Raw genomic sequence first — 56,467 nt, 5'->3', positions numbered from 1 at the left:
TGAGCGCCGACGACTGCGCCAGCGCCGGCGGCCACGCCGAACGCAGCCCGTCCGACCTGCATCATCATTGATCCTGTCCCACTCCCCGCATCAGCAGTAGCTTTCAAGCCGGCAGGCCAGCAGCGCCGCCGGATTGATCTCCAAGTGTTCCACGAAGTTTCCAACTATAATTGACTGTTGCGCCACCCTCTGCGGAAGGGGCGCCCTGCACCGGCCAGCCGGCCTGCATTGCACCGGCAACTGGCGCATCACACCAGACGCATTACACTTGAAACAAGCACATGACCGCAATTCAAATAACGAATGTAGAAAAGAGCTATAAATCGCTCAAGGCGCTGGGCGGCGTGTCGCTGGCCATCGAGGAAGGCGAATTTTTCGGCCTGCTCGGACCCAACGGCGCTGGCAAGACCACGCTCATTTCCATCATCGCCGGCCTGATACGCCCCGACGCGGGCACCGTCAAGATCCACGGCCACGACGTGGTCAGCGACTTCCGCAATGCGCGCCGCAACCTGGGCGTGGTGCCGCAGGAACTGGTGTTCGACCCGTTTTTCACCGTGCGCGAAACCCTGCGCCTGCAGTCCGGCTATTTCGGCCTGCCGAACAACGACAAGTGGATCGACGAGGTCATGGAAAACCTGGACCTCACGGGCAAGGCGGACACGAATATGCGCGCCCTGTCCGGCGGCATGAAGCGCCGCGTGCTCGTCGCCCAGGCGCTGGTGCACAAGCCGCCCGTCATCGTGCTCGATGAGCCGACGGCCGGCGTCGACGTGGAGCTGCGCCAGACCCTGTGGAAGTTCATCTCGCGCCTGAACCGCGAAGGCGGCCACACGGTCGTGCTGACCACGCACTACCTGGAAGAGGCGCAAGCCATGTGCCAGCGCGTGGCCATGCTGAAAACCGGCAAGGTGGTGGCGCTCGACACCATGTCGGCCCTGATCCGCCGCATCGCCGGCTCGCAGCTGCAGGTGCACCTCAAGCACGGCAGCCTGCCTGCCGACCTGCAGCACCTGGTGCTGCACCCGGAAGAACAGCAGGCGCCGAACAAGTTCAGCCTGCGCGTCAACGAATACAGCGAAGTCGAGAAAATCCTCGCCCGCCTGCGCGAAGCGGGCGTCGAGATCGATGAAATGCAATTGCAACAAGCCGACCTGGAAGATATCTTCTTGCAGATCATGGATAAAGGTACCGTATGATTTCGACAGGATTCCGCACCCTCGTCTACAAGGAGACGCTGCGCTTCTGGAAGGTGGCGACGCAAACCGTGGCCGCGCCCGTGCTCACGTCCATGCTCTACCTGCTGGTGTTCGGCCATGTGCTCGACGGCCGCGTGGAGCCGAGCCCCGGCGTCAGCTACACGGCCTTCCTGATTCCCGGCCTGGTGATGATGAGCGTGCTGCAAAACGCGTTCGCCAACTCTTCGTCCTCGCTGATCCAGTCCAAGATCACGGGCAACCTGGTGTTCGTGCTGCTCACGCCCCTGTCGCACTGGGAAATCTTCTCGGCGTATGTACTCGCTTCCGTCGCGCGCGGCCTGGCCGTGGGCTTTGGCGTGTTTGCCATCACCTGCTGGTTCGCCGACCTGTCGTTCGTCGCGCCGCTGTGGATCGTCATCTTCGCCTTCCTCGGCGCCGCCATGCTGGGCACCATGGGCCTGATCGCCGGCATCTGGGCCGAGAAATTCGACCAACTGGCCGCCTTCCAGAACTTCCTGATCATGCCGGCCACCTTCCTCTCGGGCGTGTTCTACTCGATCCACTCGCTGCCCGCGTTCTGGCAGTCGGTGTCGCACCTGAACCCTTTCTTCTACATGATCGATGGCTTCCGCTACGGCTTCTTCGGCACCTCCGACGTCAGCCCCTGGCTCAGTCTTTCCATCGTCGCCGGCTTCCTCGTGATCCTGGCGCTGGTGTCGATCCGCCTGCTGAAAAGCGGCTACCGGCTACGCCATTAATCACGCCATTGATTGCGGCACCTCACATCACTACATTATTCAATATCAAGGACTTATCGTGACCACCACTCCAGAACTGATCCACGGCTATCTGTCGGCCGGCCTCGAATGCACGCACCTCGAAGTGGAGGGCGATGGCCAGCACTTCCAGGCCGTTATCGTCTCGCCGCAATTTGCCGGCAAGCGCCTGATCCAGCGTCACCAGATCGTCTACGCGGCGCTGGGCGACCGCATGCGCGAGGAAATCCACGCGCTGTCGATGAAAACCCTGACACCTGAAGAATTCCAAGGATAAGCACATGGACAAGCTCCTGATCAACGGCGGCAACCGCCTGAACGGCGACATCGCCATCTCCGGCGCGAAAAACGCCGCCCTGCCCATCCTGTGCGCGGGTCTCTTGACCGCGGGCGACCTGGACCTGACGAACGTGCCGCACCTGCACGACGTCGCCACCATGCTGAAACTGCTGGGCCAGACGGGCCTGAAGGTGCAGCAGGACGGCGACCGCGTGGTCCTCAACGGCAGCGCCATCACCAGCTTGGAAGCGCCGTATGAACTGGTGAAGACCATGCGCGCCTCTATCCTCGTGCTGGGACCCATGCTGGCGCGCTTCGGCGAAGCTAAGGTCTCGCTGCCGGGCGGCTGCGCCATCGGTTCGCGCCCCGTCGACCAGCACATCAAGGGCCTGGAAGCGCTGGGCGCCGAGATCCGCATCGAGGCAGGCTATATCTACGCCAAGTGCGCCAAGCTGAAAGGCGCGCGCATCGTCACCGACATGATCACTGTCACCGGCACGGAAAACCTGCTGATGGCCGCGACCCTGGCCGAAGGCGAGACCATCCTGGAAAACGCCGCCTGCGAACCGGAAGTGACCGACTTGGCGCACCTGCTGGTGGCCATGGGCGCGAAGATCGACGGCATCGGCACCAGCCGCCTGGTGATCCAGGGCGTCGAGTCCTTGCACGGCGCCTCGCACGCGGTCATCGCCGACCGTATCGAAACGGGCACCTTCCTGTGCGCCGTGGCGGCCACCGGAGGCGACATCACCCTGCGCAACGTGCGCACCGATATCCTCGACGCGGCGCTGGACAAGCTGCGCGCCATGGGCCTGACGATGACCTTCGGCGCCGACTGGATCCGCGCCGAGATGTCGGCCCGCCCGAACCCCGTCAGCTTCCGCACCACCGAATACCCGGGCTTCCCGACCGACATGCAGGCGCAGTTCATGGCGGTGAACACCATCGCCAACGGCGCCAGCCGCGTCACCGAGACGATCTTCGAGAACCGCTTCATGCACGTGCAGGAAATGAACCGCCTGGGCGCCGACATCACCATCGAGGGCAACACGGCCATCATCGCCGGCGTCAAGCAGCTGCGCGGCGCGCCCGTGATGGCGACCGACCTGCGCGCCTCGGCGTCGCTGGTGATCGCGGCCCTGGCCGCCGACGGCGAAACCCTGATCGACCGCATCTATCACCTCGACCGCGGCTACGACCGCATGGAAGTGAAGCTGTCGGCCGTTGGCGCCAACATCGTACGCATCAAGTAACGCCTGTCAGAACCTACTGCGCGTCGTGCTTTGCGGCCTGCGATGCTCACTGTACCTTCGTACAGTTGCGCTTCTCGACCACAAATCACTTTCGCTCGCTACGGTTTTGTCAGGTGTTGTAAATCATAAATGAGTAAGGAACGAGCATGAACGGATCGAACAACGGCGACAGCTCCCAGCTGATCCTGGCGCTCTCGAAAGGGCGCATTTTCGAGGACACCATGCCGCTGCTGGAAGCGGCGGGCATCAAGGTGCTGGAAAACCCGGAGACGTCGCGCAAGCTGATTTTGGCCACCAATGATCCGAACGTGCGCGTCATCATCGTGCGCGCCAGCGACGTGCCGACCTATGTGCAGTACGGCGCGGCCGATTTCGGCGTGGCGGGCAAGGACGTGCTGCTGGAGCACGGCGGCGAAGGCCTGTACCAGCCGATCGACCTGAATATCGCCTCCTGCCGCATGTCGGTGGCGGTGCAGGCCGGCTTCGACTATGAAAAGGCCGTGCACCAGGGCGCGCGCTTGCGCGTGGCCACCAAGTTCGTGCACACGGCGCGCGAGCACTTCGCCGCCAAGGGCGTGCACGTCGATTTGATCAAGCTGTATGGCTCGATGGAGCTGGCGCCCCTGGTCGGCCTGTCCGATGCCATCGTCGACCTGGTCAGCACGGGCAGCACCCTGCGCGCGAACAACCTCGTCGAAGTCGAGCACATCATGGAAATCTCGTCGCGCCTGGTGGTCAACCAGGCCGCCCTGAAGCTCAAGCGCGAGCGCTTGCAGCCGATTATCGAGGCGTTTGAACGCGCCTCGCAAGCCTAGACATTCAGTAGCAGAAAGCCGATTATGCCGATACAGATACGCAAGCTCGATTCAAGCCAGGAAGGTTTCCAACAATCGCTCGACACGCTGCTGGCGTTCGAGGCGGGCACCGATGAAGCGATTGAAACGTCGGTCGCAAAAATCCTGGCCGATGTGAAAACGCGCGGCGACGCCGCCGTGCTGGAATACACCAACCGCTTCGACCGCATCCCCCATGGCGGCGCGGCGGAAATGGCGGCGTTTGACATTTCGCAAGCCGAACTGCAGGCGGCCCTGAACGGCCTGCCGTCGGCCCAGCGCGAGGCGCTGCAGATCGCCGCCCAACGCATCCGCGCCTTCCACGAACGCCAGCGCGAGGAATTGCGCGGCTTCACCTACACCGAGCCCGATGGCACGGTGCTGGGCCAGAAGATCACGCCGCTGGACCGGGTCGGCATCTACGTCCCGGGCGGCAAGGCAGCCTATCCGTCGTCCGTGCTGATGAACGCCATTCCCGCACATGTGGCGGGCGTGGGCGAAATCATCATGGTCGTGCCGACGCCTGACGGCGTGAAAAACCAGATGGTGCTGGCCGCCGCCGCGATCGCCGGCGTGACGCGCGTGATCACCATCGGCGGCGCGCAAGCCGTCGGCGCGCTGGCCTACGGCACGCAGACGATAGGCGCCGTCGACAAGATCGTCGGCCCCGGCAACGCCTTTGTCGCCGCCGCCAAGCGCCGCGTGTTCGGCATCGTCGGCATCGACATGATCGCCGGACCGTCGGAAATCCTCGTGCTGTGCGACGGCACGACGGACCCGGACTGGGTCGCGATGGACCTGTTTTCGCAGGCCGAGCACGACGAGCTGGCGCAGGCCATCCTGCTGTGCCCCGACGCGGACTACATCGCCAAAGTGGAAGAGAGCATCGCCAAGCTGCTGCCGACGATGCCGCGCCAGGCCACCATCAGCACCTCGCTGCAGGACAGGGGCGCGCTGATCAAGGTGCGCAGCATGGAAGAGGCGTGCGAGATCGCCAATGCCATCGCGGCCGAGCACCTGGAAATCTCGGCGGACAAGCCGCAGCAGTGGGCCGAGCAGATCCGCCACGCGGGGGCCATGTTCCTGGGCCGCTTCTCGTCCGAATCGCTGGGCGACTACTGCTGCGGTCCCAATCACGTGCTGCCGACGTCGCGCACGGCGCGCTTCTCGTCGCCGCTGGGCGTGTACGACTTCCAGAAGCGCTCGTCCATCATCCACGTGAGCGAAGCGGGTGCGCAGACCCTGGGCCGTGTCGCCGCCACCCTGGCGTACGGCGAAGGCTTGCAGGCGCACGCGCGCAGCGCCGAACTGCGTCTGAAGCCGCAGCCATGATGGCAACGGCGGAGCAGCCGGACTGGGTCAACCGGGTGTATTGCGAAGACGCGCTGGCGGGGCTGGCGCGCATTCCCGATGGCTCGGTGGACCTGATCCTGACGGACCCGCCGTACAACCTGGGCAAGGATTACGGCAATGCGTCGGACCAGCAGTCCGTGGCCGACTACCTGCGCTGGACGGAACAGTGGATCGATGCGGCGCTGCCCAAGCTGAAAGCCAACGGCAGCCTGTATATCTTCCTCACCTGGCGCTATTCGCCGGAGATCTTCGTCATGCTCAAGCAGCGCATGGCGATGATGAATGAAATCATCTGGGACCGCCGCGTGCCGTCCATGGGCGGCAGCGTGCGCAGCTTTTCATCGGTGCACGACACCATCGGTTTCTTCGTCAAGCGCAAGGATTACTACTTCGACCTTGACGCCGTGCGCATCGCCTACGACGCGGCCACCAAGAAAGCCCGTTCGCGTTCGATCTTCATCGGCGCCAAATGGCTGGAAGTGGGCTACAACCCGAAAGACCTGTGGAGCGTGTCGCGCCTGCACAAGGAACACCCGGAACGGGCCGACCACCCGACGCAAAAGCCGCTGGAAATCATCGAGCGCATGGTCAAGGCGTCGTGCCCGCCCGGCGGCGTGGTGCTCGACCTGTTCATGGGCAGCGGCACGACGGCGCTGGCGGCGAAGCGCTGCGGGCGCGATTTCGTCGGCTTTGAACTCAATCCCGATTACTGCGCCATCATCGAACAGCGATTGACGGCGCTCGCCCAGGAGCTGGCCGAACCGGCCGCGCCGAAGGCGGAAAAGAAGAAGGCGCCGGCCAAGCGCCGCGCCGCGGCGACCAGCACCGCGCCGAAGGCCGCCAAGGCGGCCAGCAAGAAACCGGCCGCGGCGAAAAAGCCGCCCGCCGTGAAAAAAGCACCGGCCCGCAAGGCGCCCGGCGCCAGCGTGCCGGAAGACGTCGTCGTTTAGTCTCCATTTAATTCCATCAGGAGTGTTTGCAGCATGTCTTTCCTCGATCAGTTAATCAGCAACACCGTGCGGCCCGACGTGCAGGCCGTCAAAAGCTACCAGGTGGCCGACGCCAGCGGCTACGTCAAGCTCGACGCGATGGAAAACCCGTATCCGCTGCCGCAGCACCTGCGCGAGGAGCTGGGCGCGCGCCTGGCCGGCGTGGCGCTGAACCGCTACCCGCCGTCCTACGCCAGCCTGCAACAGGCCATCTGCGCCAGGCTGGGCGTGCCCGCCGGCTATGACGTCATGCTGGGCAACGGCTCCGACGAACTGATCTCCATCCTGGCCATGGCTTGCGCCACCCAGGAGCCGGGCCAGCGCGCCGTGCTGCTGGCGCCCGTGCCGGCCTTCGTCATGTATGCGCGCTCGGCGCAGTTTGCCGGCATGGATTTCGTCGGCGTGCCCCTGCAGGCCGACTTCAGCCTGGACATGCCGGCCATGCTGGCGGCCATCGCAGAGCACCGCCCGGCGCTGGTCTTCCTTGCGTATCCGAACAACCCGACGGGCAACCTGTTTGCCGGCGCCGACATCGAGCGCATCCTCGCCGCCCTGGGCGACACGGGCATCGCCGTCGTCGACGAAGCCTACGAGCCGTTCGCGCAGCACAGTTTCATGGGCCGCCTGCCCGAGTTCGGGAACCTGGTGGTGATGCGCACCGTGTCGAAACTGGGCCTGGCCGGCATCCGCCTGGGCTACATGTCGGCCGCGCCGGCCCTGCTGGCGCAGTTCGAGAAGGTGCGCCCGCCCTACAATGTGAATGTGCTGACGCAGGCGGCGGCCGAATTCGCCCTCGAGCACCTCGACGTGCTCAATGCCCAGGCGGACTTGCTCAACAGCGCGCGCGACGACCTGGCATTGCGCCTGGCGGAACTGCCCGGCGTGACCGTGTTTCCCTCGAAGGCAAATTTTCTTCTGATTCGTGTGGCCGATTCCGACGATGTTTGCGCCAAACTGCTTGCCCGCAGGGTGTTAATTAAAAATATGAGTAAAATGCATGCTGCGCTGGTCAATTGCCTGCGCATCAGCGTCAGCACCCCGGAAGAGAATTCCCTTTTTTACGATGCCTTCAAGGCATCCCTCGTTTAGCCTATCGCCAGAGCCTCCCATGAACCGCACCGCAGAAATCACGCGCAACACCAACGAGACGCAAGTTCGCGTCGCCCTCAACCTGGACGGCACCGGCCAGCAAAAGCTGAACACGGGCGTGCCCTTCCTCGACCATATGCTGGACCAGATCGCCCGCCACGGCTTGATCGACCTCGATATCGAGGCGACGGGCGACGTGCATATCGACAACCACCATACGGTGGAAGACGTGGGCATCACCCTGGGCATGGCCGTGGCCAAGGCCATCGGCGACAAGAAGGGCATCCGCCGCTATGGCCACGCCTACGTGCCGCTGGACGAGGCGCTGTCGCGCGTGGTGCTCGATTTCTCGGGCCGCCCTGGCATCGAATACCACATCCCGTTTACGCGCGCCATGATCGCCGGCTTCGACGTCGACCTGACCCTGGAATTTTTCCGCGGCTTCGTCAACCATGCGGGCGTGACCTTGCATATCGACAACTTGCGCGGCACGAATGCCCACCACCAGTGCGAAACCGTGTTCAAGGCCTTTGGCCGCGCGCTGCGCATGGCTGCCGAGCTCGACGAGCGCGCGGCCGGCATCATTCCATCGACCAAGGGCAGCCTGTAAGCGCCGCGCTCGCTATATTGTAGATTCCGGGATTAAACAGATGAATAAAATTGTGGTGGTGGATTACGGCATGGGCAACCTGCGCTCGGTAGCGCAGGCCCTGCGTGCCGTGGCGCCGGAAGCGGACGTGCGCATTTCCGGCGAGCCGGCCGACATCGACAGCGCCGACCGCATCGTCCTGCCGGGCCAGGGCGCCATGCCCGACTGCATGCGCAGCCTGCGCGAATCGGGCGTGCTGGAAGCCTTGCTGCGCGCCGCCGACAGCAAGCCCGTGCTGGGCGTGTGCATCGGCGAGCAGATGCTGTTTGACAGCAGCGAAGAAGGCGACGCGGCCGGCTTGGGCTTGCTGCCAGGCAAAGTCGTGCGCTTCCAGCTCGACGGCCAGGTGCAGGACGACGGCTCCCGCTTCAAGGTGCCGCAAATGGGCTGGAACCAAGTGCGGCAAACGGCGTCCCATGTGATGTGGGACGGCATTGCCGACCAGGCGTATTTTTACTTTGTGCACAGCTATTTTGCTCAACCTCAAGTGGCCGCGCACACGGTCGGCGAGACTATCTATGGCGCACCGTTCGCCTGCGCCGTCGCCCGTGATAATATTTTCGCGACGCAGTTTCACCCTGAAAAAAGTGCTGCCGCTGGCTTGCAGCTGTACAAGAACTTCGTTCACTGGCAACCTTAACGTTCGCTCTCCGGCTTTTTTTCCGCCTCTCACTCACTCTAAACCACACTGACCATGCTGCTCATTCCCGCCATCGACCTGAAAGACGGTCACTGCGTACGCCTGAAACAAGGCGATATGGAACTTGCCACCGTATTTTCCGAAGACCCGGCCGAGATGGCCCGCCATTGGCTGATGCAAGGCGCGCGCCGGCTGCACCTGGTCGACCTGAACGGTGCCTTTGCCGGCAAGCCGAAGAACGAAGGCGCCGTGAAAGCCATCCTGCAAGCCGTGCAGGACTTTGCCGTGGAAAACGACATCGAGGAAATCCCCGTGCAGCTGGGCGGCGGCATCCGCGACCTCGACACCATCGAGCGCTACCTGGACGCGGGCATCAGCTACGTCATCATCGGCACGGCGGCCGTGAAAAGCCCCGGCTTCCTGCATGACGCCTGCAGCGCCTTCCCCGGCCACATCATCGTCGGCCTCGACGCCAAGGATGGCAAGGTGGCAACGGATGGCTGGAGCAAGATGTCCGGCCACGAAGTGATCGACCTGGCGAAGAAATTCGAGGCCTATGGCGTCGAATCGATCATCTACACGGACATCGGCCGCGACGGCATGATGGGCGGCATCAACATCGAGGCCACCGTCAAGCTGGCGCAAGCCGTCAAGATTCCCGTCATCGCCTCGGGCGGCCTGCACAACATCGGCGACGTGGAAGCGCTGTGCGCCGTCCAGGCCGAAGGCATCGAAGGCGTGATCTGCGGCCGTTCCATCTATGAAGGCACGATCGACCTGGCGCAGGCGCAGGAACGCGCCGATGAACTGACCGACGCCGCCGTTTAAGCCAGCCCGGCCGGGGTGTGCGCGTGCATGCCCTGGCCTGGCGACAATCTGGATACCATCATGCTTGCAAAACGTATCATCCCCTGCCTCGACGTGACCAATGGCCGCGTCGTCAAAGGCGTCAACTTCACGGAACTGCGCGACGCGGGCGATCCCGTGGAAATCGCCCGCCGTTATGACGAGCAGGGCGCCGATGAAATCACTTTCCTCGATATTACCGCCTCGAGCGACAACCGCGGTTTGATCTTCGACATCATCGAAGCGGTGGCGTCGCAAGTGTTCATCCCGCTGACGGTGGGCGGCGGCGTGCGCGTCGTGGAAGACGTGCGCCGCCTGCTCAACGCGGGCGCCGACAAGGTCAGCATCAACACCTCGGCCGTGACGAACCCGCAGCTGGTGTTTGAGGCATCGCAAAAGCACGGTTCGCAATGCATCGTCGTGGCCATCGACGCCAAGCAGGTGTCGCCCGGCAAGTGGGAAGTATTTACCCACGGCGGGCGCAATGCCACGGGCCTGGACGCCTTCGAATGGGCGCGTAAAATGGAAAGCCTGGGCGCCGGTGAAATTTTGCTGACCAGCATGGACCGCGATGGCACCAAGGTGGGCTTCGACCTTGGCCTGACGCGCGGCGTGTCCGATGCCGTCAGCATTCCCGTCATCGCCTCGGGCGGCGTGGGCGGCTTGCAGGACCTGGTCGATGGCATCAAGGTGGGCCGCGCGGATGCCGTGCTGGCCGCCAGCATCTTCCACTATGGCCAGCACACGGTGCAGGAAGCCAAGCGGTTCATGGCGCAGCAGGGCATACCCATGCGCCTGGCGTAAACAAAGGATGGAAGCAGGTAGAACACTATGCAAAACGGAACTATCGTAGCGAGCAATGCCAAGTGGCTGAAAAAGGTCAAGTGGGACGAACACGGCCTCGTGCCCGTGATCGCGCAGGAAGCGGGCAGCAATGACGTGCTGATGTTCGCCTGGATGAACCGCGACGCGCTGGCGCGCACGGTGGAGCTGGGCGAAGCCGTGTACTGGAGCCGTTCGCGCAAGAAACTGTGGCACAAGGGCGAAGAGTCCGGCCACACGCAAAAAGTGCTGGAAATCCGCCTCGATTGCGACGAAGACGTGGTCTTGCTGAAAATCGAGCAGGCCGGCGGCATCGCCTGCCATACGGGCCGCCACTCGTGCTTCTTCCAGAAGTTCGAAGGCGACGAGAAAACGGGCGAATGGCAAGTCACCGATCCCGTGCTGAAAGACCCTGACACGATTTACGCGGAAACGAAGAAATGAGTGAAACTTTAAAGCGCCTGGCCGCCGTGATCGAATCGCGCAAGCTGGCCAATGGCGGCGACCCGGCCACTTCCTACGTGGCGCGCCTGTTTGCCAAGGGCGACGATGCGATTCTGAAAAAAATCGGCGAGGAAGCAACGGAAACCGTGATGGCGGCCAAGGATGCGCGGCGCGACAACGACCCGTCGAAGGTCTTGTACGAGTGCGCCGACCTGTGGTTTCATTCCCTCGTGATGCTGGCGCAGTTCGACCTGACGCCGCAGCAGGTGCTCGACGAGCTGGCGCGGCGCGAAGGCCTGTCCGGCCTGGAAGAAAAGGCGGCGCGCAAGGATGAGTTGCGCGACGCGGGCGAAGCGGACAAACACTGACTGACTGGAGCGTACGTGGATAACTGTATTTTTTGCAAAATTGCTGCCAAGCAAATTCCTTCGTCCATCGTCTACGAGGATGAGGACTTGCTGGCCTTCAAGGACATCAACCCGGCCGCGCCCGTGCACCTGCTGCTGATCCCGAAGCGCCACGTGGCCAGCCTGTCCGACTGCGACGACAGCCATACGGAAGTGCTGGGCAAGCTGCTGCGCCTGGCGCCGAAACTCGCCGCCGAATTCGGCTGCGCCGTCAGCTATGACGCCGACGGCGTGCCGTCGGGCGGTTTCAAGACCATGATCAACAGCGGCCCGAACGGCGGGCAAGAGGTGTATCACCTGCACCTGCACGTGTACGGCGGTCCCCGTCCCTGGCGCGGTCAGCACTGATTTCGCCGTGCGCGGGGTTCGCGTGTATACTACCCGCATTGGTTGACGCTATTCGGGCACCGGCCCGCAAGGAGAATGTGATGGGTTCATTGAGTATTTGGCACTGGCTGATCGTTCTGGTCATTGTGATGCTGGTCTTCGGCACCAAGAAACTGGGTAATATCGGCGGTGATATCGGCAAGGCCGTCAAAGGCTTCAAGGATGGCGTCAAGGGCGACGAGGATGCCCCGGCAGCCAATACCCCTCCTGCTGCGCCATCGCAAGTGGCCGATAAAAGCACCATCGACGTCGAGACGAAAGAGAAAAACAAGTTCTGATAGCGTGGCGGGGCGCTTGCCTCGTCCGGTAACAGCCCTTGTCCGCTTATGATCGATCTCGGTCTCTCTAAAATCGCCATCATCGGCGTGGTCGCACTGATAGTCATCGGTCCTGAAAAGCTGCCGAGAGTGGCGCGCATGGCCGGCACCCTGTATGGCCGCGCGCAACGCTACCTGAACCAGGTGAAATCCGAAGTCACGCGCGAAATCGAACTGGAAGAGCTGAAAAACCTGCAGAAGGAAGTGCAGGATGCGGCCCATTCCGTCAAGCAAAGCGTGGAGAAATCCATGCATGGTGTGGAAAACTCGATTTCCGGCAACCTGGCCGAGGTGGAAAACGCCTGGCGCGGCGATTCAAGTACATATGACGATGGGCAACATGACGCCCACGAAGCCATGCTGCGCGCCACCAACGATGACCTGGCACGCAAGGCACGCGAATTCCGCCGCAAGAAGCTGGTACGCAATTCCGCCATCCCCGGCTGGTACAAGCAGCGCCATGGCGGCAAGCTGCACGTGCAGTCGGCGGCGGCCCGCGTGGCGCGCTTCCGTCCGCGTGCCAGTTCCTCCTCCTTTTACTCATGAGTAGCAAATCCCCGGTGGAAGAAACCTTTATCTCGCATCTGGTCGAGCTGCGCAACCGCCTGGTCAAGGCCTCGATCGGCTTCGCCATCGTCTGCGGCGTGCTGTTTTACTGGCCGGGCGCCTCGCACATCTACGATTTCATCGCCGCGCCCATGCTCGCTTCGCTGCCCGTCGGCTCGAAGCTGATCGCCACGGGCGTGGTGTCGCCCTTCCTGATCCCCATGAAGGTGACCCTGCTGCTCGGTTTCATCGTCTCGCTGCCGTGGGTGCTGTACCAGATGTGGGCGTTTATCGCGCCAGGCCTGTACACGCATGAAAAGCGCCTGATCGCGCCGCTCGTCATCTCCTCGTCGCTGCTGTTCATGGCCGGCGTGGCCTTCTGCTATTTCTTTGTCTTTGGCCGCGTATTTCACTTCATTAGCAATTTCGCGCCCTCCTCGATCGCCGTCACGCCCGATATCGAAAACTACCTCGATTTCGTCATGTCGATGTGCCTGGCCTTTGGCGCCACCTTCGAAGTGCCGGTGGTGGTGGTGATCCTCGTGCGCATGGGCCTCGTTTCCGTTGCCAAGCTCAAGGAAGTGCGCCCCTATGTCATCGTCGGCGCCTTCGTGATCGCCGCCATCGTCACGCCGCCCGACGTGGTCAGCCAGTTTTCGCTGGCCGTCCCCATGTGGCTGCTGTTCGAACTGGGCCTGCTGGTGGCGCCCGTCTTCGTCAGGGCGACACAGGCGCCGGAAGAAGCGTCGTAGCCGGCACGCAGGCAAACGCCGCTGTCCTTCCCCGGGAGCAGCGGCTTTTTTATCGCGGGTCATGTTGGTGAGCGCTCACTGTAGCAGCAGTTTGCTGAGGATGCCCAGGTTCAGCAGGATCAGGGTGCTCATCATCCAGTAGACGTGTTTCATGTCGGCACCCTGGCGCAAGTCCAGGCGTTCCAGGCGGGAGTCGAATTTTTGCTCCAGCAGATCAATCCGTGTATCGAGTTTTAATTCCAGCGCATCTATTTTCAGATCCAGGGCATTCGTCCTGGTATCGAGCTGTTGCGCCACCAGCTTGATTTCCCCCAGCAGATTGCGCTCCAGCGCCGCCAGTTCGCCATGCACGACGACGGCTGAACCCAGTACCTCGCCCAAGGCCGTGGCATGGGCTTCCGCCTGCTGTGTGGGCACGCCCGCCGAGGCGAGGCGTTTGGTGTAATCGAGGGTGTCGAACTGGATGGGCATATGCATGGACGCTCCTGAACTCACCCTAGCAGAAAAATCGGCAATTGCCAGTGAGGAGTGCGGTGGCGCCTGCCTTCCCGTCAGCTTAATCGACAGGGATGCCAGTGATTTGCGGCGGCGCAAATGGATGCAAAAAGGGCGCCGCGGCGCCCTTTGCAAGCTGACGGCGAGCGCCGCTTAATTCATCAATTCCTTGATGACTTTCACGGGCGCGCTGCCGTAGCTGAGGAATTGCTCATGGAAATCCTTCAGCACGAACTTGTTACCCAAGGCTTGCTTGCGCTGCTCGCGCAAGTCCATGATTTCGCTGTAGCCGCTGAAATAGCTGGTCAGTTGCACCGAGCTCAGCTGCACGCGGCGCCATTTTTCCGTCGCTTCACGCTTGGTCTGGAAGGCCTGGCGCGTCAGCAGGTCCAGCGCCTGTGCTTCCGTCATGCCCAGCACGTGCACGCTGTAGTCGAGTATCGTATTGGTGACGCTGCGCAAGTTCCACTTCGAGTACATCAGCCACATTTCCGGCGCATTGTTGCCGTAGCCCGATTCGAGCATCATGCGCTCGCCATACACGGCCCAGCCTTCGATCATGGCGCCATTGCCGAAGATGGATTTGATCAGCGACGGCGACTTGTTGGCGTACACGAGCTGCGTGTAGTGGCCGGGGATGGCTTCGTGGATGTTCAGGATCTGCAAGATCCAGTGGTTGTACTCGCGCAAGCTGCTTTCCGCCTGCTCCGGCGTTTCGCCGTCGAGCGGCGTCACGTTGTAATACGTGCGGTCTTGCGGACGGTAGGGGCCGGGTGCCTCGATGCTGGCGCCGGCCACGCCGCGCTGGTAGGCGGGCGTTTCACGCACGACGAGGGGCTTTTTCGGGTCCATGGTCAGCAGGTTGTGGCTGGTTACCCATTCCTGCAATTCCGGGATCTGGCGGCGGATCTCCGGCACGAAATCGGCGGCGGCCACGTGGTTGCTCGACAGCTTGTCGATCACCATGCCGATCTTCGCCGTGCGGTCCGCCGGCTTGGCCGTGCTGCCCATGGTTTTTACCCACAGTTCGTCGGCCAGGCTGTCCATGTGCTCGAGCAGCTTTTCGCGGGCGGCCAGGGCCTTCTGGTACATCTGCTCGGCGCTCACGCTGGCCTGGATATCGTAGGCAAATTTCTGCTCGTACAGCTCCTTGCCGATGCGGAAGGAGCGCGCGTTGCCGTTCTGCGCCAGCGCCGCATCCTGCTCCGTCAGCCAGGCCGCATAGCCTTGCACGGCCGTGCGGGCGGCCGTGATGCGGGCGTTGTACAGCTGTTTTTCCGTCGGCGTCAGGATGGAGCTCTGTGCCGTCTTGTTCAGGTCATCGAGTACGCTGAGCACGCCGGCGCTCTGGGCGATGGCCAGCTGCGTGTGTTCGCGCGTGGGATTGACGATGCTGGCGCGCGCGGCGACATAGTATTGCGGCACGCTGGCGATGCGCTTGAGCAAGGTGCGCAGGCGCTGCGGCTGCGAGGCGTATTCCGTGTTCAGGATGAAATCGATGGTGCCGGCCACGTTGTACTGGGCGGGATTCCACTCGAATTCGCGGAAGGTGGTCAAGTACCAGCGGTCCGATTGCAGTTTGTTCGTCAGCAAGGCCAGGTCGGTGCGTTGCTTGTCCGACATTTTGCTCGCATTCAGCTTGTCGAACTTGCCCAGCCATTCCTCGATGAAGGCCAGCTGTTTCTGGCGGCTGGCGGCGTCCGGAATGGTCAGGTTGGCGGCGCCGTCGTACTTGCCGGCGGCAATCGCGCTTTCCGGGTCCTGGCGCCACAGGGCGGTGAGGAACTGGCTGCCCAGGTTATTCATGGCACGGTCGCTGCTGGTCTCGTTGGCCGCCACGGCGGCGGTGGCTGCCGTGGCGGCGGCGCCGGCGACGACGGCTTTCTTGGCGACGGTTTTTTTCTTGCTGCTGGTGGACGCCTTGCCGTGCTGCTTCTTGGCGGCGCTGGCCGGTGTCAGCGTGAAGGCCATCATCAATGCGGCGAGCGCAACTTTATTTTTTATCAGCATCGTTCATCTCTTGAATATTTGGCTGTTTGTCATTATCAGGAAAGAATAAACTGACAATATAGGCAACAAACAACTATTGAAAGGTTGGCTTTGCTTGCCAGGGCGGCCCAAAGATTAGCATTAATTGCCGCCGTTGCGCAGATTTTTGCGCTCGCGCTGCCCGCCGCGGAGGCCTAGACGACGATAGCGCTGCCGTGCAGCAGCTCCTGGTGCCGCGCATTCAGGGCCGCCACGGCATCCTTGCCGCGCGCCATGCCGGTGGCATGGATTTCGATGTCCTGCGTGTAGCGCTGGCTGACGCGCACCGTGTAGGACTGGAACAGCCAGCTCCAGAAATTGGTCTCGTAGACGGCTTCATCCATGTCGCGCCATTTGACGCCCGTGAGTTTCTTTTTCCAGGGCAAGATGCCGGAGGCCAGCCACACGCCCGCCTCGTCGTAGTACAACTGGTAGCTGCGCGTCGTCAGCAGGCGGTAGCCGACGATGAGGGCCGAGCCGACCAGCACGACGAAGGCGGCCCGCGTGTTGTACTTGAAGGCCAGCGGCAGGGCGGCAAAGAACAGCAGCACGGCAATGAGGAAGGTGCTGACATAGGCGGTCCAGGATTTGCCGCACAAGAAGGTGGCGCGCTGGCCGGCGCTGGTGGCGATGTAATCGGTCATGGCAAGGCATTGAAACAGGGAAAAACGATCATCGCATGGAACGCGGCTTGCCCGTGCATTTTTTCAAGCTCATCGCTTCAAGCCCTCCTGCAGCATGCCCAGCATGTCACCCGCCGACATGCGCGCGGCCGCATCGCTGCCTTCCAGCAGACTGTCGGCCAGGTCGCGCTTGTGCTGGTGTAATTCGACGATGCCTTCCTCGATCGTGTGCTTCGCCACCAGGCGGTAAATGGTGACGGGGCGCAACTGCCCCATGCGGTGGGCGCGGTCCGAGGCCTGGTCTTCCACGGCCGGGTTCCACCACGGGTCCATGTGGATCACGTAATCGGCCGCCGTCAAATTGATACCCATGCCGCCCGCCTTCAGGCTGATGAGGAAAACCTCGCCGTCTCCCGCCTGGAAGGCATCGACGCGGCGCTTGCGCTCCTGCATGGGCGTGCTGCCATCGAGATACTGGTAGCTCACGCCGTGCTGCTCCAGGTGCTGGCGGATGAGGCTCAGATGGTCGACGAACTGGCTGAAGACGAGCACCTTGTGGCGGTTTTCCAGCAGGCCCGACAGCAATTGCGCGAACGCCGCCAGCTTGCTGCTGGCCAGGCCCAGTTCCGGCGCCACCAGGTGCGGATTGCAGCAGGCGCGGCGCAGCTTCATGATCTCCGCCAGGATCTGGATGGCCTTTTTCGACGCCGGTCCTTCCACCATGGCCAGCTTTTCCAGCGCTTCGCGGCGCAGGGATTCGTACAGTGCCGTTTCCTGCGGCGACAGTTCCACTTCCAGGACGATTTCCGTGCGCGATGGCAGCTCCGACAGCACTTGCGTCTTCGTGCGGCGCAGGATGAATGGCGCGATCAAACGGCGCAGGCGCAGCCGCGCGCCGGCCGCTGCCCGCTTGTCCTGATCTTTCTCGATCGGTCCCGCGAAACGCAGATTGAACTGGTCGAGCGTGCCCAGCAAACCGGGATTAATAAAACGGAACAGATTCCACAATTCGCCCAGGTGGTTTTCCAGCGGCGTGCCGCTGGCCACCATGCGGAAGTCGCCCTGCAGCGCCATCACGGCTTGCGAGCGCTTGGTGGCGCCATTCTTGATGGCCTGCGCTTCGTCGAGCACGATCGTATGCCAGCGCACGCCGGCAAACAGCGCCGCTTCCTGCTGCAGCAAGCCATAGCTGGCCACCACCACGTCGAAGGGCTGCAGGGTGTCGAGCATGTCGGCCCGGTCGCCGCTGCCGAACAGTTTTACCTTCAAGGTGGGGGCGAAGCGCTGCGCCTCGCTGATCCAGTTCATGCAGACGGACGTGGGGGCGACGACGAGCGTGGGACCGTTCGGCGCGCGCGCCAGGATCAGCGCCAGCGCCTGCAAGGTCTTGCCGAGTCCCATGTCGTCGGCCAGGCAGGCGCCCACGCCCCAGTGCGCCAGGCGCGCCAGCCAGCTGAAACCGGCCAGCTGGTAGTCGCGCAAGTCCGCCTGCAGGGTGCTGGGCAACTGCGCTTGAAAATCGTCGAGGGCGCGCAGGCGCAGCAGGTGCTCGCGCCACAATTTATCGGCCTTGACGCCGCCCGCGTCGTTGGCCAGCTCTTCCAGCGCGAAGGCGGCCAGCGGGTGGATGTGCACGCCATCGGCATGCGCTTCGCCATACGCGGCCAGCTCGGACAGGCGGCGGTGCAATTCGTCGCTGAGGGCGAGGAACTGGTTGTCGCCCAGGGCCACGAAGCGGCTTTTATTGTTCTGCATCAAGTCGAGCAGGGCGCGCAAATCCATCACCTTGTCTTCGTCGATCTGCACGTCGCCGCTGGCGGCGAACCAGTCCTTGTCGCTCTTGATATTCAGGCGCATCTGGCCGCTGTCGATGCGTTTCGACACGCGCATGGTTTCGCCTTCCGGCCAGGCCAAGACCAGCCCGGCGGGGTCCAGCGCCTGCAGCTCCACCAGCAGTTGCAGGCCCAGCGCAGGCTGGCCCAGCAGCCACTCGCCATGCTCTTCTTCTGCCTCTTCCAGCACCAGGCAACGTCCGATCAGCTGGCGCTGCGCTTCGCGTTCCGCGTTCAGGTCGCGCCGCGCCTGCACGGCCCGGCCCGCCACATCGGCAAACACGCTTTCGGCGCCGCTGCCCGGCGCGTAATAGGCGCCGTTGTCGCGCAGCGGGCGCACCAGAATCTGCATTTTCAAGCCTTGTTGATACGGCAGCAGGTGCACGTGCAGGCGGTGGTCGGCCGTGATGGCTTCCGCGTCGCCCGCGCCGCCGCCGATGTCCGACTGTACGGTGACCATGGACGAGATGGCGCCGATGGCCTGCATCACCTGTTTTTCCGCATGCAGGGGCACGGACAGGCCCAGGCCCACGATGGCGCCGATGCGCCGGTGTTCGTCGAGGATGTGCACCACGCGCAGGCGCGTCGGCGTCTCGCGCTGCACCACGACGTTGCTGCCGTTGTCGGGCAGTGGCGGCTGCATGCCCAGCCACAGCTGCCCCTCGTGCGACTTGATGAGCAACTCGGGCGCGCCGGCGATCAGCTCCACGCGCGTCTCGGGGTGGTCGAGCCAGAAGACGAGCGGGTGGCCCACCAGCAGCACGGCGGCCTTGTCCAGCTCGATTTCATAGCGGGGCGCCGACGAATAGTACTGCTTGAACGGCGCGATGCTGCCCGCCGCGCGGGCGTCCTGCGGCGTGAGGAAATCGATGTCGCCCGCCTCTTCGGCCAGGCGCTTGAGGCCCATGGCGCGGCCCTTGCTCCAGCCGCCGCGCGCGTCGCGCTTCTGCTCGCGCACTTCCACGGCCGTCAAGCCGAAGCGCGGGTCGAACGCCACCAGCCACACGAGGCGCGAGACGCCGCCCAGCGCTTCGGCGGGCGCGTTCTGCTGCAGGTTGATGAGGGCACTCAGCTGGCGCTGCCACGCTTCCTGGCGCTCGAACCACGGCGCCATGTCCGTCAAGCCGTGCTGCGCCCGCTTCGAGGTAGCGTAGCGCTCCTGTTGCGGCTCGCCCATCAGGCCCAGCAAGCCGGCCGCCTGCGCCGCGATCAGCTCGTAGCCGGCCGCGTCCGCCTGTTGCACCAGCGCGTGCAGCTGCGGCTTGCGTTCGCTCAATTGCGGCAGGGCCAGCCAGTAGTACAGCAGGGCCTGGAACAGTTGCGCCTGCAGCGCCGTTTCCCAGTTGCGCGTGGGGATGGCGTCCGCCTGCAGCACGCCGGCGCGCACCAGGCGCAAGGTATTCAACTGCTGGTAGACGAGGCTGTCGTGGTTGGGCTGCGCGTGCAGGGCGATGTCGAGGTAAGTTTCCGCGCTTTTCAGCAGCTTGGCGTCATTGCTGCGCAGCAAGGCCAGCACGTACAAATGGCCGCCGATGCCCGTGAAGCACAGCTTGCGCTTGCCCGCCTCCTTGCGCAGCCCCTTCAGGGCCGTCTCGAAGCCCGCCACGGCGTGCGCATGTTCGCCGCGCAAGAGGGCGATACTGCTGTCGATAAACAGCACCTGCGGCCCCTGCTGGCCCGCCAGGTAGCGGGCGGCCGTGTCGAGTTCGCCGCACAGCAGGGCGTCCTCGGCCAGGGCCAGCGGTAGGGCGGCGCCGATATGGTCGCCGGCCGCCGCCTGGCGCGCGTGGTGGGCGCGCGCATAGGCGCGGATGGCGTGCACCGTGGCCGGTTCGCGGGGGGCATTGCCCAGCAGCACGGCGAGGATGTCATCCTGCAGTTGGGGCATGACGAAGGACAACATTTCCGGCTCGAATGGGCGGCCGAATATCTCGATCAGCGGATGCAGCTGCTGCGCTTCATAGCAGGCCATGCACGCAGCCAGGATGGCGGCCACGTGGCGCACCTCGTCGTTGCGCAAGAGGGCGATGCGCAGGCGCGCCACGCCTTGCCGGTAGCTGCGCAGCTCCACATAGCCATCCCAGTTGCGCCGCACGGGATTGATCAGTTCGATCGCCTGGCACAGGTCGCGGAACACCAGGTGTTCGATGGCGGCGCGCATGGCGGGCCAGCGCAGCTTCGCCTCGCAGGCAAAGCCGCGCCCGACGATCTCCGACGCCAGTGCCAGCCGCGTCAGGCGCTGCAGCATGTGTGTCACCGTCAGCAGGCTGAACGGCGTGCCGTCCGGCTCGACGACATTCGCCCGCTGCAAGTGCTCGTACACGGCATGCTTGCCCACCGGTTCGCCCGTGATCGCCAGCAAGGCCAGGATCATCTGCTCGTGCCGCTCCAGCGCGGCGAATTCGTCCAGCAGGTGCTGGTCTGCGTGCGCTGCCGTCATGCAGGCAGGTTGGCGATATGCACGGGCGGCTCGCCGGCCGCCACGGGCAGGCCGAACACGCGCTGGTAGAAGTACAGTTCCGCTTCCAGCGTGCGCGCGATGTTTTCCGCCTTGCGGAAGCCGTGGCCCTCGCCTTCGAGGGGCACGTAGGCGACGGGCACGCCGCGCGCCTGCAGGGCGTCGACCATCAACTGCGACTGCTGCGGCGGCACCACCTTGTCGTCCAGGCCCTGGAAGAAGATCATCGGGCGCGACAATTTATCCGTGTGGTGGATGGGCGAGCGCTCGCGGTACAGCGCCTCGGCCTCGGGCTGCGAAGCGATCAGGTAGTCCGTGTAGCGCGATTCGAACTTGTGCGAATCGTCGTCCAGGCCTTGCAGGTCGGACACGCCGTAGTAGCTGGCGCCCGCCTTGAAGACGTCGTGGAAGGTCAGGGCGCACAGGGTTGTCAGGCCGCCCGCGCTGCCGCCGCGCACGATGAGGCGCTCGGGATCGGCCAGGCCCTGGGCCGCCAGGTAACGGGCGCCGGCGATGCAGTCTTCCACGTCGACGATGCCCCATTGCCCGCGCAAGGCGTCGCGGTACTCGCGGCCGAAGCCGCTGCTGCCGCCGTAGTTGACGTCGAGCACGCCGATGCCGCGGCTGGTCCAGTACTGCGTCGCTAGCTTTAAGGTATTGCTGGCCATGCTGGTCGGGCCGCCATGGCTGATGACGATGACGGGCGGCAAGGTGCCGGCCGGCGCCTGCACGTCATCGTTTTTCGGCGGATAGAAGAAGGCGTGGGCCGTGCGGCCGTTGCTGCTAGGAAAGCTCAAGCTGCGCGGCACGGACAGGTAGGCGAGGGCGGGCAAGCGTTCGATCGACTGCGCCAGCACTTCCAGTTCGTGGTTCGACAGGTCGATGCGCGCCAGTTCCAGCGCGATGGTGGGGCTGCCGCCCAGCAAGGCGACGAAGCCGGGGCCCACGCGCAGTTCGCGGATTTCCTGGTACGGGTGCGGGATCGGCTCCAGCTTGGCCGCCGCCACGCTCAGTTGCGCCAGATAGCTGATGCCGGCCTGGATATACGTGCAGACGATCTCGTCGTCGGACAGGAAACCGTACATGCTGCCGCCGAAGGTCCAGTGCGGCGTGGCAAATTCCGCTTCCATCGGGCACAGCGCCTCGATGTCGGCGCCATGCAGGCGGTACAGGTTCCACCAGCCGCTGCTGTCGGAAACGAAATGCAGCAAGCCGTTCGGCGACCATTCCGGCTGGCAGATGGACTCGCGCGCGCCGCCGGCGATCAGGCGCGGCGAACCGAGGCTGCCGTCCGGGTGCACGTCGGCCAGCCACAGTTCCGTGCCTTGCCATGGCAGGCGCGGGTGGTCCCAGCTGATCCAGGCCAGCTGGCTGCCGTCCGGCGACAGGCGCGGCGCGGCATAAAAATCGTGGCCGCGCGCCAGCACCGTTTCACGCCCGTCGAAGCCGACGGCCGCCAGGCAGTTTTCCGGCTGCGCGTGGCCCTCAGCCGGATGCTGTTCGCGCACGGCGACCAGGCGGGCACGGGCCGCATCGACGACGAAGTCCGCGTGGCGCATGTTGCCGCCCGCGGTGAACGCCTCGGGTGCGCCGCCGGCCGTCACGCGGTACAGGCGGTTGTCGGCGAAATGCGAAAAGATCACGTTGTCGCCATCGACGGCATACGCGCCGCCGCCGTATTCATGCACGCGGCTGCGCACATTGAAGGGCGCCGGCGTCAGTTCATCGACGCGCGCGCCGCGCTGGCGCAGCAGGGTGTTGCGGCCCGCCTCGCTGGCGCGGCCCGCCAGCCAGTACACGTCGCCGCCATCGGCGCCGCCCAGGGCCAGCTGCGTCAGCGGCGAGGCGCCGGCGGCGACGACGGCGGCGCTGATCGGCGAGGGCCAGGTGCCGTAGGGGGCGCTCAGGGCGGATGGGCTGGATGCGGTCGATGTCATGCGGGCTCCGTGTAGTGGGGGGATCAAGGGCCGCCAGGCAGGGTCAGGGCGCGTGGCAGCGTGCATCATCATAATGGAAGGGCAGGCGCAGTGAAAGCCATGGCGTGCACGGCAAATGCTGCAAAGCCGCACCGGAATCAATGAAATGGCGGCGATTGGATGCGATAATACCGCTTCTCCAAGCTATTGATTGCCTTCCATGCCACAATTTGCTCCGCTCCAGAACGATACTTTCCTGCGCGCCCTGCTGCGCCAGCCGACCGAGCATACTCCCGTCTGGCTGATGCGCCAGGCCGGCCGCTACCTGCCCGAATACCGCGCCACGCGCGAGCGGGCCGGCTCGTTCCTGGGCCTGGCGAAGAATCCCGATTACGCCACGGAAGTGACCTTGCAGCCCCTGGAGCGCTTCCCGCTGGACGCGGCGATTTTGTTTTCCGACATCCTGACGGTACCCGACGCCATGGGCCTGGGCCTGTATTTCGCCGATGGCGAAGGCCCGAAGTTCGAGCGTCCGCTGCGCACGGAGCAGGACGTCAAGGCGCTGCAGGTACCCGACCTCGATTCGCTCGACTACGTCTTCAAGGCCGTCACGCAGATCCGCACGGAACTCAATGGCCGCGTGCCGCTGATCGGCTTTTCCGGCAGCCCGTGGACCCTGGCCTGCTACATGGTGGAAGGCGGCGGCTCGAAGGAGTTCCACACCATCAAGAAGATGCTGTACAACCGCCCGGACCTGATGCACCACATCCTGGCCATCAACGCCACGTCCGTGGCGCAGTACCTGAATGCGCAGATCGATGCCGGCGCGCAAGCCGTGATGATCTTCGATTCCTGGGGCGGTGCGCTGGCCGATGGCGCCTACCAGGAATTCTCGCTGGCCTACATGCAGCAAGTGGTGGCACAGCTCAAGCGCGACAAGGACGGCGTCAAGATTCCCGCCATCGTGTTTACCAAGGGTGGCGGCCAGTGGATCGAGCAGATCGCCGACATCGGCGCCGATGCCGTCGGCCTGGACTGGACCGTGAACCTGACGCGCGCGCGCCAACTGGTGGGCCATAAGGTGGGCTTGCAGGGCAACCTCGACCCCGCCATCCTGTTCGCCAGCCCCGAGCAGATCCGCGCCGAAGTGGCGAAAGTGCTCAACGCCTTCGGCGCGCCGTCGGCCGGCACGGGCCACGTCTTCAACCTGGGCCACGGCATTTCCCAGTTCACGCCGCCCGAATCGGTGGCGGCCATGGTGGAGGCCGTGCACAGCATGAGCCGCGCCATGCGCAGCGGCCAGTAAACGGGCGCGCCGTCACGGCGCGCGGCGCCCGGCAGCCAGCCAAGGCAGGTTTTCCACAGGAAGCCTGCCTTTTTTCACGCCTGTCGCTTGCGGGGCAATACCGACTTATGCACAATTTTTTTTACTGCGGAAATAAAAGGCAGTCAAAAAGCCATGCCCGGGGAATGCATGCAAGTATTTGATTATTAAGAACTAAAAAATGCATCCAAGGCGCGGGCTTGCCGCGATGGGCAAGGTTATTCTGTTGCCCGGCAGGCTTATAAGTTCATTGTCCACAAAGTTATCAACAGATTCTGTGGATAAAATTGAAAAGTATTTTGTTAACCGGGACTTAGCGCCGATGTTCAAGTTTCACCTGAAGTGCATGTTGCAGCGCATGATATTTAAACAATTTTTACCCCCCGATCAGCGGCCCGCCATGCCCTGGCCCCGCAAACAGGGATTTTGCCCCCGCGTGGCAAGAAAGACATGGATTTTCGCCATGCAGATTGTGTCTATTCTTGTGTAAAAAATGCATGTATGGCTCAGTTATGCACAGAAGGGCGGAAAGTCCCGTGATTTTTCACCTTTCCGATCACTATTTTTAAGTCATTGATTTTAAATGATTTAATTTTCTTGCGTGCCCCCTTGACGGCGATCAAAATTTTCTATCCACATTATTCCCGGAGTTAATTTTGCTTTGTCCACAAAGTTATCCACAGAATTTTCTTCTGGCGCGATGGCACGCCGTGCTGTCTGCCGTTAGGCGTTTGATGGACGAAACAAGTATCATGGCCCGCTGGCTTGACGCCTGACATCCCGCCGCGCCATCGACCCGGCGGCGCGCTTTTTTATTGAGATAGGCCATACCCCCATGCCGCAGTGCCTTTTGCCGCCGTGCATCCTGAAGATCGCGCTCGACACGCCCCTGAACGCCCTGTTCGACTACCGCTGGAACCCGCCCGCCGGCGCGGAGGAGCAGGCGGATGCCGCCATGCCGCTGCCGCAGGTGGGACAGCTGGCGCTGGTACCGTTCGGCCGGCGCGAAGTGATGGGGCTGATCGTCGGCGTGTCCGGCAGCACGGACGTGCCGGCCGCGAAACTGAAGGATGCGCTGGCCGTGCGCAGCCAGCTGGCGCCCCTGTCGCCGCAATGGCTGGCGCTGGCCGCCTTTGCCGCCGATTACTACCAGCGCCCGCTCGGTGAAGTGGCCTTGCCGGGTCTGCCAAAGAACCTGCGCGTGCTGACCACCGTGGCGCTGGACCGCGCCATCAAGAAGCTGGGCAAGCTGGCCGATGCGCACGACGGCACGCCGCTGAACATGCCGGCGCTCAATCCGGCCCAGCAGGAAGCGGCGGACGCCATCGGCGGCGCCCGGGGCTTTCAACCGACGCTGCTGTACGGCGTGACGGGCAGCGGCAAGACGGAGGTGTATCTGCAGGCCTGCGCCCAGGTCCTGGCGCGCGAGGACGATGCGCAAATCCTGATTTTGGTGCCGGAAATTAACCTGACGCCCCAGCTGGAAGGCAATATCCGCGCGCGCTTTCCCGGCGTCATGCTCGCCACCCTGCACAGCAGCCTGTCCGAAGGCGAGCGCATGCTGCACTGGCTGGCCGCCCACCAGGGCCAGGCACGCATCGTGCTCGGCACGCGCCTGGCCATCCTGGCCTCGCTGCCGAAGCTCAAGCTGATCGTCATCGACGAGGAGCACGATCCTTCCTACAAGCAGCAGGAAGGCCTGCGCTATTCCGCGCGCGACCTGGCCGTGTGGCGCGCCTGGCAATTGCAGATACCCATCGTGCTCGGCTCGGCCACGCCGTCGCTGGAAAGCTGGCACCACGCGCAGACGGGGCGCTACCGCAAGCTGGAGTTGCGCGAGCGTGCCGTCAAGAATGCTGTGTTGCCGCGCGTCAAGATCCTCGACATGGAGCGCGACAAGCCGAAGGATGGACTGACTTCGCATCTGGTAGCCGCCTTGAAACTGCGCATGGAGCGGGGCGAGCAGTCGCTGCTGTTCTTGAACCGGCGCGGCTATTCGCCCGTGATCTGCTGCGAATCGTGCGGCTGGATCAGCAATTGCACGCGCTGCACCTCGTTCATGGTGCTGCACAAGCCCGAGCACCGGCTGCGCTGCCACCATTGCAGCCTGGAATTGCGCATCCCCCGCCATTGCCCCACGTGTGGCAACGTCGATTTGCAACCGCTGGGACGCGGCACGCAAAGGGTGGAAGAGGGCTTGCAGCAATTGTTTCCCGAGGCGCGCATCTTGCGCATCGATGCCGATTCCACGCGCAAGAAGGGCAGCGCGCAGGAAGCGTTCGATACCGTGCACCGGGGCGAAGTGGACATTTTGATCGGCACGCAGATGGTGGCCAAGGGCCACGACTTCAAGAAGCTGACCCTGGTGGGCATCCTGAACCCGGACACGGCCCTGTTTTCGCAGGATTACCGGGCCAGCGAGCGCCTGTTCGCCCAGCTGATGCAGGTGGCGGGCCGGGCCGGGCGGGCCGCGCAGACGGAGGGTGGCAGCGTGTCGGAGGTGCTGATCCAGACGCGCTATGCGCGCCATCCGCTGTACGATGCCGTCGTCCACCACGATTACGACCACTTCGCCACCACCTTGCTGGAAGAGCGGGCCCAGGCGGCGCTGCCGCCGTATCTGTTCCAGGCCCTGCTGCGCGCGGAAGCGCCCGAGCTGGCCACGGCCATCGAGTTCCTGCAGGCGGCCAAGGAATGCATGGAACACCCGCAGGTGACCATCAATGATCCGATTCCCATGAGCATGACGCGCGTCTACAACGTGGACCGCGCCCAGCTGCTGTTGGAGTCGCCCTCGCGGCCGGCCCTGCAGGCGTTTTTGAAGGAATGGTTAAGTGAATTGCGCGCCATGAAGACGCGCGTGAAATGGTCGCTGGAAGTGGACCCGCTGGACATTTAAGCCAGGTAGTCGCGCCCGGCCTTGACGATCTGCTCGGACAGCAGCTTGGTAAACGGCGTGTCCAGCGTCCACGCGTGCCAGCTCAGGGGCACGTCCAGGGTGCGGCCCGGCAGCAAATCCACCAGCGCCTCCGTCGCCAGCGCGGGGGCGGCCAGGCGTTGCGGGATCAGGCCGTAGGCCAGGCCATCCTGCACGCAGGCGCGGCGCGCCGTTTCTACAGGTAAAGTGTGGTGCGGAAACGGCTCGCGCATCTGCAATTGTTCCGCGAGGAAACGCGCCAGCAAGCCATGCTGGCCCACGACGGCCGGCGCCAGCTGCACCGCTTCGGGGCTGAAGCCATCGCCGAACCAGTGGCCCGCAAACACGGGCGTCGCCACGCAGACATAGCGCAGGGTGCCCAGCGGCGTCACGCTGGTGGCGGCCGCCGCGTCGATGGCCGTGCCGGAGGCGCCCGCCACGCAGCCGAACACCGTGCCGTCGCGCACCATCTGCAGGGCGCTGTCGCTGTCGGCCAGGCGCACGTCGAGCTGGCAGCGGGGCGGCGCCAGCAGGGCGGGCAAGGTGGCGGGGAACCACGTGGCCAGGCTGTCGGCATCGAGGGCGATGGCCAGTTCCGGCATGCTGACGCTGTTGCCCAGGTCGATGTCGAGCGACGCTTCCATCAGCTTGACGTTGCGGTGATGCACGATCAGGCGCTGGCCCAGGCCCGTCGGCACGGCCGGCTGGCCACGGATGATCAGCAAGCGCCCGCTGGCGTCTTCCAGCGCCTTGATGCGCTGCGAGACGGCCGACTGGGTGATGCCCAGGGCCAGGGCGGCCTTGTCGAAACTGCCATGGCTGGCCACGGCGTCCAGCACGGCCAGCGCGCGATAATCGAGTGATCCCATTAGCTCAGCTTATAAATTTTGAAAATGATTAGTTATACTAATGCATATATTGCAGCAAAGTAAAACCTTATTTTCGGCAAACGGGTAGTATCGAAGGCTGTCAGCAACCTGAACGGGGAGTAAGCCCAGCATGAAGACGATACGAGTGGATGTGGCCGTGATCGGCGGCGGTACGGCCGGCATGACGGCGCGCAAGGCGGCGAGCATGCAGGGCAAGCGCGTGCTGATGATCGAAAGCGGGCCGTATGGCACGACCTGCGCCAGGGTCGGCTGCATGCCCAGCAAGCTCCTGATCGCGGCGGCCGAAGCGGCCCATGCGGTGGCTGCCGCGCCCGGCTTTGGCGTGCATCCCGGCCCCGTGCGCATCGATGGCCGGCAAGTGATGGCGCGGGTGCGCAGCGAGCGCGACCGTTTTGTCGGCTTCGTGCTCGACGGCGTCAACGCCATCCCCGACGAGGAAAAGCTGCGCGGCCATGCGCGTTTTATTTCCCCCGGAAAATTGCAGGTGGATGAACACACCATCGTCGAAGCGGCCAGCGTGGTGATCGCCACCGGCTCCACGCCCATCGTGCCGCCCGAGTGGCAGGCGGCGGGCGAGCGCGTCATCACCAGCGACGCCGTGTTCGAGTGGACGGACTTGCCCGGCTCCGTGGCCGTGGTCGGCAGCGGCGTCATCGGGCTGGAACTGGGCCAGGCGCTGGCGCGCCTCGGCGTGCGCGTGACCTTGTTTGCGCGCGGCAATAAGGTGGCGCAGCTGACGGACCCGCTGGTCTTGCAGGAGGCGAGATTGGTGCTGGCGCGCGAACTCGACATCCGCTTCCAGACGAGCGTGGCGCACCTGGAAAAAACGCCGGACGGCAGCGCCATCATGCTGACCAGCCGCGACGGCGCCGGGGAAGAAAAGACCGAGCAGTTCGAGTACGTGCTGGCCGCCATCGGCCGCCGCCCGAACGTGGACCAGATCGGCCTGGACACGGCGCAAATCGAACTGGACCGCCATGGCATTCCCCTGCACGACCCGCACACCATGCAGTGCGGCAAGAGCAGCATCTTCATCGCGGGCGACGCCGACAACGCCCTGCCGCTGCTGCCAGAGGCGGCCGACGAGGGCCGCATCGCCGGCGAGAACGCGGCGCGCTTTCCCCACGTCCAGCCGGGCCTGCGCCGCACGCCGTTGACCATCGCCTTCACGGAGCCGCAGGTCGCCACCCTGGGCGCCACCTACCAGCAACTGTGCGTGAGCCACGCGGGCCGCTTCGCCGTCGGCGCCGTGTCGTTCGGCAACCAGGGCCGCAGCCGCGTCATGCTGCAGAACCAGGGCGTGCTGCGCGTGTACGCGGAGTTCGGCAGCAAGCGTTTCCTCGGCGCCGAGCTGATCGGCCCGCGGGCGGAACACCTGGGCCACCTGCTGGCCTGGGCATGCCAGGCGCGGCTGACGGTGCCGGCCATGCTGGACATGCCGTTCTACCATCCCGTCATCGAGGAAGGCGTGCGCACGGCCTTGCGCGAGCTGGCGCTGCACCTGGAAAAAGACCCGGAACATGCGCCCGGCTGCGCCGACTGCTCCCCCGGCGTGTGATGCAACTTTAAGAATTAAACAATTTTGTAGACAAGCTCACATGATTGCGCGATCATCGCTGCCACATTGAAATATTGATTAAAAGCAAAAAACATTTCAAATGGTTCATGTCCACGATGCCTGGATGGTAAACATCAGTCGTGGCTGGCGATGACACGGAGACGATGTGAAGATTCGGCGCATATATGCGGGGGAACTGGCCGTGGGCCTGGCCCTGCCTTGGGACGTGCACGGCGAAACGGGCAGCTTGCTGGCCAGGATGGGCCATGTGATCAGCAGCGAGGCGCAGATCGAGCTGCTGCTGGCGCGCGGCGTCATCGCCGACATGCGCGAGGAGGCGCCGCGCGCGGCCACGGAAGCGCCTTCGTCCCTGCGCATGCTGAACCTGGTCACCGCGGGCCTGGCCCTGGTCTTGCCAGCCATCGCGGCCGGGCAAGTTGTGGCGCAGGAGCAACTGACGCCGCTGGCGCAGTTGCTGGAAGAGGCGGTCGTGCTGGACGCCGACGTGGCGCTGGCCTGCATTTTGCATAACCAGGGCGCGGGCGACTTTGCCGTGCGCCACAGCGTCGACACGGCCGTCGTCACTGCCCTGCTGGCGCGTGCCCTGAAGCTCGATGCGGCCGTCGTGCGCAGCATCGTGCTCGCCGCGCTGAGCATGAACGTGGGCATGCTGGAACGCCACGGGGATTTCCAGCACAAGGCGGGGCCGCTCGATGCCGATGAGCGCGCCTACATCCGCGCCCATCCGCAAGCGGGCGTGGCGCGGCTGCGCGCGGCCGGCGTGACGGACGCCGTCTGGCTGCAGGCCGTGCTGCAGCACCATGAAAACATCGATGGCAGCGGCTATCCGCTGGGCATCACGGGCGAGGAGATCGGCGTCGGCGCCCGGCTGATCATGCTGGCCGACCGCTACTGCGCCAGGGTTTCCGCGCGCAGCTACCGCAAGCCCCTGTTGCCGAACGCGGCCCTGCGCGAAATGTTGTCGGCGGACAAAGCCACGCTGGACGCGCCGCTGGCCTCGCTGCTCGTGCGCGAACTGGGCATCTACCCCGTCGGCACCTTCGTCAAGCTGTTGAATGGCGAGATCGGCGTCGTCACGCGCAAGGGCTTGAACGCCACCACGCCGCACGTGCAGTCGCTGGTCGGCCCGCGCGGCGCGCGCCTGGACGTGCCCCTGCGGCGCGACACGCGCGTGGATTTGCACGCCATCCGCGAAGTGCTCAGCGCGGAGCAGGCGGGACTGCAGTTTCGCCCCGACCAGCTGTGGGGTCGCAGCGCGCGCATGTAGGGCGAGTGTTCAGTTCAGCAAACCCGCATCGAGGCGGCCTTCCAGCGCCAGTTCGCGCATGATGCGCACGGTGTCGATGTCGGACTCCTTGTAGGCGGAGCGGCGGAAGTCGTCGTACAGGGCGTTGGCCTCGTCGGTGGCCGCGTCGTGGCCGTCGTCGTACTGGAAGCGCACCCACAGGCTGGCCTCGTCGGGCATCTCGATGGTCATGACGAGCGAGGAGGCGCTGATGTCCTTCTGCGCCGGCACTTCGTAGCGCACCTGCAGCTGCGGCACCAGCACCACACGGTCGTTGATGACCAGCTCGCCATAGCGCAGGCTGCGGGAAAAGCCGGTATCGCTGTGTTCGCTGATCTGGCACTCGTCCAGGTGCGGCACGAACAGCTTGGGCGACTCGGCGCGCAAGACGAGGCCGCGCCACACCTGTTCCAGGGTCAGGGTGTCGATCAGCGGGTTGAGCGGATCGTTAATTTCAATCAGGTGTTCAAATTTCATAGGACTGCCATTCGGTAAGTGGGCGCGCGCGGGCGATATAGGCGGAATGGTACTCCAGCGGTGGCCGCGCCGCACGCATTGCATGCCCCGAGATGGCGGCATTTGGCGATATATCAATGCCATTGCCTGTTTTTCGTGCAGCTGCCGCCGTGCAAATGGCGGGCGCGACGCTGTTACAATGGGCTGCTGTTCCCTCCGGAAATACCCTGATGTCCAAAGCACCACAATTCGGTCTGAATGCCCCCCAAAGCGAAGCGGTGACCTACCTCGACGGCCCTTGCCTCGTGCTGGCGGGCGCCGGTTCGGGCAAGACGCGCGTGATCACGCAAAAGATCGCCCACCTGATCGAAGACCGGGGCTACGACCCGCGCACCATCGCCGCCTTGACCTTCACCAACAAGGCGGCGCTGGAAATGCAGGAGCGTATCGCCAAGCTGCTCAAGCAGCCGAGGCAGGCCAAGCAGTTGACGGTGTCGACCTTCCACTCGCTGGGCGTGAAGATCCTGCGCCAGGAAGCCAATGGCGTGGGGCTGAAGGACCGCTTTTCCATCATGGACAGCGACGACTGTTTTTCCCTCGTGCAAGACCTTGCCATTACCACCGATAAACAGGTGATACGCGGCATCCAGAATGCCATGTCGCTGTGGAAAAATGGCTTGATCGATCCGGACATGGCCCTGGCGCAGGCCAAGGATGAGGACGAGGCCAACGCGGCGCGCATCTACCGCAGCTATGTGGCAACGCTGTCGGCCTATCAGGCCGTCGATTTCGATGACCTGATCCGCCTGCCGGTGGAACTGTTCCGCAATAACGGCCCCGTGCGCGACAAGTGGCAGCGTCGCTTGCGCTACCTGCTCGTCGACGAGTACCAGGACACGAACACCTGCCAGTACGAACTGGTGAAACTGATGGTGACGGGCATCGGCAAGAAGCCGATGTTTACGGCCGTGGGCGACGATGACCAGGCGATCTATGCCTGGCGCGGCGCCACCGTGGAAAATTTAAAGACGCTGGAAACGGATTTCCCCGATTTGCGCGTCATCAAACTGGAGCAGAACTACCGCTCCACCATGCGCGTGCTCAATGCGGCCAATGCCGTCATCGGCAACAACCCGAAACTGTTTGAAAAATCGCTGTGGTCGGAACACGGCCTGGGCGAGCCGATCAAGGTGCTGGGCATGCAGACGGACGAGCAGGAGGCGGAGCAGGTCGCCATCATGATCTCGGCCGACCATTTCGAGCGCAAAAATAAATTTTCCGATTACGCGATTTTGTACCGGGGCAACCACCAGGCGCGCATCATCGAGCAATGCCTGCGCAAGGAACGCATCCCCTACACGATTTCGGGCGGCCAGAGCTTCTTCGACAAGGCCGAGATCAAGGACATCATCAGCTACCTGCGCCTGCTGGCCAACGAGGACGACGACCCGGCCTTCATCCGCGCCGTGACGACGCCGCGCCGCGGCGTGGGGCAGTCGACCCTGGAAGTGCTGGGGGCGTTTTCGGGGCAGTGGCAATGCTCGCTGTTCCAGGCCGTGTTCAAGGGCGGCATCGAGGCCAAGCTGACGGACCGCCAGCTGGGTCCCCTGCGCGACTTCTGCAACTTCATCAACGACCTCGAATCGCGCGCCAGCCGTCCCGGCGCGGCCGGCAGCGGCGACAATGCGGCCGAAGTGCTGGACGACATGATGAAGGAAATCCACTACGAATCGTATCTGTACGATGCCTTCGAGGAAAGGCAGGCGCAAAGCAAGTGGCAGAACGTGCTGGAATTCGTCAACTGGCTCAAGGAACGGGGCCGGGGCGGCAAGGACCGCGATGGCGAAGAAAAGAACGTGCTGGAACTGACGCAGATGGTGGCCCTGATGACCATGCTCGAAGGCAAGGACGAGGAGCAGGATGCCGTGCGCATGTCCACCTTGCATGCATCAAAAGGGCTGGAGTTTCCCCACGTCTTCCTCGTCGGCGTGGAAGAGGGGATTCTGCCGCACAAGGGCGACGCGGACGCGCCCGCCGAAACCATCGCCGCGCGCATCCAGGAAGAGCGCCGCTTGATGTACGTGGGCATCACGCGGGCCCAGCGCACCTTGCACGTCACCTGGTGCAAGAAGCGCAAGCGGGCCGGCGAGCAAGTCCATTGCGACCCGTCGCGCTTCATCAAGGAAATGCAACTGGACGTGGGCGACGCCGTGCCGACGGAGGCGGAAGTGATTTCGCCGAAGGAGAGGTTGGCGCGCATGAAGGCGCTGCTGGCCGCGCCCAAGGCTTGAAGAACGCTCAGGCTTCCACGGTGCCGTCGGGCGAGGTTTTCGGCACGATGGCCAACTGCATGCCCAGCGCATCGAGCATCTTCAAAATGGTTTCAAAGCGCGGCTTGCTGCCTTCGCGCAAGGCTTTGTACGCGCCCTCGCGCGTGATGTCGGCCCGGGCCGCCACCTTGCCCATGCCGTAGGCGCGCACCACGTCGTTCATGGCGGACTGGAACAGTTCCGCGTTGCCGGTGGCGACGATTTCGCTCATGTAGGCGGCCACGGCGGCCTTGCTGGTCAGGTGTTGTGTTGGGTCAAATTTGCTCAATCCCAGCGCGTCGAGGTCGTCGAGGTCGAAGGTGTCATGGTCGCTATGATGGTTCATTTTTTTCGTGCTCCTGTGGATGCCGCCGCCGCTTTGCGGATGGCCGCCTGCCGGGCTTTCAGCTCCCTGAGGATCGCCTGCGCCTGCTTGATGTCGCGCTGCTGGCTCGATTTGTTGCCACCGAGTAGCAGCAAGATCAGGGTGCCCCGATTCGTTTCATGAAAATACACGCGCCAGCCCGGCCCCGTCTGTAAAAAACGCAGTTCGCACACGCCTTCGCCCACAGGGCGCCAGTCGCCCTTCTTACCGTGCTGCAAATGCTTGATGCGTGCGTCGATGGCGGCCGCCGCCACATCGTGCAGGGAGTCTTCCCAGCGCCGGTATTCGGCCGTCTTGCGCGTATCGATCAGCACTGGCTCGGTTGGTGTTGGTTCAATCATTGTAATCGTTTGTTCTCATTCGTCAAGCGGTTTGATCCAGCTATAAGGAGAGAATAGGCAGGAATCGGCGCTGCGCCGGGAAGAATGCCGTTTGTTTGTCCTGGCGCACGCCGCTGCGGCGGTAGAATGCCCCCTTTCAGTCAGCAATCACCGAGAGCACCATGGACAATGCAGAACAGATGGAAACACGTTTCGTCGATATCGAAATCAAGCTGGCGCAGCAGGAAGACCTGGTCGAGTCGCTGAACCAGATGGTGTACCAGCAGGGCAAGCGTATCGACCAATTGGAAGCGATGCTGCACAAGCTGGGCGAGCACGTGCGCGACGGAGCGCAGCAGGCAAATGGCGGGCTGGTCAACGAGCGCCCGCCGCACTATTGATACCGGGGCCTTGCCGGCTTATTCACCGTCCAGCGCGGTCCATGCCGGCAACTGGTGCTTGCGCCGGTCGCGGGCGTAGACGGTGGACATGGCGAGGCCGAACAGGAGGCCGGCCGCGCTGGCCGCCAGGAAGGCGGTCATGGGGGACGGCGGCCTGGTGGCAGCCTGCAGCGGCCACACGACGAGCCACATGGCCAGGCCCCAGAACGTGCCAAAGAAGAGTCCCATGCCGAGCGTGGTGCGCAGGAAGGACTGGAAATGCGGCGGCGCCACCTGCACGCCAGCCTTCCATAACAGCCGCAGCAGCGGTGGCGCATAGTGGCTGGGGGCCATGCCCGTGCTGCTCAACAGCTCCAGGGCGCGTGCCTTGCGATGTTCAAAGTGCATGCATTCTCCGTCTATTGTTGCCGAATGGATACTATATGCCATACAGCTCATGTGAGCATTGATATTTTTCATGGTGCGGGCAGGGGCGCCGCCGTATCGGCGTGCATGTGCGGCTATCAGGCATGACAACCTTTCCTATATGGGCACATCGCTACCATCGGTAGTTGCGGGTGACGCAAGTGTTTCTGGCTGTTATTATTTCAGGCTGGCCCGCGACACAATCGCGGCACTCTTGCGTTTCTTGAAAGAAGACATGACCCGTCCAACTCTGCTCGTCATCGCCGCCAGCCTGATGCTGGCACCAGCCGCCTTTGCCGCCACCGCCGCCCCGACCGCTACCGCGGCCGTCCAGGCCACCGCACTGCCCGCCTCGAATCCGTTTGCGCAGGCCAGCAGCCTGCCGTTCCACTATCCGCCGTTCGACAAGGTGCAGGACGCCGACTATGCGCCCGCCTTTACGGCAGGCATGGCCGCCCACCTGGCGGAAATCAACGCGATTGCGAATAACAGGAAGCCGGCCACGTTCGACAACACCATCGTCGCCATGGAACGCTCGGGCGAGCTGCTGGGCCGCGTGCGCACCGTGTTTTCGGTGATGTCCGGCTCCAACACGAATGAGACGATCCAGGGCCTGGAACGCGAGCTGGCGCCGAAGATGGCCGCCCACAGCGACGCGATCATGCTCAATGACAAGTTGTTCCAACGCATCAATACGCTGTACGCCAAGCGCGACAAGCTGGGCCTCGATGCTGAATCGAAACGCCTGCTGGAACGCTACCACACGGACTTCGTGCGCGCCGGCGCCAAGCTGTCGGCCGCCGACAAGGAAAAGCTGCGCGCCTACAATGGCCAGCTGGCTGCCCTGTCGACCAAGTTCGCGCAGAATGTGCTGAAGGAATTGAACGCGTCGGCCGTCGTCGTCGACACGCGCGAAGAACTGGACGGCCTGTCGCCGGCCGCCATCGAAGTGGCCGCCGGCCTGGCCAAGAAGCGCGGCCTGGACGGCAAGTACGTGATCGCCCTCGTCAACACGACGGGCCAGGCGCCGCTGTCGCAGCTGACCAACCGCGCCTTGCGCGAACGCATCATGGCCGCCTCGCAGGCGCGCGGCAGCCGCGGCGGCGAGTTCGACAACACCCAGGAAGTGCTGGACCTGGCGAAACTGCGCGCCGAACGGGCCGCGCTGATGGGCTACCCGAACTACGCGGCGTATTCGCTGGAAGACCAGACGGCGAAGAACACCACCGCCGTGAACGCACTGCTGGGCGAGCTGGCCAAGCCGGCCGTCGTCAATGCGCGCCGTGAAGCGGACGATATCCAGAAGGTCATCGATGCGGGCAAGGGCGGCTTCAAGGTGGGCGCCGCCGACTGGGCTTTCTACAGCGACAAGGTACGCGCCGAACGCTACAGCTTTGATGAAAATCAACTCAAGCCGTACTTTGAAATGCACAGCGTGCTGACCAAGGGCGTGTTCTTCGCCGCCGGCAAGCTGTACGGCCTGACCTTCAAGCAGCGTACCGACTTGCCGGTCTACAACGCCGACATGCTGGTGTACGACGTCTTCAACGAAGACGGCACGCAGCTGGCCATCTTCACCCTGGACCCTTACGCGCGCAGCAACAAGCGTGGCGGCGCCTGGGCGAATGCCTACGTGGGCCAGTCGGGCTTGCTGAACCGCAAGCCCGTCATCGCGAATAACCTGAACATTCCGAAACCGGAAGCGGGCCAGCCGACCCTGATGACGTTTGACGAAGTCAACACCATGTTCCACGAATTCGGCCATGCGCTGCACGGCATGTTCTCGAACGTGAAATACCCGCGCTTCGCCGGCACCAGCGTGCCGCGCGACTTCGTCGAATACCCGTCGCAAGTCAATGAAATGTGGGCCCTGTGGCCGGAAGTGCTGCAAAACTACGCCAAGCACTACCAGACGGGCGCGGCCATCCCGGCCGAGCTGCTGGCGAAAGTGACGGCGGCCGACAATTTCAACCAGGGTTATAAAACGACGGAATACCTGGCATCGGCCCTGCTGGACCAGCGCTGGCACCAGCTGACGCCGGCACAGATCCCGACCGACGTGGTCGCCTTCGAGAAAGCCGCGCTGGCGGACGCGGGCGTCGATTTCGCCCCGGCGCCGCCGCGCTACCGCACCACGTATTTCTCGCACGCGTTCGCGGGCGGCTACTCGGCCGGCTACTACGCCTACCTGTGGTCGGAAAAGCTCGATGCCGACACGGTCGAGTGGTTCAAGGAAAACGGCGGCCTGACGCGCAAGAACGGCGACTGGTTCCGCGCCAAGCTGCTGTCGCGCGGCGGCAGCGCCGATGCGCTGGACATTTACCGCAACTTCCGCGGCCGCGATGCGAAGATCGAGCCGCTGCTGGAACGCCGTGGCTTGAACGGCAAGTAATCCGCGTCATTCCCGGCCGTAAAGCCGGGTCAATGAAAATGGCTGCCAAGCAATTGGTGGCCATTTTTATTTGGAGATTTTGATTGAAAACCGTGGTAAACCGCGCATTTGGCGGGATGCACCACAGGATCGCCCATGTTGGATGACGCCTGTGTGACAGGCTGCTATCATCTGCCACTGGCCCGCGACGCGATCGCGGCTCTTCCCCGCGCTTTCTGAAAGATGTCATGATCCGTCCACAACTGCTCGTCATCGCCGCCAGCATCATGCTGGCCCACGCCGCCCCTTCCGCCCTGGCCGCCGCCGCCGCACCGGCCGCCACCGTCAGTGCGCAGAATCCCCTGCTGAAAGCCAGCCCGCTGCCATTCCAGATGCCGCAATTCGGCCTGATCAAGGATGAGCACTACGCGCCGGCGTTTGCCGAAGGCATGAAACGCCAGCTGGCCGAAGTGAACGCGATCGCCAACAACCGCCAGGCGCCCACGTTCGAGAACACCATCGTGGCCCTCGAGCGCACGGGCCAGCTGCTGCACCGAGTGCAGAGCATCTTCAGCAACATGACCTCGACCAACACAAACAGCGTGCTGGAAGCGGTGGAAGTGGACGTGTCGCCAAAACTGGCCGCGCACGGCGACGCCATCACCCTGAACCCGAAATTGTTCACGCGCATCGACACCCTGTACGCCAAGCGCGACAAGCTGGGCCTCGACGCCGAATCCCTGCGCCTGCTGGAACGCTATCACACGGACTTCGTGCGCGCCGGCGCCAAGCTGTCCGATGCGGACAAGGAAAAATTGAAAGCCTACAACGCCGAGCAGGCGGGCCTGGAAACAGCCTTTGCACAGAACGTGCTGAAGGAAACGAACGCCAAGAGCATCGTCGTCGACACGCGCGCCGAGTTGGCAGGCATGACGGACAGCGATATCGACACGGCCGCTGAAGCGGCCAAGGAACGGGGCTTGACGGGCAAGTTCGTCATCGCCCTGGTGAACACCAGCGGCCAGCCGCCGCTGGCCGTGCTGACCAACCGCGCCACGCGCCAGCGCCTGATGGATGCCTCCCTGAACCGGGGTAGCCAGGGCGGCGAGTTCGACAACCGCGCCATCGTGCTGAAGCTGGCCAAGCTGCGCGCCGAACGGGCTACCCTGCTCGGCTACGCCAACTATGCCGCGTATTCGCTGGAAGACCAGACGGCCAAGACGACGACGGCCGTCAACACCCTGCTGTCGGAACTGGCGAAACCGGCCGTCGCCAATGCGCGCCGCGAAGCGGCCGACCTGCAGCAAGTGGTCGACGCGGAAAAAGGCGGTTTCCAGGTGGCGGCTGCCGACTGGGCCATCTACACGGACAAATTGCGCAAGCAGCGTTTTAACTTTGATGAAAACGAGCTGAAACCGTATTTGGAACTGAACAGCGTGCTGAACAACGGCGTCTTCTTTGCCGCCAACAAGTTGTATGGCATCAGCTTCAAAGAGCGCAAGGACTTGCCGGTGTACAACCCGGACGTGCGCGTCTACGACGTGATCGACGCCAATGGCAAGCCGCTGGCCCTGTTCATCGCCGACTTCTATGCGCGTGGCAACAAGCATGGCGGCGCGTGGATGAATGAATACGTGTCGCAATCGGCGCTGCTGGGCACGCACCCGGTGGTGGCCAACCAGTTGAACATTCCGAAGCCGCCGGCCGGCCAGCCGACGCTCTTGACGTTCGACGAAGTGACAACCATGTTCCACGAATTCGGCCATGCGCTGCACGGCATGTTCTCGAACGTGAAGTACCCGCGCTTTGCCGGCACCAGCGTGCCGAGCGACTTCGTCGAATACCCGTCGCAAGTCAATGAAATGTGGGCCATCTGGCCGGAAGTGCTGCAAAACTACGCCAAGCACTACCAGAGCGGCGCGGCCATGCCGCAGGAGCTGCTGGACAAGGTGACGGCGGCGAAGAAATTCAACCAGGGCTTCATGACGACGGAATACCTGTCGGCGGCCCTGCTGGACCAGCGCTGGCACCAGCTGGCGCCGAGCCAGATCCCGACGGACGTGCTGGCCTTTGAAGCGGCATCGTTGAAAGACGCGGGCGTCGATTACGCGCCCGTGCCGCCGCGCTACCGCACGACGTACTTCTCGCACAGCTTCTCGGGCGGCTACTCGGCGGCTTATTACGCCTACCTGTGGTCGGAAAAGCTGGACGCGGAATCGGTCAACTGGTTCAAGGAAAACGGCGGCCTGACGCGCAAGAACGGCGACTGGTTCCGCAGCAAGTTGCTGTCGCGCGGCGGCAGCGTCGATGCACTGCAGCTGTTCCGTGACTTCCGCGGCCGCGATGCCACCGTGGAACCGCTGCTGGAACGCCGTGGCTTGAACGCCAAGTAAGGCGTCCCCATCTGAAGCTTGCGCTGCGTCGTCCTGGCGCACGCAAGCTTTATGTGCCGGCGGCGTAGAATTGAGTAAGATGGAAACAGGAAGGCAGTCGAAAGAGTATATGAGTCAGCAAGATTTGAATGGTATTACCCTGGAAGCAATCGTGACGCGCCTGCAAGCCCACTACGGCTGGGATGGCCTGGCCAAGCACATCGATATCAATTGCTTCATCAGCGATCCCAGCATCAAGTCGAGCCTGAAGTTTTTGCGCAAGACCCCGTGGGCCAGGAGCAAGGTGGAGCAATTGTTCCTGGACACGCAATTTACTGACTGACAGGAAAAAACATGGATAGCAAACTCAAGGAATCGCTGCAACAGCTGCATTCGACGCTCGAAACCAGCGGCCCCGTCGATGAAGAACTGCAAGGTTTGCTGCAAAAGCTCGATGTCGACATCAAGCTGCTGATGGAAAGGCGCGCCGCGCAGGAACAGGAAGCAGAGTCGACCACCTATGGCCTGGCCGAGCGCAGCCAGGAATTGTCGGCCAAGTTTGCCGTCAAGCATCCGAAACTGGAGCCGGCGTTGCGGGAACTGGGTGAGATTCTTGCCAACATGGGGATCTGATCGGGGTCAGTCGCTACGCGATCGCAATGCGCCCCGCTGGGCCGCATTGCCCCGGCGGGTCTGCTCCGTTTCTCCCAAGTAATTGAAAAATAAACGTTTTTTGTACTGAAATCCAACAGTAAAAAGCAGGCCGCCAGGTTGGAAATGGCCAATTCCGGTACAATCCGTACCCTATGAGCTCCCCTACCAATTTATTTGCGACCGTTCCCAAGCGGTCTGCCCGCGCTGCCGTGGCGCCTTTCCTGCCGATGTCGCGTGCCGAGATGGACGCGCTGGGCTGGGACCAGTGCGACGTCATCCTCGTCACGGGCGACGCCTACATCGACCATCCGAGCTTCGGCATGGCCCTCGTTGGCCGCCTGCTCGAAGCGCAGGGTTATCGCGTCGGCATCATCAGCCAGCCCGACTGGCTGTCGGCCGACGCCTTCCGCATCCTCGGCAAGCCGCGCCTGTACTACGGCATCACGGCCGGCAACATGGATTCCATGGTCAACCAGTACACGGCCGACCGCAAGATCCGCTCCGACGACGCCTACACGGCGAATGCGGAACCGAACAAGCGTCCGGACCGCGCCGTCACCGTGTACGCCCAGCGCGCGCGCGAAGCGTATTCCGACGTGCCCATCGTCATCGGCAGCATCGAGGCGTCCTTGCGCCGCATTGCGCATTACGATTACTGGTCGGACAAGGTCCGCCGTTCCGTCTTGCCCGATTCCAAGGCTGATTTGTTGATTTTCGGTAATGCCGAGCGGGCGCTGGTCGACCTGACCCACCGCCTGGCCGCCGGCGAACACATCAAGGATATCCGCGACTTGCGCGGCACGGCCTTCATGGTGCCGTCCGGCTGGCTGCCCGGCGACGACTGGGGCGTGCACAATTCCACCCGCGTGGACGTGCCCGGCAAGATCGACCCGCATTACAGCCCCTACGAGATGGTGCAGGAAGACAAGACCGCCTGCGCCACGGAAAACGCGTCGAAATCGGCCGAAGTCATCAAGCCCATCCGTATCATGAGCCGCGAAGAGCGCCTGGCCATGGCCAAGGAAAAGCACGACAAGACGGTCGTGCGCCTGCCGTCCTACGACGTCGTCAAGGATGACCCCGTCATGTATGCGCATGCGTCGCGCGTGTTCCACCTGGAATCGAATCCCGGCAATGCCCGCGCCATGGTGCAGGCGCACGGCGAACGCGACGTGTGGCTCAACCCGCCGCCGCTGCCGCTGGCCATGGACGAGATGGATGGCGTGTACGACATGAATTACGCGCGCGCCCCGCACCCGAGCTATGGCAAGGCACACATTCCCGCCTGGGAAATGATCCGCTTTTCCGTCAACATCATGCGCGGCTGCTTCGGCGGCTGCACCTTCTGCTCGATCACGGAACACGAAGGCCGCATCATCCAGAGCCGTTCGGAACCGTCGATCCTGCGCGAAATCGAGCATATCCGCGATAAAACCAAAGGCTTTACGGGCACCATTTCCGATATGGGTGGCCCGACGGCGAATATGTACCGCCTGGCCTGCAAGGAAAAAGAGATCGAAGTGTCGTGCCGCCGCCTGTCCTGCGTCTACCCGTCCATCTGCGTGAACCTGGGCACGGACCACAGCAAGCTCATCTCCCTGTACCGCAAGGCGCGCGCGATTCCCGGCATCAAGAAAGTCTTGATCAGCTCGGGCTTGCGCTACGACCTGGCCGTGCGTTCGCCCGAGTACGTGAAGGAACTGGTGACGCACCACGTCGGCGGCCTCTTGAAAATCGCGCCCGAGCACACGGAAGAGGGGACTTTATCGAAGATGATGAAGCCCGGCATCGGCGCCTACGATGAATTCAAGGAAATGTTCGACCGTTTCTCGCTGGAAGCGGGCAAGAAGCAATACCTGATCCCGTATTTCATCGCCGCCCATCCGGGCACGACGGACCTGGACATGCTGAACCTGGCCCTGTGGCTGAAGAAGAACAATTTCAAGCTGGACCAGGTGCAGACCTTCATGCCCACGCCGATGGCCATGGCCACGACCATGTACCACACGCGCAAGAATCCCCTGCGCAAGGTCACGGCAGACTCGGAAGTGGTGGAAACGGCCCGCAGCGGCAAGATCCGCCGCACCCATAAAGCCTTCCTGCGCTACCAGGACCCGGCCAACTGGCCGATTTTGCGCGAAGCGCTGGTCAACATGGGCCGTGGCGACTTGATCGGCAATGGCGACAAGCATCTGATTCCCGCCTGGACCTCGTCCGAGTCGGGCGGCCTGGCCGCAGGCGAGCGCAGCCGCCAGACGCATGGCGCCGGCACGCCGGACAAGTTCAAGGTGGCGCCAGGCAAGAGCCGCATCGCCCTGGGCGGCACGGCTGCCGCGCCCAAGGCGACGGCCGTCGAGTCGAAGGTGCGTCCGTCAATCCTGTCGACCATCAAGACGAAGGCCAAGCCGGCCGCCGCGCCCGTGGGCCGTGGCGCCAAGCCGGCCGCCAAGGGCGGTACGCCAGCCCGCAGCGGCCGCCGCTAAGCTTTCAGCGTTGCAACAAGAACCCGGCCAGCGCGCCGGGTTTTTTTATGTCCGGCAGCATTGCCCACGCCGGCGAATTTATCTTGACATCAAGATAGTATGCGTCCACACTCGAATTATCTTAACGTCGAGATAGTTTATGGCCACCTCTGCTGTCCGTCCCGCCTGGGGCGATATCGTGCTCACGGCGCTGGCACCCCTCATCTGGGGATCCACCTACATCGTCACGTCCGAACTACTGCCGCCGCACCGTCCCTTCACGGCCGCGCTGATCCGCGTGCTGCCGGCCGGTTTGCTGTTGCTGCTGATCATGCGGCGCCTGCCCGCGCGGCGCGACTGGGGCCGCGTGCTGATCCTGTCCGCGCTGAATATCGGCGTCTTCCAGGCGCTGCTGTTCGTGGCCGCCTACCGTTTGCCGGGCGGCCTGGCGGCCGTGGTGGGCGCCATCCAGCCGCTCTTGGTGATGGGCCTGGCCTGGGGCGTGGAAGGGCGCCGCCCGGCCCGCCTGGCCCTGGGCGCCAGCGTGCTGGGCGTGCTCGGCATGGGCGTTTTATTGTTGTCGCCGCGCACGGTGTGGGAACCCGTCGGCATCGCCGCCGCGCTGGGCGGCACGGCCTGCATGGCGGCCGGCACGTATCTGACGCGGCGCTGGAAGCCGGACTTGCCCGTGCTGGCGCTGACGGGCTGGCAATTGCTGCTGGGCGGCCTGATGCTGGCGCCCGTCGCCTGGCTGGCCGACGCGCCGCTGCCGGCGCTGTCCCTGCAGCAAGTGCTGGCCTACGCCTACCTGTGCCTGGCCGGCGCCCTGCTGGCCTACGCCTTGTGGTTCCGCGGCATCGCCAGGCTGTCGCCCGTGGCCGTGTCCTCGCTGGGACTGCTCAGTCCCCTGATGGCCGTCGTGCTGGGCTGGGCCTTGCTGGGGCAAGCCATGACGGGCTGGTCGATGCTGGGCTTGTTGCTGGTGCTGGCCAGCGTGCTGGCCGTGCAGTGGGCCAGCGCCCGTCCCGCAGCAAATCGCTGACTGCTGCGCATTTCTCCTCGGCAGGCCGCGCGTACCGGCCTGCCCGTTTCCCTCTGGGCGTCCCCTTTTTGCTGCACCGCAGCTACAGTTTTGCTTGCACTGATATGGGGCATTGAGGCACTATTCGCTTCGCGCAAACGTTTGCGCACAACGAATTTCCACAAAAGCATGCAATACACGTGCTTGCCCAACCACTCTGGAGACGCTCATGACATCCCGTATTCGCCTGAAAATGATTGCCGCCGCTGTCCTGGTGTGTGCCTTGCCCGCCGTGCCGGCGATGGCGCAGACGCCAGCCAAGCCCAAGGTCGCACTGGTGATGAAGTCGCTCGCCAATGAATTTTTCCTGACCATGGAAAATGGCGCCAAGGCGCATCAGAAGGCCAATGCCGCCAAGTACGACCTGCTGTCGAACGGCATCAAGGATGAAACGGATACGTCGAGCCAGATCAAGCTGGTCGAGCAAATGATCGTCTCGCGCGTCAACGCGCTGGTGATCGCCCCGGCCGACTCGAAGGCGCTGGTGCCCGTGCTGAAAAAAGCCATCGACGCGGGCATCATCGTCGTCAATATCGACAACAAGCTCGACGCGGGCGCGCTGAAAGAGAAGGGCATCACCGTGCCGTTCGTCGGCCCGGACAACCGCAAGGGCGCCAAGGTGGTCGGCGACTTCCTGGCCAAGCAGATCAAGAAGGGCGACCCCGTCGGCATCATCGAAGGCGTCTCCACCACCTACAACGCGCAGCAGCGCACCCTGGGCTTCCAGGACGCCATGACGGCGGCCGGTGCGAAAGTGGTCAGCGTGCAGTCGGGCCAATGGGAAATCGCCCCCGCCAACACGGTGGCGGCCGCCATGCTGAACGCCAACCCGAACATCAAGGCTTTGCTGTGCGGTAACGATAACATGGCCATCGGCGCCGTGTCCGCCATCAAGGCGGCCGGCAAGACGGGCAAAGTCCTCGTCGTCGGCTACGACAACATCAACGCCATCAAGCCGATGCTGGCCGATGGCCGCGTGCTGGCTACCGCCGACCAGTTCGGTTCGCAGCAAGCCGTGTTCGGCATCGACACCGTGCTGAAAGCCCTGGCGCAGAAGAAGAAGCAAGCCGATCTGGGTGGCGTCATCGAAACCAAGGTCGAACTGGTCACCAAGGACGCCAAGTCCTGATCGTCTGATCCCGCCGGGGCCAGCGCCCGCATAGCCACTTAAGGCTGCGGCGCCGGCCCCGCCGTCTTTTTCCGCGGAGTTTTATCATGCCTACCGACATCCCCCCGGCGCCCTCGGCCGCCATTCCTCTATTGACCCTGGATAACATCGGCAAATCCTATGTCGGCCCCGTGCTGGGCGGCGTGGGCTTGCGCTTCGCCCCCGGCCAGGTGCTGGCGCTGACGGGAGAGAACGGCGCGGGCAAGAGCACCCTGTCGAAGATCATCTGCGGCCTGGAGCAAGCGACCACGGGCACGATGCTGCTCGACGGCAAACCCTACCAGCCCACTTCGCGCGGCGCCGCCGAGGCGCTGGGCATCCGCATGGTGATGCAGGAATTGAATTTGATTCCCACCCTGTCGATCGCGGAAAACCTGTACTTGAAAAACCTGCCGCAGCGTTTCGGCTTCATCGACCGCGGCCGTCTGGAGCGCGACGCGCGCGAACAGATGGAGAAAGTGGGCCTGGGCGGCCTCGACCCGTGGACCTTGGTCGGCGAACTGGGCATCGGCCACCAGCAAATGATCGAAATCGCGCGCAACCTGATCGGCGCCTGCCGCCTGCTGGTGCTCGACGAGCCGACGGCCATGCTGACGCACCGCGAAGTGGAATTGCTGTTCCTGCAAATCGAACGCCTGAAGGCCGACGGCGTGTGCATCATCTATATTTCCCACCGCCTGGAAGAACTCAAGCGCGTGGCCGACCGCATCGCCGTGTTGCGAGACGGCCAGCTCGTGTGCGATGACGATATCGCGGGCCACTCCGCCGCCGACCTGGTCAGCCTGATGGTGGGCCGCTCGGCCGACGATGCCGTCGACCTGAGCGGGCGCACCATCGGCGCCCCGCTGCTGCGCGTGCGGGGTCTGGCGCGCGGCAAGGTGGTCAACCCGACCTCGTTCGACTTGCGCGCCGGCGAAATCCTCGGCATCGCCGGCCTGATCGGCTCGGGCCGCACGGAATTGCTGCGTTTGATCTTCGGCGCCGACCGCGCCGACGCCGGCGACGTGTTCCTCGGCGACAGCGAAGTCCCTGCCGCCTTGCACTCGCCGCAGGCGGCCGTGCAAGCCGGCATCGCCATGATCACGGAAGACCGCAAGGGCCAAGGTTTGTTGCTGCGCCAGTCCATTGCCGTCAACACGACCCTGGCATCGCTCGACACCGTCAGCGGCGCCGGCTGGCTCAACGACGCGGCCGAAGCGACGGTGGCCGACGACTACATCCAGCGCCTGGGCATCCGCTCGCGCAACAGCGCGCAAACGGTGGCGGAGCTCTCTGGCGGCAACCAGCAAAAGGTGGTGATTGCCCGCTGGCTGTACCGTGATTGCCCCGTGATGCTGTTCGACGAACCCACGCGCGGCATCGATATCGGCGCCAAGTTTGATATTTATCAGGTGCTGGCCGAGCAGGCGCGCCAGGGCAAGGGCCTCGTCATCGTCTCGAGCGACTTGCGCGAACTGATGCTGATCTGCGACCGCATCGCCGTCATGAGCGCCGGCAGCATCGTCGAGACCTTCGAGCGCGGCGCCTGGAGCCAGGACGCGCTGCTGTCGGCCGCCTTCTCCGGCTATTTGACCCCCAACTCCACTCCTGCCGCGGCCTGATCCGCCGGAAAGATTCCCATGACCACCAACTCCTCTCCTTCGTATCTGCAGCGCAGCCTGGCCGACCTGAAAAACTATGCGGGCTTGATCGGCGCTTTGCTCGCCATGTGCGTGCTGTTTTCGTTTGCCAGTGAAAACTTCTTTACCCTGGCGACCTTGAGTACCCTGTCGAACAACATCCCGACCCTGGTCGTGATGGCCGTCGGCATGACGTTCGTGCTCATCATCGGCGGCATCGACCTGTCCGTCGGTTCCGTGATGGCCCTGGCCGCGTCCGTGCTGTCGCTGGCCGTCGTGCACTGGGGCTGGCCCGTGTGGAGCGCTGCCCTGCTGGGCATGTTCGTCGCGGCCCTGTGCGGCGCGACGACGGGCCTCATTTCCGTCGGCTGGCGCATCCCCTCGTTCATCGTGTCCCTGGGCGTGCTGGAAATGGCGCGCGGCCTGGCCTACCAGGTGACGAACTCGCGCACGGAATACATCGGCAGCGCCGTCGAGGGCATCAGCTCGCCGATCGCCTTCGGCCTGTCGCCCGCCTTCATCGCCTCGATCGCCATCGTCGTCATCGGCCACCTGGTGCTCACGCGCACGGTGCTGGGACGCCACTGGATCGGCATCGGCACCAATGAAGAAGCCGTGCGTTTGTCCGGCATCAATACGAAACCGTCGAAGGTGCTGGTGTTTGCCCTGATGGGCTTGCTGGCCGGCATCGGCGCCCTGTTCCAGGTGTCCCGCCTGGAAGCGGCCGACCCGAACGGCGGCGTGGGCATGGAATTGCAGGTGATCGCGGCCGTCGTGATCGGCGGCACGAGCCTGATGGGCGGGCGCGGTTCCGTCATCAGCACCTTTATCGGCGTGTTGATCATTTCCGTGCTGGAAGCGGGCCTGGCGCAGGTGGGCGTGTCCGAACCCGTGAAACGCATCGTCACGGGCCTGGTGATCGTCGCCGCCGTGGTGCTCGACACCTACCGCCGCCGCGGCGAGCGCGCATAAGCGACGTCGCCCATGGCAACCATCAAACAGGTGGCGCAGGCGGCGGGGGTGTCGTTTACTACCGTCTCGCACGTGCTCAACAATACCCGCCCCGTCAGCGACGAGGCGCGCCGCGCCGTGCTGGCGGCCGTGGAGGCACTGCATTACGTGCCCAGTGCCCTGGCGCGTTCCTTGCGCAGCCGCAGCACGGGCACCATCGGCCTGATCATTCCCAACAATACGAACCCGTATTTCTCGGAAGTGGCGCGCGGCATCGAGGACAGCTGCTACGCGGCCGGCTACAGCGTGATCTTGTGCAATTCCGATGACGACCCCGTCAAGCAGCGCGAGTACCTGAACGTGCTGCTGACCAAGCGCTGCGACGGCCTGATTTTGTCCGCGCTGGCCGACAGCGACGGCGAACTGCTGCGCAAGATGAAGGTGCCGGCCGTGCTGCTCGACCGCGCGCCCAGCGACCTGGCCATCGATGCCGTGGCCGTCGACAACCGCGCCGGCGGGGCCTTGGCCGCGCGCCATTTGCTGGGCCTGGGACGCCGGCGCATCGCCTGCATCGCCGGCCCCCGCGAAGTGAGCATTTCCAACGAGCGCATCGACGGCGCGCGCGACGCCATGGCGGACGCGGGCGTGGCCCTGGCCGACCGCTTGTGCCGGCATGCGGATTTCACCAGCGCGGGCGGCTATGCGGCCGCGCTGGACTTGCTGGCGCTGCCGCCAGGCCAGCGTCCCGACGCCTTGTTCTGCTGCAATGACCTGATGGCCTTTGGCGCCCTGCGCGCCGCCGCCGAACGGGGCATTGCCGTGCCGGCAGAGCTGGCCGTCGTGGGCTTCGACGATATCGACCTGGCCAGCTTCGTGCATCCCGCCCTGAGCAGCGTGGCGCAGAATACGCGCGAACTGGGCCATATCACGGCCGCCTGCCTGCTGGCGCGCATCGCCGACCCCGCCTTGCCGCGCCAGCAGCGCAGCATCGCCCCCGAGCTACACGTGCGCGGCTCCAGCGCCGTCGCCGCTGCGCCTCTACCTTTTACTTTACCTGCAACTGAACTGATGGGAATGACATCATGATCGTGGTTATCGGCAGCATCAATATGGACCTGGTCTTGCGCGTGCCGCGCATGCCCCTCCCCGGCGAAACCCTGACGGGCGGCGCCTTTAGAACCATTCCTGGCGGCAAGGGCGCCAACCAGGCCGTCGCTTGCGCGCGCATGAGCGGCAAGGTGGCGGGCGCCCAGCAAGTGGCCATGGTCGGCTGCGTGGGCGACGACGCCTTCGGCGCCACCCTGCGCGCGGCGCTGGTGGGCGACGGCATCATCGACAGCCACATCACCACCTTGCCGGGCGTGGCCTCCGGCATCGCCTCCATCCTCGTCGACGACAAGGGCCAGAACAGTATCGTCATCGCCGGCGGCGCCAACGATTTATTGAGCCCGGCGCATATCGACGCGGCCAGGGCGCTGATCGAGCAGGCCGATATCGTCGTGCTGCAGCTGGAAACGCCGATGGACACCGTCGTGCACGCGATTCAACTGGCCCGTTCCCTGGGCAAGACCGTGGTGCTGAACCCGGCGCCGGCCGCCAGCCTGCCGGACGGCGTGCTGGAACTGGTCGACTACCTGATCCCGAATGAAATCGAAGCGGCCATGCTGGCCGGCGTCAGTCCGGAAGGCGCGGACGCCCAGGCGCTGGCGGCCGCCCTGCAAAAGCTGGGCAGCGACAATGTCATCATCACCTTGGGTTCCAAGGGCGTGCATGCGGCCCTGTATGGCGGCGATTTCACCTTTCCGGCCGAAGTGGTGCAAGCGGTCGACACGACGGCCGCCGGCGACACCTTCATCGGCGGCTTTGTTGCGGGCCTGGCGTCCGGCATGGACGAGGCGGAATCCATCCAGCAAGGCCAGCGCGCGGCCGCCTGGAGCGTGACCAAGCCGGGCGCGCAAACCTCGATTCCTTTCCTGCACGAATTGTTCTGAGCCACGGCCATGAAAAAGTCTCCGCTGCTTAATATTGCGCTGTCGCAACTGATCGCCTCGCTGGGCCATGGCGACATGCTCGTCATCGGCGACGCGGGCCTGCCATCGCAGCCAGGCGTGCCGCTGATCGACCTGGCCCTGACGCGCGGCATTCCCGGCTTCATCGATACGGTGAACACCGTGCTGAGCGAAATGCAGGTGGAATACCATTTGCTGGCCAGCGAATTGCCGCAGCATAACCCGGCCATGGCGGCCCAGGTAGCGGCCCTGGGCTTGCCCGATGCGCGCCAGGTGACGCATGAAGAGTTCAAGCAATTGAGCAAGGGCGCGCGCGCCATCGTGCGCACGGGGGAATGCAGCCCGTATGCCAACATCATCCTGGTCGCCGGGGTCGTGTTCTAGCGCACGGCATGGCGCGATTGCGCGCCCACAAGCTTCCCGGTCTTGCCCGCATTGACGTAATGCGGCCTTGCCAGCCCGGCCGCTCCCTGCCATGCCGGGGACGGCCGGCGTTCCCGCCGTTCCGTCCTGTCGCGCCTGCCCGGGCGTTCCGCGCTGCCCCTCTCTTTCACCCACCAATGCCGGTTTGCCGGCCATGCCGAGGCCCTTTCACCCTTGAAACAGGCATGGCTTGCCACCAGATCTGGCGCAAGCCTGCGGGACAGGGCCTCCGGCCTGAACGGGCTTATACTCGGCGGGCTGGCGCCTGCGCCCGGCTCCAGCTGTCACCGGTTCGCTGCATGGGAACTGGGCGCGCAGGCAAACTTTCTTCCATTCACTCCAACTCGAGGTGTACTCATGGGCATTTTCAGCAATATCTATAACAAAATCTTCCACCATTCGTCCGATGCCGCCCCGGCTGCCACGCCGGCCGCCGCGACGGAAGCACCTGCAGCGGGCGCTCCTGCCGCTGCGCCGGCTGCCGCACCGGCCGCCGTGCCCGTGGTGGACGTGGAAGTGGTGCTGGTCGACCTGGCCAGCAAGAACGCGGAAAAACTCAATTGGCGCACGTCCATCGTCGACCTGATGAAACTGCTTCAACTCGATAGCAGCCTGGCCGCGCGCAAGGAACTGGCGCAAGAGCTGCATTTCACGGGCGACACCAACGATTCGGCCAGCATGAATATCTGGCTGCACCGCCAGGTGATGATCAAGCTGGCGGAAAACGGCGGCAAAGTACCGGAAGAGTTGAAAAATTAAAGACCCGGCGGCAGCAAGGGGATCCCTTCTTGTCGCTGTTCAATCCCGTGGGAACTGCCTATCATGGAGTTCCCAAGGTGTCATGATAGCTAAAACCAATTGAAACTATTGTGACAATCAATTTTGCATATGGGTCAAAACCCCTTACACTAGAGTCTTACTGATTCACCACACGAGAGGAAATGAAATGTCGCTCATCAATACCCAAGTTAAACCATTCAAGGCAACCGCTTACCACAATGGCAAATTCGTCGACCTGACGGAAGCGTCGCTGAAAGGCAAGTGGTCGGTATTCGTGTTCTACCCAGCCGACTTCACCTTCGTTTGCCCAACCGAACTGGAAGACCTGGCCGACCACCACGCCGAGTTCCAGAAGCTGGGCGTCGATGTCTACGGCATCTCGACCGATACCCATTTCGCGCACAAGGCATGGCATGACACCTCGGACGCCATCAAGAAAGTGCAATATGCACTGATCGGCGACCCGACCGGCGCCCTGTCGCGCAACTTCGAAGTCATGATCGAAGAAGAAGGTCTGGCACTGCGCGGTACCTTCGTCATCAATCCTGACGGCTTCATCAAAGTGCTGGAAGTGCATGACAACGGCATCGGCCGTGACGCTGCAGAACTGCTGCGCAAAGTCAAAGCCGCCCAGTACGTGGCGAACCACCCAGGCGAAGTGTGCCCGGCAAAATGGACGGAAGGCGCAGCGACCCTGACCCCATCGCTGGACCTGGTCGGCAAGATCTAAGGTGTGAAGCAGCAAGCAGCAAACAAGTAGTTACCGCGATGCCGGCCCGGGTGTCCGGCCCGGCATTCGCCTAAATATTTGTAGAAAAGGAAAAAATCATGTTAGACGCAACCCTCAAAACCCAACTGAAATCCTACCTGGAAAAAGTGGTGTATCCGCTTGAGCTGGTCGCTTCTCTCGATGACAGCGCAAAAGCCCGCGAGATGAAGGAATTGCTCCAGGAGATAGTCCTGTTGAGCGACAAGATCACGCTGGTCGAGCGCATTGAAGTTGGCGTACGGACCCCGTCGTTCAGCATCAACCGTGCAGGCTCCGACATCGGCGTGCGTTTCGCCGGTGTGCCGCTGGGCCACGAATTTACCTCGCTGGTGCTGGCGCTGCTGCAAGTGGGCGGCCACACCATCAAGTTCGACGAGACCGTGATCGAGCAGATCCGCAACCTCGACGGCGATTACGAATTTGAAACGTTTATTTCGCTCTCCTGCCATAACTGCCCGGAAGTGGTGCAGGCATTGAATGCCATGGCCGTGATCAACCCGCGCATCAAGGTCACCACCATCGATGGCGGCGTGTTCCCGCAAGAAGTGGAAGCGCGCCAGATCATGGCCGTGCCGATGATGTTCCTCAATGGCGAACACTTTGGCCAGGGCCGCACGAATGTCGAGGAAATCCTCGCCAAGCTCGACACCAATGCCGGCGCCCGCCAGGCCGAAGCGCTGAGCAAGAAAGACGTGTTTGACGTGCTGATCGTCGGCGGCGGCCCAGCCGGCGCGGCAGCGGCCATCTACGCGGCCCGCAAGGGCATCAACACGGGCGTGCTGGCCGAGCGTTTCGGCGGCCAGGTGCTCGATACCCTGGCCATCGAAAACTTTATTTCTGTCAAGGAAACGGATGGTCCGAAGTTCGCCGTGGCGCTGGAACAGCACGTCAAGGAATACGACGTCGACATCATGAACACCCAGCGCGCCGCGAAGTTGACGCCAGGCAAGCTGATCGAGATTGAAACGGCGAATGGCGCCGTGCTGAAAGCCAAGACCGTCATCCTGGCCACCGGTGCCCGCTGGCGCGAAATCAACGTGCCGGGCGAGAAGGAATACCGCAACCACGGTGTCGCCTACTGCCCGCACTGCGATGGTCCCTTGTTCAAGGGCAAGCGCGTGGCCGTGATCGGCGGCGGCAACTCGGGTGTGGAAGCGGCGATCGACCTGGCCGGCCTCGTGAAACACGTGACCCTGATCGAGTTCGGCGCGGAACTGCGCGCCGATGCGGTGCTCCAGCGCAAGCTGCACAGCCTGCCTAACGTGACCGTGATTACGTCGGCGCAAACCACCGAAATCCACGGCGACGGCAAGATCGTCAATGGCCTCTCCTACACGGACCGCGTCAGCGGCGCGTCGAAAAAGGTCGAGCTGGAAGGCGTCTTCGTGCAGATCGGCCTGGTGCCGAACACGGAGTGGCTCAAGGGCACGGTCGCCCTGTCGCGCCACGGCGAAATCGAAGTGGACGCCCGCGGCCAGACCTCGATCCCCGGCGTGTTTGCGGCCGGCGACGTCACCACGGTGCCGTACAAGCAGATCATCATCGCCACCGGCGAAGGCGCCAAGGCTGCCCTGTCCGCCTTTGACCACCTGATCCGCTCGGACGACGAGGAAGTGGTCGACGAGTCCGCTGCCAAGGAAGCGCTGACGGCGTAATTATTGAGCCGTATCAAACAAAAACCGGAACTGCCGCAAGGTGGTTCCGGTTTTTTTATGTGTGCAGGGAAATCAGCTGCCCGCGTACAGGGGATTGCCGGCCACATACACTTGAATCCCGTCGACGGCCATGTCCTTCGGCGCGATCTCGGCCAGGGCGAAGACGGTCTTGTTGCTGAACGTTTGCACGTGCCATGTAAAGCGCTGGCTGGCGCGCGCGATGGTGACGGTTTCGCCATGCGTGACGTTGATGTGGCGCGTCTCGGGCTGCAACTCGATGCTGCGCTGGGCCGCGCCGTGGTGGGCGGGCGTGCCATAGTCGGCGGCCGTGCCCGTGGGGCCGGCGGCGATGGCCGAGGCGGCAACGGTGGTGAGGGCGGCGCCCAGGATGGCCAGGGCGCTGCGGTGGGTGTTGAACATACTCATCTCCAAAAATAGGCCGGGTGCGCCGAATCAGCGCGCCGTGTTGTCGTCGTGGCTGCACCGGGATCGCCGGTTTTTGCAACACGGCATCGTAAGCTGTCCCTGGCCGATCTGCAAAGCGGTATTTCCTGTCTAGATTTCCACCGTGGCCGCCAGCGGCAGCTGCGGCTCCAGGTGGCTGGTCAGCACGATGCACTGGCGCGCCAGCCGGGCCGGGTCGGACAGGCGCGTGCGCAGGTGCGCCATGGCCGCCGCATCGAGGCCATTGAAGGGCTCGTCGACGAGCAGCAGGCGCACGGGCAAGGCCAGGGCCAGCGCCAGCTGCAGTTTTTTATGCTGGCCCAGCGAGAGAGCGGTGATGCTTTGCTGCAAGGTCGGCGTCAGGGAAAATGCGCTCAGCTCGGCGTTCAGCAGGGCCGCGTCGCTGCCCGGATACAGGGCCAGGTGCAGCTCGAGCATTTCATGCACCTGCAGCCAGGGCAGGGCGGGCGCGTCGCCGCCGCAATAGAAGGCGAGCGCGCGGTAGGCCAGCGGCATGGCGCCGCTGTCGATGCCGTCCAGGCGGATGGTGCCGCGCGCCGGCAGCAGGGCGCCGCCCGCCAGTTTCAGCAGGGTCGTCTTGCCGGCGCCGTTCGCGCCACGCAGCCAGCTGATGCCGGGACCGAAGCGCTGCTGAAATCCTTGAAACACGCTGTGCGTGGCAAAGTGAAAATCGAGCTGCTCGACGTGCAGCACGGGAGAAGGGGCATTCAATTCCATAATTCGCTTCCGATGGCGCTCAAGGCAAGGATGGACAGGACGACGAGGGCGACACGCCCGCGCGCCGTGAGGCGGGGCAGGCCGACGATGGCCAGCAGGGCCAGGCTGGCGGTGACGGCATACACGCCCGTCACGCGCCGCTGCAGCATGGCCGGGTCCGTGCCATACAGCACGACGCCGGCGCCCAGCAGCACGGCCAGGGCGGGCAGCAGGCTGGCGCCGCAGGCCAGGCGCAGGAGGCGGCGGCTGGCCAGGGGCCAGGCATCGAGCGATGGACGCAGCAAGCCGATCTGCTCGCGCACGGCCTTGTCGCCCCGGTCCGTCACAATGACGAGGCTGGCGCTGGCCAGCAGGCCCAGCAGCGGTGCGGGCACGAGGGGGGCGCGCAGCAGCCAGGCCAGCATGCTGGCGCAGGCGCCGGCCAGCAGCACGCTCTGTTGCAGGCCAATCACGTTTTCATTGCGCCAGAATGGCAGCCAGAATAGGCGCCGCCACAGGAACAGGGTGGGCCAGCGGGGTTGCCGGGGCACATACGTGTGCATCGTGGGCGGGCGCGCCCGTTGTGCTGGCCGCGGCGCGCGCAGGCGCCGGGCCACGATGAGCGTCGTGAGCAGCCAGGCCAGCAGCCACGCGCCGGCCGTGGCGGCGATGCCGGTCCCGGCAACGGGGCGCAGCCAGGGCGGCGACTGCGCCAGCCAGATGGCGGCCGAGACGGCATAGGCCATGCCCAGCGGCAGCATCAGCAGGCCGGCCACGGCGACATCGGTTTGCCAGCGCAGGCGGCGCGGCAAGGGCAGTTGGCGCAGCCAGGCGGCGACAGGGGCGGGCAAGAGGCGCTTGCGCAGCAGCCAGGCGGGCAGGCAGGTCAGCAGGGCTTGGCCGCCCAGCACGCCCAAGGCGGCGGGCCAGGGCAGGTTCATGGCGAGAAAGCCGGGCAGGGCGATGACGCTGAGCAGTCCCAGCAGGACGGGGCCGGCCAGGAACAGGACGATTTCCATGGAACTCGTCAGGCTGGCGGCAAATTGCAGCAAAGCATGATGGGCCAGGCGCAGCCGCAAGGCCAGATAGGGATGGGTGCTTCGGGGCAGGCGCATGCAAGCAGGGGCGGAGTCAGGGTAGCTGATTCTAACAGCCGGGGTCAGACACCCGGATAAGTTGGCTTTGGGCTTGACGTTGGTGGTGTTGCGGATCTGGTCCCAGAATGGGAAAAGCCCTTCGGTTCAGAGAACCAAAGGGCTTTTCTTTTATTGGCGGAGCGGACGGGACTCGAACCCGCGACCCCCGACGTGACAGGCCGGTATTCTAACCAACTGAACTACCACTCCAAGCTCGTATGATCTGTGTTGCTGATCCATGAAGCACTGGATAATTTTCTGTATTGGTGGTGGGTGCTGAGAGGCTCGAACTCCCGACCTACGCCTTGTAAGGGCGCCGCTCTACCAACTGAGCTAAGCACCCGCATACCCAGAAAACTATCCCGACGTTTGTCACCACGTCTGGAAGAGGCACTATTATAGGGGGCGCTCTGCCGCTTGTGCAACTATTCTTGGCGATAAAAGCGGTTTTTTTGCTGAAAAGCGCAAAAATATTCATGCGGGGAAGAACGGGTGTATTTTCGGCGCTGAAATGGGAAAAGCCCTTCGGTTCAGAGAACCAAAGGGCTTTTCTTTTATTGGCGGAGCGGACGGGACTCGAACCCGCGACCCCCGACGTGACAGGCCGGTATTCTAACCAACTGAACTACCACTCCAAGCTCGTATGATCTGT

At 63.8% G+C, this 56,467-nt stretch carries 54 protein-coding genes and 3 tRNA genes (1 of these 57 cut by a window edge); 41 read left to right on the top strand and 16 right to left on the bottom strand.

Going from position 1 to position 56,467, the window contains the following annotated elements:
- From AC07VL_RS24230 to tatC, 19 genes are all read left to right on the top strand, one after another.
- On the top strand, positions 1-71 hold the final stretch of the coding sequence (locus tag AC07VL_RS24230) for an STAS domain-containing protein (protein WP_494808100.1). It extends 277 nt beyond the left edge of the window; the window shows 71 of its 348 coding nt (coding positions 278-348); the start codon falls outside the window, past its left edge; the stop codon is at positions 69-71.
- A 210-nt stretch (positions 72-281) separates the two neighbouring features.
- Positions 282-1,199, top strand: coding sequence for an ABC transporter ATP-binding protein (locus AC07VL_RS24225; protein WP_290605708.1), 918 nt, complete (start codon positions 282-284; stop codon positions 1,197-1,199).
- A complete protein-coding gene (locus tag AC07VL_RS24220; RefSeq protein WP_290605706.1) occupies positions 1,196-1,957 on the top strand; it encodes an ABC transporter permease in 762 nt (253 codons plus the stop codon). Before AC07VL_RS24225 ends, AC07VL_RS24220 begins: the two co-directional genes overlap by 4 nt.
- A gap of 58 nt (positions 1,958-2,015) precedes the next feature.
- A complete protein-coding gene (locus AC07VL_RS24215) occupies positions 2,016-2,252 on the top strand; it encodes a BolA family protein (RefSeq protein WP_494808099.1) in 237 nt (78 codons plus the stop codon).
- A 4-nt stretch (positions 2,253-2,256) separates the two neighbouring features.
- On the top strand, positions 2,257-3,507 hold the full coding sequence (gene murA, locus AC07VL_RS24210) for a UDP-N-acetylglucosamine 1-carboxyvinyltransferase (RefSeq protein WP_494808098.1): 1,251 nt from the start codon (positions 2,257-2,259) through the stop codon (positions 3,505-3,507).
- A 146-nt stretch (positions 3,508-3,653) separates the two neighbouring features.
- Complete coding sequence (gene hisG / locus AC07VL_RS24205) at positions 3,654-4,322, top strand: ATP phosphoribosyltransferase (protein WP_070219646.1); 669 nt, start codon at positions 3,654-3,656, stop codon at positions 4,320-4,322.
- Positions 4,323-4,346: 24 nt separating this feature from the next.
- On the top strand, positions 4,347-5,672 hold the full coding sequence (gene hisD / locus AC07VL_RS24200; protein ID WP_494808097.1) for a histidinol dehydrogenase: 1,326 nt from the start codon (positions 4,347-4,349) through the stop codon (positions 5,670-5,672).
- Entirely contained in the window at positions 5,669-6,643 is a 975-nt protein-coding gene (locus tag AC07VL_RS24195; RefSeq protein ID WP_494808096.1) for a DNA-methyltransferase, read from the top strand. Before hisD ends, AC07VL_RS24195 begins: the two co-directional genes overlap by 4 nt.
- A 33-nt stretch (positions 6,644-6,676) precedes the next feature.
- Positions 6,677-7,771 (top strand): histidinol-phosphate transaminase, encoded by a 1,095-nt coding sequence (gene hisC / locus AC07VL_RS24190; protein WP_494808095.1) that lies wholly within the window; start codon positions 6,677-6,679, stop codon positions 7,769-7,771.
- Between the two features lie 19 nt (positions 7,772-7,790).
- Entirely contained in the window at positions 7,791-8,381 is a 591-nt protein-coding gene (gene hisB, locus AC07VL_RS24185) for an imidazoleglycerol-phosphate dehydratase HisB (protein ID WP_010402123.1), read from the top strand.
- 40 nt (positions 8,382-8,421) lie between these two features.
- Positions 8,422-9,060 (top strand): imidazole glycerol phosphate synthase subunit HisH, encoded by a 639-nt coding sequence (hisH, locus tag AC07VL_RS24180; protein WP_494808094.1) that lies wholly within the window; start codon positions 8,422-8,424, stop codon positions 9,058-9,060.
- A 54-nt stretch (positions 9,061-9,114) separates the two neighbouring features.
- A complete protein-coding gene (gene hisA, locus AC07VL_RS24175) occupies positions 9,115-9,888 on the top strand; it encodes a 1-(5-phosphoribosyl)-5-[(5-phosphoribosylamino)methylideneamino]imidazole-4-carboxamide isomerase (RefSeq protein WP_092801515.1) in 774 nt (257 codons plus the stop codon).
- 60 nt (positions 9,889-9,948) lie between these two features.
- Entirely contained in the window at positions 9,949-10,710 is a 762-nt protein-coding gene (gene hisF / locus AC07VL_RS24170) for an imidazole glycerol phosphate synthase subunit HisF (protein WP_152255889.1), read from the top strand.
- Between the two features lie 27 nt (positions 10,711-10,737).
- Complete coding sequence (gene hisI, locus AC07VL_RS24165) at positions 10,738-11,172, top strand: phosphoribosyl-AMP cyclohydrolase (protein ID WP_290605689.1); 435 nt, start codon at positions 10,738-10,740, stop codon at positions 11,170-11,172.
- Entirely contained in the window at positions 11,169-11,540 is a 372-nt protein-coding gene (locus AC07VL_RS24160) for a phosphoribosyl-ATP diphosphatase (RefSeq protein WP_076569447.1), read from the top strand. Before hisI ends, AC07VL_RS24160 begins: the two co-directional genes overlap by 4 nt.
- Positions 11,541-11,555: 15 nt before the next feature.
- Complete coding sequence (locus AC07VL_RS24155; protein WP_494808093.1) at positions 11,556-11,927, top strand: histidine triad nucleotide-binding protein; 372 nt, start codon at positions 11,556-11,558, stop codon at positions 11,925-11,927.
- 80 nt (positions 11,928-12,007) lie between these two features.
- Entirely contained in the window at positions 12,008-12,244 is a 237-nt protein-coding gene (tatA, locus tag AC07VL_RS24150; protein WP_290605685.1) for a Sec-independent protein translocase subunit TatA, read from the top strand.
- Positions 12,245-12,292: 48 nt separating this feature from the next.
- Positions 12,293-12,829: a Sec-independent protein translocase protein TatB gene (gene tatB / locus AC07VL_RS24145; protein ID WP_494808092.1), complete on the top strand. Its 537-nt coding sequence runs from the start codon at positions 12,293-12,295 to the stop codon at positions 12,827-12,829.
- Positions 12,826-13,581 (top strand): twin-arginine translocase subunit TatC, encoded by a 756-nt coding sequence (tatC, locus tag AC07VL_RS24140; RefSeq protein WP_290605681.1) that lies wholly within the window; start codon positions 12,826-12,828, stop codon positions 13,579-13,581. The genes tatB and tatC overlap by 4 nt, the downstream gene beginning before the upstream one ends.
- A gap of 75 nt (positions 13,582-13,656) precedes the next feature.
- Here the strand turns inward: tatC and AC07VL_RS24135 are convergent, their stop codons facing one another.
- Positions 13,657-14,058 (bottom strand): hypothetical protein, encoded by a 402-nt coding sequence (locus AC07VL_RS24135; protein WP_494808091.1) that lies wholly within the window; start codon positions 14,056-14,058, stop codon positions 13,657-13,659.
- Here AC07VL_RS24135 and AC07VL_RS24130 point away from each other — a divergent pair.
- The gene (locus tag AC07VL_RS24130; RefSeq protein WP_494808090.1) at positions 14,057-14,233 is read left to right on the top strand and encodes a hypothetical protein; all 177 of its coding nucleotides are present in this window, start codon (positions 14,057-14,059) and stop codon (positions 14,231-14,233) included. The two genes, AC07VL_RS24135 and AC07VL_RS24130, sit on opposite strands and share 2 nt — an antisense overlap.
- On the opposite strand, the gene AC07VL_RS24125 is transcribed toward AC07VL_RS24130, so the two are convergent.
- The 4 genes from AC07VL_RS24125 to AC07VL_RS24110 form a co-directional block, all read right to left on the bottom strand.
- Positions 14,230-16,083 (bottom strand): DUF885 domain-containing protein, encoded by a 1,854-nt coding sequence (locus tag AC07VL_RS24125; RefSeq protein WP_494808132.1) that lies wholly within the window; start codon positions 16,081-16,083, stop codon positions 14,230-14,232. The two genes, AC07VL_RS24130 and AC07VL_RS24125, sit on opposite strands and share 4 nt — an antisense overlap.
- Positions 16,084-16,259: 176 nt before the next feature.
- Positions 16,260-16,748 carry a hypothetical protein gene (locus tag AC07VL_RS24120; protein WP_290605677.1) on the bottom strand — a complete coding sequence of 163 codons (489 nt, stop codon included), beginning with the start codon at positions 16,746-16,748 and terminating at the stop codon, positions 16,260-16,262.
- 69 nt (positions 16,749-16,817) lie between these two features.
- Entirely contained in the window at positions 16,818-20,999 is a 4,182-nt protein-coding gene (locus AC07VL_RS24115) for an SNF2-related protein (RefSeq protein WP_494808089.1), read from the bottom strand.
- The gene (locus AC07VL_RS24110; RefSeq protein WP_494808088.1) at positions 20,996-22,954 is read right to left on the bottom strand and encodes a dipeptidyl-peptidase 5; all 1,959 of its coding nucleotides are present in this window, start codon (positions 22,952-22,954) and stop codon (positions 20,996-20,998) included. The genes AC07VL_RS24115 and AC07VL_RS24110 overlap by 4 nt, the downstream gene beginning before the upstream one ends.
- A 199-nt stretch (positions 22,955-23,153) precedes the next feature.
- On the opposite strand from AC07VL_RS24110, the gene hemE reads away from it, so the two are divergent.
- Both hemE and AC07VL_RS24100 read left to right on the top strand, forming a co-directional pair.
- Complete coding sequence (hemE, locus tag AC07VL_RS24105) at positions 23,154-24,239, top strand: uroporphyrinogen decarboxylase (RefSeq protein ID WP_494808087.1); 1,086 nt, start codon at positions 23,154-23,156, stop codon at positions 24,237-24,239.
- Between the two features lie 853 nt (positions 24,240-25,092).
- Positions 25,093-27,156: a primosomal protein N' gene (locus AC07VL_RS24100; protein WP_494808086.1), complete on the top strand. Its 2,064-nt coding sequence runs from the start codon at positions 25,093-25,095 to the stop codon at positions 27,154-27,156.
- On the opposite strand, the gene AC07VL_RS24095 is transcribed toward AC07VL_RS24100, so the two are convergent.
- A complete protein-coding gene (locus tag AC07VL_RS24095) occupies positions 27,153-28,043 on the bottom strand; it encodes an ArgP/LysG family DNA-binding transcriptional regulator (protein WP_494808085.1) in 891 nt (296 codons plus the stop codon). The genes AC07VL_RS24100 and AC07VL_RS24095 overlap by 4 nt on opposite strands.
- A 130-nt stretch (positions 28,044-28,173) precedes the next feature.
- On the opposite strand from AC07VL_RS24095, the gene AC07VL_RS24090 reads away from it, so the two are divergent.
- Positions 28,174-29,622 (top strand): dihydrolipoyl dehydrogenase, encoded by a 1,449-nt coding sequence (locus tag AC07VL_RS24090; RefSeq protein WP_494808084.1) that lies wholly within the window; start codon positions 28,174-28,176, stop codon positions 29,620-29,622.
- A 166-nt stretch (positions 29,623-29,788) separates the two neighbouring features.
- A complete protein-coding gene (locus tag AC07VL_RS24085; protein ID WP_494808083.1) occupies positions 29,789-30,910 on the top strand; it encodes an HD-GYP domain-containing protein in 1,122 nt (373 codons plus the stop codon).
- Between the two features lie 9 nt (positions 30,911-30,919).
- Here AC07VL_RS24085 and AC07VL_RS24080 read toward each other — a convergent pair whose 3' ends face one another.
- The gene (locus AC07VL_RS24080; RefSeq protein ID WP_494808082.1) at positions 30,920-31,405 is read right to left on the bottom strand and encodes an SRPBCC family protein; all 486 of its coding nucleotides are present in this window, start codon (positions 31,403-31,405) and stop codon (positions 30,920-30,922) included.
- Between the two features lie 209 nt (positions 31,406-31,614).
- On the opposite strand from AC07VL_RS24080, the gene AC07VL_RS24075 reads away from it, so the two are divergent.
- The gene (locus tag AC07VL_RS24075) at positions 31,615-33,675 is read left to right on the top strand and encodes a UvrD-helicase domain-containing protein (protein ID WP_086137636.1); all 2,061 of its coding nucleotides are present in this window, start codon (positions 31,615-31,617) and stop codon (positions 33,673-33,675) included.
- 7 nt (positions 33,676-33,682) lie between these two features.
- On the opposite strand, the gene AC07VL_RS24070 is transcribed toward AC07VL_RS24075, so the two are convergent.
- Together AC07VL_RS24070 and AC07VL_RS24065 are read right to left on the bottom strand one after the other, a co-directional pair.
- On the bottom strand, positions 33,683-34,039 hold the full coding sequence (locus AC07VL_RS24070) for an addiction module antidote protein (protein ID WP_494808081.1): 357 nt from the start codon (positions 34,037-34,039) through the stop codon (positions 33,683-33,685).
- On the bottom strand, positions 34,036-34,419 hold the full coding sequence (locus AC07VL_RS24065; protein WP_494808080.1) for a type II toxin-antitoxin system RelE/ParE family toxin: 384 nt from the start codon (positions 34,417-34,419) through the stop codon (positions 34,036-34,038). The genes AC07VL_RS24070 and AC07VL_RS24065 overlap by 4 nt, the downstream gene beginning before the upstream one ends.
- A gap of 161 nt (positions 34,420-34,580) precedes the next feature.
- Between AC07VL_RS24065 and AC07VL_RS24060 the strand changes: the two genes are divergently transcribed.
- A complete protein-coding gene (locus AC07VL_RS24060; protein WP_070290273.1) occupies positions 34,581-34,799 on the top strand; it encodes a SlyX family protein in 219 nt (72 codons plus the stop codon).
- 18 nt (positions 34,800-34,817) lie between these two features.
- On the opposite strand, the gene AC07VL_RS24055 is transcribed toward AC07VL_RS24060, so the two are convergent.
- The gene (locus tag AC07VL_RS24055) at positions 34,818-35,186 is read right to left on the bottom strand and encodes a DUF6404 family protein (RefSeq protein ID WP_494808079.1); all 369 of its coding nucleotides are present in this window, start codon (positions 35,184-35,186) and stop codon (positions 34,818-34,820) included.
- Between the two features lie 253 nt (positions 35,187-35,439).
- Between AC07VL_RS24055 and AC07VL_RS24050 the strand changes: the two genes are divergently transcribed.
- The 15 genes from AC07VL_RS24050 to ahpF all read left to right on the top strand — a co-directional run bounded on the left by AC07VL_RS24050 (position 35,440) and on the right by ahpF (position 53,518).
- Entirely contained in the window at positions 35,440-37,596 is a 2,157-nt protein-coding gene (locus tag AC07VL_RS24050; protein ID WP_494808078.1) for a M3 family metallopeptidase, read from the top strand.
- 227 nt (positions 37,597-37,823) lie between these two features.
- Positions 37,824-39,968, top strand: a complete 2,145-nt coding sequence (locus AC07VL_RS24045; RefSeq protein WP_494808077.1) for a M3 family metallopeptidase — start codon at positions 37,824-37,826, stop codon at positions 39,966-39,968.
- 109 nt (positions 39,969-40,077) lie between these two features.
- Positions 40,078-40,290: a VF530 family protein gene (locus AC07VL_RS24040; protein WP_092717418.1), complete on the top strand. Its 213-nt coding sequence runs from the start codon at positions 40,078-40,080 to the stop codon at positions 40,288-40,290.
- 11 nt (positions 40,291-40,301) lie between these two features.
- The gene (locus AC07VL_RS24035; RefSeq protein ID WP_494808076.1) at positions 40,302-40,580 is read left to right on the top strand and encodes a DUF4404 family protein; all 279 of its coding nucleotides are present in this window, start codon (positions 40,302-40,304) and stop codon (positions 40,578-40,580) included.
- Between the two features lie 248 nt (positions 40,581-40,828).
- A complete protein-coding gene (locus AC07VL_RS24030) occupies positions 40,829-43,084 on the top strand; it encodes a YgiQ family radical SAM protein (protein WP_494808131.1) in 2,256 nt (751 codons plus the stop codon).
- Positions 43,085-43,223: 139 nt separating this feature from the next.
- Positions 43,224-44,105: an EamA family transporter gene (locus AC07VL_RS24025; RefSeq protein WP_494808075.1), complete on the top strand. Its 882-nt coding sequence runs from the start codon at positions 43,224-43,226 to the stop codon at positions 44,103-44,105.
- A 208-nt stretch (positions 44,106-44,313) separates the two neighbouring features.
- Positions 44,314-45,273, top strand: coding sequence for a sugar ABC transporter substrate-binding protein (locus tag AC07VL_RS24020; protein ID WP_494808074.1), 960 nt, complete (start codon positions 44,314-44,316; stop codon positions 45,271-45,273).
- A gap of 86 nt (positions 45,274-45,359) precedes the next feature.
- Positions 45,360-46,913: a sugar ABC transporter ATP-binding protein gene (locus tag AC07VL_RS24015; protein ID WP_494808073.1), complete on the top strand. Its 1,554-nt coding sequence runs from the start codon at positions 45,360-45,362 to the stop codon at positions 46,911-46,913.
- 18 nt (positions 46,914-46,931) lie between these two features.
- Positions 46,932-47,903: an ABC transporter permease gene (locus tag AC07VL_RS24010; protein WP_071326093.1), complete on the top strand. Its 972-nt coding sequence runs from the start codon at positions 46,932-46,934 to the stop codon at positions 47,901-47,903.
- 12 nt (positions 47,904-47,915) lie between these two features.
- Complete coding sequence (locus AC07VL_RS24005; protein ID WP_494808072.1) at positions 47,916-48,968, top strand: LacI family DNA-binding transcriptional regulator; 1,053 nt, start codon at positions 47,916-47,918, stop codon at positions 48,966-48,968.
- Positions 48,965-49,873, top strand: coding sequence for a ribokinase (gene rbsK / locus AC07VL_RS24000; RefSeq protein WP_494808071.1), 909 nt, complete (start codon positions 48,965-48,967; stop codon positions 49,871-49,873). Before AC07VL_RS24005 ends, rbsK begins: the two co-directional genes overlap by 4 nt.
- A gap of 9 nt (positions 49,874-49,882) precedes the next feature.
- Positions 49,883-50,275: a D-ribose pyranase gene (rbsD, locus tag AC07VL_RS23995; protein ID WP_475416672.1), complete on the top strand. Its 393-nt coding sequence runs from the start codon at positions 49,883-49,885 to the stop codon at positions 50,273-50,275.
- A gap of 396 nt (positions 50,276-50,671) precedes the next feature.
- Positions 50,672-51,073: a DUF3597 domain-containing protein gene (locus tag AC07VL_RS23990; protein WP_290607059.1), complete on the top strand. Its 402-nt coding sequence runs from the start codon at positions 50,672-50,674 to the stop codon at positions 51,071-51,073.
- A 187-nt stretch (positions 51,074-51,260) separates the two neighbouring features.
- Positions 51,261-51,824: an alkyl hydroperoxide reductase subunit C gene (ahpC, locus tag AC07VL_RS23985; protein ID WP_077398190.1), complete on the top strand. Its 564-nt coding sequence runs from the start codon at positions 51,261-51,263 to the stop codon at positions 51,822-51,824.
- Positions 51,825-51,922: 98 nt separating this feature from the next.
- Entirely contained in the window at positions 51,923-53,518 is a 1,596-nt protein-coding gene (gene ahpF / locus AC07VL_RS23980; RefSeq protein ID WP_494808070.1) for an alkyl hydroperoxide reductase subunit F, read from the top strand.
- A 72-nt stretch (positions 53,519-53,590) separates the two neighbouring features.
- On the opposite strand, the gene AC07VL_RS23975 is transcribed toward ahpF, so the two are convergent.
- From AC07VL_RS23975 to AC07VL_RS23950, 6 genes are all read right to left on the bottom strand, one after another.
- Positions 53,591-53,938 (bottom strand): CzcE family metal-binding protein, encoded by a 348-nt coding sequence (locus tag AC07VL_RS23975; RefSeq protein WP_494808069.1) that lies wholly within the window; start codon positions 53,936-53,938, stop codon positions 53,591-53,593.
- Positions 53,939-54,073: 135 nt separating this feature from the next.
- A complete protein-coding gene (locus AC07VL_RS23970; RefSeq protein ID WP_494808068.1) occupies positions 54,074-54,700 on the bottom strand; it encodes an ABC transporter ATP-binding protein in 627 nt (208 codons plus the stop codon).
- Entirely contained in the window at positions 54,691-55,794 is a 1,104-nt protein-coding gene (locus tag AC07VL_RS23965; RefSeq protein ID WP_494808067.1) for a hypothetical protein, read from the bottom strand. Before AC07VL_RS23965 ends, AC07VL_RS23970 begins: the two co-directional genes overlap by 10 nt.
- Before the next feature lie 154 nt (positions 55,795-55,948).
- Positions 55,949-56,025: transfer RNA gene (locus tag AC07VL_RS23960), tRNA-Asp, on the bottom strand.
- A gap of 57 nt (positions 56,026-56,082) precedes the next feature.
- Positions 56,083-56,158 (bottom strand) — tRNA-Val (locus tag AC07VL_RS23955).
- Positions 56,159-56,373: 215 nt separating this feature from the next.
- Positions 56,374-56,450, bottom strand: a tRNA-Asp gene (locus tag AC07VL_RS23950).
- Positions 56,451-56,467: the final 17 nt, after the last annotated feature.

It is taken from the genome of Janthinobacterium sp. GW821-FHT03C08 (assembly GCF_059420905.1).
Note: the sequence above shows the minus strand (reverse complement) of the source record. Positions and strands in the feature narration are given on the sequence as shown.

Bases quoted from the DNA above. Each gene is read 5' to 3' on its own strand.
- tatA (WP_290605685.1), top strand. From the start codon at position 12,008: ATGGGTTCATTGAGTATTTGGCACTGGCTGATCGTTCTGGTCATTGTG.
- AC07VL_RS23965 (WP_494808067.1), bottom strand. From the start codon at position 55,794: ATGCGCCTGCCCCGAAGCACCCATCCCTATCTGGCCTTGCGGCTGCGC.
- AC07VL_RS24135 (WP_494808091.1), bottom strand. From the start codon at position 14,058: ATGCATATGCCCATCCAGTTCGACACCCTCGATTACACCAAACGCCTC.
- tatB (WP_494808092.1), top strand. From the start codon at position 12,293: ATGATCGATCTCGGTCTCTCTAAAATCGCCATCATCGGCGTGGTCGCA.
- AC07VL_RS24110 (WP_494808088.1), bottom strand. From the start codon at position 22,954: ATGACATCGACCGCATCCAGCCCATCCGCCCTGAGCGCCCCCTACGGC.
- rbsK (WP_494808071.1), top strand. From the start codon at position 48,965: ATGATCGTGGTTATCGGCAGCATCAATATGGACCTGGTCTTGCGCGTG.
- hisG (WP_070219646.1), top strand. From the start codon at position 3,654: ATGAACGGATCGAACAACGGCGACAGCTCCCAGCTGATCCTGGCGCTC.
- AC07VL_RS24225 (WP_290605708.1), top strand. From the start codon at position 282: ATGACCGCAATTCAAATAACGAATGTAGAAAAGAGCTATAAATCGCTC.
- AC07VL_RS24070 (WP_494808081.1), bottom strand. From the start codon at position 34,039: ATGAACCATCATAGCGACCATGACACCTTCGACCTCGACGACCTCGAC.
- AC07VL_RS23990 (WP_290607059.1), top strand. From the start codon at position 50,672: ATGGGCATTTTCAGCAATATCTATAACAAAATCTTCCACCATTCGTCC.
- AC07VL_RS24040 (WP_092717418.1), top strand. From the start codon at position 40,078: ATGAGTCAGCAAGATTTGAATGGTATTACCCTGGAAGCAATCGTGACG.
- hisF (WP_152255889.1), top strand. From the start codon at position 9,949: ATGCTTGCAAAACGTATCATCCCCTGCCTCGACGTGACCAATGGCCGC.
- rbsD (WP_475416672.1), top strand. From the start codon at position 49,883: ATGAAAAAGTCTCCGCTGCTTAATATTGCGCTGTCGCAACTGATCGCC.
- murA (WP_494808098.1), top strand. From the start codon at position 2,257: ATGGACAAGCTCCTGATCAACGGCGGCAACCGCCTGAACGGCGACATC.
- AC07VL_RS24030 (WP_494808131.1), top strand. From the start codon at position 40,829: ATGTCGCGTGCCGAGATGGACGCGCTGGGCTGGGACCAGTGCGACGTC.
- AC07VL_RS24090 (WP_494808084.1), top strand. From the start codon at position 28,174: ATGAAGACGATACGAGTGGATGTGGCCGTGATCGGCGGCGGTACGGCC.
- AC07VL_RS24065 (WP_494808080.1), bottom strand. From the start codon at position 34,419: ATGATTGAACCAACACCAACCGAGCCAGTGCTGATCGATACGCGCAAG.
- AC07VL_RS24005 (WP_494808072.1), top strand. From the start codon at position 47,916: ATGGCAACCATCAAACAGGTGGCGCAGGCGGCGGGGGTGTCGTTTACT.
- hisD (WP_494808097.1), top strand. From the start codon at position 4,347: ATGCCGATACAGATACGCAAGCTCGATTCAAGCCAGGAAGGTTTCCAA.
- hisI (WP_290605689.1), top strand. From the start codon at position 10,738: ATGCAAAACGGAACTATCGTAGCGAGCAATGCCAAGTGGCTGAAAAAG.
- AC07VL_RS24025 (WP_494808075.1), top strand. From the start codon at position 43,224: ATGGCCACCTCTGCTGTCCGTCCCGCCTGGGGCGATATCGTGCTCACG.
- ahpF (WP_494808070.1), top strand. From the start codon at position 51,923: ATGTTAGACGCAACCCTCAAAACCCAACTGAAATCCTACCTGGAAAAA.
- AC07VL_RS24130 (WP_494808090.1), top strand. From the start codon at position 14,057: ATGGACGCTCCTGAACTCACCCTAGCAGAAAAATCGGCAATTGCCAGT.
- tatC (WP_290605681.1), top strand. From the start codon at position 12,826: ATGAGTAGCAAATCCCCGGTGGAAGAAACCTTTATCTCGCATCTGGTC.
- AC07VL_RS24115 (WP_494808089.1), bottom strand. From the start codon at position 20,999: ATGACGGCAGCGCACGCAGACCAGCACCTGCTGGACGAATTCGCCGCG.
- hisB (WP_010402123.1), top strand. From the start codon at position 7,791: ATGAACCGCACCGCAGAAATCACGCGCAACACCAACGAGACGCAAGTT.
- hisC (WP_494808095.1), top strand. From the start codon at position 6,677: ATGTCTTTCCTCGATCAGTTAATCAGCAACACCGTGCGGCCCGACGTG.
- AC07VL_RS24050 (WP_494808078.1), top strand. From the start codon at position 35,440: ATGACCCGTCCAACTCTGCTCGTCATCGCCGCCAGCCTGATGCTGGCA.
- AC07VL_RS24160 (WP_076569447.1), top strand. From the start codon at position 11,169: ATGAGTGAAACTTTAAAGCGCCTGGCCGCCGTGATCGAATCGCGCAAG.
- AC07VL_RS24120 (WP_290605677.1), bottom strand. From the start codon at position 16,748: ATGACCGATTACATCGCCACCAGCGCCGGCCAGCGCGCCACCTTCTTG.
- AC07VL_RS24035 (WP_494808076.1), top strand. From the start codon at position 40,302: ATGGATAGCAAACTCAAGGAATCGCTGCAACAGCTGCATTCGACGCTC.
- AC07VL_RS24010 (WP_071326093.1), top strand. From the start codon at position 46,932: ATGACCACCAACTCCTCTCCTTCGTATCTGCAGCGCAGCCTGGCCGAC.
- AC07VL_RS24220 (WP_290605706.1), top strand. From the start codon at position 1,196: ATGATTTCGACAGGATTCCGCACCCTCGTCTACAAGGAGACGCTGCGC.
- ahpC (WP_077398190.1), top strand. From the start codon at position 51,261: ATGTCGCTCATCAATACCCAAGTTAAACCATTCAAGGCAACCGCTTAC.
- AC07VL_RS23975 (WP_494808069.1), bottom strand. From the start codon at position 53,938: ATGTTCAACACCCACCGCAGCGCCCTGGCCATCCTGGGCGCCGCCCTC.
- AC07VL_RS24045 (WP_494808077.1), top strand. From the start codon at position 37,824: ATGATCCGTCCACAACTGCTCGTCATCGCCGCCAGCATCATGCTGGCC.
- hemE (WP_494808087.1), top strand. From the start codon at position 23,154: ATGCCACAATTTGCTCCGCTCCAGAACGATACTTTCCTGCGCGCCCTG.
- AC07VL_RS24015 (WP_494808073.1), top strand. From the start codon at position 45,360: ATGCCTACCGACATCCCCCCGGCGCCCTCGGCCGCCATTCCTCTATTG.
- hisH (WP_494808094.1), top strand. From the start codon at position 8,422: ATGAATAAAATTGTGGTGGTGGATTACGGCATGGGCAACCTGCGCTCG.
- AC07VL_RS24020 (WP_494808074.1), top strand. From the start codon at position 44,314: ATGACATCCCGTATTCGCCTGAAAATGATTGCCGCCGCTGTCCTGGTG.
- AC07VL_RS24075 (WP_086137636.1), top strand. From the start codon at position 31,615: ATGTCCAAAGCACCACAATTCGGTCTGAATGCCCCCCAAAGCGAAGCG.
- AC07VL_RS24060 (WP_070290273.1), top strand. From the start codon at position 34,581: ATGGACAATGCAGAACAGATGGAAACACGTTTCGTCGATATCGAAATC.
- AC07VL_RS24100 (WP_494808086.1), top strand. From the start codon at position 25,093: ATGCCGCAGTGCCTTTTGCCGCCGTGCATCCTGAAGATCGCGCTCGAC.
- AC07VL_RS24095 (WP_494808085.1), bottom strand. From the start codon at position 28,043: ATGGGATCACTCGATTATCGCGCGCTGGCCGTGCTGGACGCCGTGGCC.
- AC07VL_RS23970 (WP_494808068.1), bottom strand. From the start codon at position 54,700: ATGGAATTGAATGCCCCTTCTCCCGTGCTGCACGTCGAGCAGCTCGAT.
- AC07VL_RS24080 (WP_494808082.1), bottom strand. From the start codon at position 31,405: ATGAAATTTGAACACCTGATTGAAATTAACGATCCGCTCAACCCGCTG.
- AC07VL_RS24055 (WP_494808079.1), bottom strand. From the start codon at position 35,186: ATGCACTTTGAACATCGCAAGGCACGCGCCCTGGAGCTGTTGAGCAGC.
- hisA (WP_092801515.1), top strand. From the start codon at position 9,115: ATGCTGCTCATTCCCGCCATCGACCTGAAAGACGGTCACTGCGTACGC.
- AC07VL_RS24195 (WP_494808096.1), top strand. From the start codon at position 5,669: ATGATGGCAACGGCGGAGCAGCCGGACTGGGTCAACCGGGTGTATTGC.